At 73.2% G+C, this 57102-nt stretch carries 50 protein-coding genes (2 of these 50 running past the window's edge); 24 read left to right on the forward strand and 26 right to left on the reverse strand.

The window, feature by feature from the left end:
- Positions 1–62 carry the final stretch of a DUF5667 domain-containing protein gene (locus tag ACIRYZ_RS09925; RefSeq protein WP_402941811.1) on the forward strand. Its footprint begins 1258 nt before the window's first position, so only the last 62 of its 1320 coding nucleotides appear in the window; its start codon lies off the left edge, out of view; the stop codon is at positions 60–62.
- Between the two features lie 54 nt (positions 63–116).
- Here ACIRYZ_RS09925 and ACIRYZ_RS09930 read toward each other — a convergent pair whose 3' ends face one another.
- From ACIRYZ_RS09930 to proC, 7 genes are all read right to left on the reverse strand, one after another.
- Positions 117–1124, reverse strand: coding sequence for a lysophospholipid acyltransferase family protein (locus ACIRYZ_RS09930; protein ID WP_402941813.1), 1008 nt, complete (start codon positions 1122–1124; stop codon positions 117–119).
- A 6-nt stretch (positions 1125–1130) separates the two neighbouring features.
- Positions 1131–2240, reverse strand: coding sequence for an NAD-dependent epimerase/dehydratase family protein (locus ACIRYZ_RS09935; RefSeq protein ID WP_402941814.1), 1110 nt, complete (start codon positions 2238–2240; stop codon positions 1131–1133).
- Between the two features lie 150 nt (positions 2241–2390).
- Positions 2391–2489 carry a 30S ribosomal protein bS22 gene (locus ACIRYZ_RS09940; RefSeq protein WP_003948845.1) on the reverse strand — a complete coding sequence of 33 codons (99 nt, stop codon included), beginning with the start codon at positions 2487–2489 and terminating at the stop codon, positions 2391–2393.
- A gap of 191 nt (positions 2490–2680) precedes the next feature.
- Positions 2681–2890 (reverse strand): helix-turn-helix domain-containing protein, encoded by a 210-nt coding sequence (locus ACIRYZ_RS09945; protein WP_148644250.1) that lies wholly within the window; start codon positions 2888–2890, stop codon positions 2681–2683.
- Positions 2891–3115: 225 nt separating this feature from the next.
- Positions 3116–4312, reverse strand: coding sequence for an acetoin utilization protein AcuC (locus ACIRYZ_RS09950; protein ID WP_402941816.1), 1197 nt, complete (start codon positions 4310–4312; stop codon positions 3116–3118).
- A gap of 138 nt (positions 4313–4450) precedes the next feature.
- The gene (locus ACIRYZ_RS09955) at positions 4451–5674 is read right to left on the reverse strand and encodes an MFS transporter (RefSeq protein ID WP_402941818.1); all 1224 of its coding nucleotides are present in this window, start codon (positions 5672–5674) and stop codon (positions 4451–4453) included.
- A 106-nt stretch (positions 5675–5780) separates the two neighbouring features.
- Positions 5781–6608 carry a pyrroline-5-carboxylate reductase gene (proC, locus tag ACIRYZ_RS09960; RefSeq protein ID WP_387618580.1) on the reverse strand — a complete coding sequence of 276 codons (828 nt, stop codon included), beginning with the start codon at positions 6606–6608 and terminating at the stop codon, positions 5781–5783.
- Between the two features lie 167 nt (positions 6609–6775).
- Here proC and ACIRYZ_RS09965 point away from each other — a divergent pair, with 167 nt between their 5' ends.
- Positions 6776–7225, forward strand: a complete 450-nt coding sequence (locus tag ACIRYZ_RS09965; protein ID WP_402941820.1) for a hypothetical protein — start codon at positions 6776–6778, stop codon at positions 7223–7225.
- A 125-nt stretch (positions 7226–7350) separates the two neighbouring features.
- Positions 7351–8727, forward strand: coding sequence for a hypothetical protein (locus tag ACIRYZ_RS09970; RefSeq protein ID WP_402941822.1), 1377 nt, complete (start codon positions 7351–7353; stop codon positions 8725–8727).
- A 6-nt stretch (positions 8728–8733) separates the two neighbouring features.
- Here ACIRYZ_RS09970 and ACIRYZ_RS09975 read toward each other — a convergent pair whose 3' ends face one another.
- The 9 genes from ACIRYZ_RS09975 to ACIRYZ_RS10015 form a co-directional block, all read right to left on the reverse strand.
- Positions 8734–9246: an EamA/RhaT family transporter gene (locus ACIRYZ_RS09975; protein WP_402941824.1), complete on the reverse strand. Its 513-nt coding sequence runs from the start codon at positions 9244–9246 to the stop codon at positions 8734–8736.
- Positions 9247–9328: 82 nt separating this feature from the next.
- Positions 9329–11173, reverse strand: a complete 1845-nt coding sequence (gene ilvD, locus ACIRYZ_RS09980) for a dihydroxy-acid dehydratase (RefSeq protein WP_402941826.1) — start codon at positions 11171–11173, stop codon at positions 9329–9331.
- A 144-nt stretch (positions 11174–11317) separates the two neighbouring features.
- Positions 11318–12106, reverse strand: a complete 789-nt coding sequence (locus ACIRYZ_RS09985) for a class I SAM-dependent methyltransferase (RefSeq protein ID WP_402941828.1) — start codon at positions 12104–12106, stop codon at positions 11318–11320.
- A gap of 44 nt (positions 12107–12150) precedes the next feature.
- Positions 12151–12954: a sugar phosphate isomerase/epimerase family protein gene (locus tag ACIRYZ_RS09990; RefSeq protein WP_402942090.1), complete on the reverse strand. Its 804-nt coding sequence runs from the start codon at positions 12952–12954 to the stop codon at positions 12151–12153.
- Between the two features lie 564 nt (positions 12955–13518).
- Positions 13519–14481, reverse strand: coding sequence for a Ppx/GppA family phosphatase (locus ACIRYZ_RS09995; RefSeq protein ID WP_402941830.1), 963 nt, complete (start codon positions 14479–14481; stop codon positions 13519–13521).
- A 156-nt stretch (positions 14482–14637) separates the two neighbouring features.
- Entirely contained in the window at positions 14638–14790 is a 153-nt protein-coding gene (locus ACIRYZ_RS10000) for a hypothetical protein (RefSeq protein WP_402941831.1), read from the reverse strand.
- A 93-nt stretch (positions 14791–14883) separates the two neighbouring features.
- Positions 14884–16176: an SUKH-4 family immunity protein gene (locus ACIRYZ_RS10005; protein ID WP_402941833.1), complete on the reverse strand. Its 1293-nt coding sequence runs from the start codon at positions 16174–16176 to the stop codon at positions 14884–14886.
- Positions 16177–16274: 98 nt separating this feature from the next.
- A complete protein-coding gene (locus ACIRYZ_RS10010; RefSeq protein WP_402941835.1) occupies positions 16275–19097 on the reverse strand; it encodes a toxin glutamine deamidase domain-containing protein in 2823 nt (940 codons plus the stop codon).
- Between the two features lie 28 nt (positions 19098–19125).
- Positions 19126–19581 (reverse strand): hypothetical protein, encoded by a 456-nt coding sequence (locus tag ACIRYZ_RS10015; protein WP_402941837.1) that lies wholly within the window; start codon positions 19579–19581, stop codon positions 19126–19128.
- A 184-nt stretch (positions 19582–19765) separates the two neighbouring features.
- Here ACIRYZ_RS10015 and ACIRYZ_RS10020 point away from each other — a divergent pair, with 184 nt between their 5' ends.
- Positions 19766–20662: a hypothetical protein gene (locus ACIRYZ_RS10020; protein WP_402941839.1), complete on the forward strand. Its 897-nt coding sequence runs from the start codon at positions 19766–19768 to the stop codon at positions 20660–20662.
- Between the two features lie 35 nt (positions 20663–20697).
- On the opposite strand, the gene ACIRYZ_RS10025 is transcribed toward ACIRYZ_RS10020, so the two are convergent.
- Complete coding sequence (locus ACIRYZ_RS10025) at positions 20698–21867, reverse strand: NADH-quinone oxidoreductase subunit D (RefSeq protein ID WP_387618543.1); 1170 nt, start codon at positions 21865–21867, stop codon at positions 20698–20700.
- Complete coding sequence (locus ACIRYZ_RS10030) at positions 21864–22898, reverse strand: SAM-dependent methyltransferase (protein ID WP_402941841.1); 1035 nt, start codon at positions 22896–22898, stop codon at positions 21864–21866. The genes ACIRYZ_RS10025 and ACIRYZ_RS10030 overlap by 4 nt, the downstream gene beginning before the upstream one ends.
- Before the next feature lie 129 nt (positions 22899–23027).
- Between ACIRYZ_RS10030 and ACIRYZ_RS10035 the strand changes: the two genes are divergently transcribed.
- From ACIRYZ_RS10035 to ACIRYZ_RS10070, 8 genes are all read left to right on the forward strand, one after another.
- Positions 23028–24254: a sensor histidine kinase gene (locus tag ACIRYZ_RS10035; RefSeq protein ID WP_402941843.1), complete on the forward strand. Its 1227-nt coding sequence runs from the start codon at positions 23028–23030 to the stop codon at positions 24252–24254.
- A gap of 25 nt (positions 24255–24279) precedes the next feature.
- Positions 24280–24969, forward strand: a complete 690-nt coding sequence (locus ACIRYZ_RS10040) for a response regulator (protein ID WP_402941845.1) — start codon at positions 24280–24282, stop codon at positions 24967–24969.
- Between the two features lie 193 nt (positions 24970–25162).
- Positions 25163–26101 carry a Rossmann-like and DUF2520 domain-containing protein gene (locus tag ACIRYZ_RS10045; RefSeq protein WP_402941847.1) on the forward strand — a complete coding sequence of 313 codons (939 nt, stop codon included), beginning with the start codon at positions 25163–25165 and terminating at the stop codon, positions 26099–26101.
- A complete protein-coding gene (gene panC, locus ACIRYZ_RS10050; protein WP_393031026.1) occupies positions 26088–26993 on the forward strand; it encodes a pantoate--beta-alanine ligase in 906 nt (301 codons plus the stop codon). Before ACIRYZ_RS10045 ends, panC begins: the two co-directional genes overlap by 14 nt.
- 56 nt (positions 26994–27049) lie before the next feature.
- Positions 27050–27526 carry an aspartate 1-decarboxylase gene (gene panD, locus ACIRYZ_RS10055; protein ID WP_402941849.1) on the forward strand — a complete coding sequence of 159 codons (477 nt, stop codon included), beginning with the start codon at positions 27050–27052 and terminating at the stop codon, positions 27524–27526.
- A 15-nt stretch (positions 27527–27541) separates the two neighbouring features.
- Positions 27542–29215, forward strand: a complete 1674-nt coding sequence (locus tag ACIRYZ_RS10060; RefSeq protein WP_402941850.1) for an L-aspartate oxidase — start codon at positions 27542–27544, stop codon at positions 29213–29215.
- Positions 29216–29219: 4 nt separating this feature from the next.
- Positions 29220–30191, forward strand: coding sequence for a carboxylating nicotinate-nucleotide diphosphorylase (gene nadC, locus ACIRYZ_RS10065; protein ID WP_402941852.1), 972 nt, complete (start codon positions 29220–29222; stop codon positions 30189–30191).
- Between the two features lie 58 nt (positions 30192–30249).
- Complete coding sequence (locus tag ACIRYZ_RS10070) at positions 30250–31038, forward strand: type III pantothenate kinase (RefSeq protein WP_393031016.1); 789 nt, start codon at positions 30250–30252, stop codon at positions 31036–31038.
- Positions 31039–31045: 7 nt separating this feature from the next.
- Here ACIRYZ_RS10070 and ACIRYZ_RS10075 read toward each other — a convergent pair whose 3' ends face one another.
- Together ACIRYZ_RS10075 and ACIRYZ_RS10080 are read right to left on the reverse strand one after the other, a co-directional pair.
- Entirely contained in the window at positions 31046–31984 is a 939-nt protein-coding gene (locus tag ACIRYZ_RS10075) for a hypothetical protein (protein ID WP_402941854.1), read from the reverse strand.
- A 67-nt stretch (positions 31985–32051) separates the two neighbouring features.
- Positions 32052–32606, reverse strand: a complete 555-nt coding sequence (locus tag ACIRYZ_RS10080; protein ID WP_402941855.1) for a SigE family RNA polymerase sigma factor — start codon at positions 32604–32606, stop codon at positions 32052–32054.
- Between the two features lie 162 nt (positions 32607–32768).
- Between ACIRYZ_RS10080 and ACIRYZ_RS10085 the strand changes: the two genes are divergently transcribed.
- The 8 genes from ACIRYZ_RS10085 (at position 32769) to ACIRYZ_RS10120 (ending at position 43967) form a co-directional block, all read left to right on the forward strand.
- The gene (locus ACIRYZ_RS10085; RefSeq protein WP_402941856.1) at positions 32769–33509 is read left to right on the forward strand and encodes a hypothetical protein; all 741 of its coding nucleotides are present in this window, start codon (positions 32769–32771) and stop codon (positions 33507–33509) included.
- 92 nt (positions 33510–33601) lie between these two features.
- Positions 33602–35158, forward strand: a complete 1557-nt coding sequence (gene lysX, locus ACIRYZ_RS10090) for a bifunctional lysylphosphatidylglycerol synthetase/lysine--tRNA ligase LysX (protein WP_393031007.1) — start codon at positions 33602–33604, stop codon at positions 35156–35158.
- 323 nt (positions 35159–35481) lie between these two features.
- Positions 35482–35934, forward strand: a complete 453-nt coding sequence (locus tag ACIRYZ_RS10095) for a BlaI/MecI/CopY family transcriptional regulator (protein ID WP_402941858.1) — start codon at positions 35482–35484, stop codon at positions 35932–35934.
- A gap of 9 nt (positions 35935–35943) precedes the next feature.
- Positions 35944–36480: an amino-acid N-acetyltransferase gene (locus ACIRYZ_RS10100; RefSeq protein WP_387618514.1), complete on the forward strand. Its 537-nt coding sequence runs from the start codon at positions 35944–35946 to the stop codon at positions 36478–36480.
- Positions 36481–36571: 91 nt separating this feature from the next.
- Positions 36572–36922 carry an Lsr2 family protein gene (locus ACIRYZ_RS10105; protein ID WP_380608459.1) on the forward strand — a complete coding sequence of 117 codons (351 nt, stop codon included), beginning with the start codon at positions 36572–36574 and terminating at the stop codon, positions 36920–36922.
- A gap of 644 nt (positions 36923–37566) precedes the next feature.
- A complete protein-coding gene (locus ACIRYZ_RS10110) occupies positions 37567–40086 on the forward strand; it encodes an ATP-dependent Clp protease ATP-binding subunit (protein ID WP_387618510.1) in 2520 nt (839 codons plus the stop codon).
- 342 nt (positions 40087–40428) lie between these two features.
- Positions 40429–42783 (forward strand): immune inhibitor A domain-containing protein, encoded by a 2355-nt coding sequence (locus ACIRYZ_RS10115; RefSeq protein WP_402941860.1) that lies wholly within the window; start codon positions 40429–40431, stop codon positions 42781–42783.
- Between the two features lie 377 nt (positions 42784–43160).
- The gene (locus tag ACIRYZ_RS10120; RefSeq protein ID WP_402941862.1) at positions 43161–43967 is read left to right on the forward strand and encodes a M23 family metallopeptidase; all 807 of its coding nucleotides are present in this window, start codon (positions 43161–43163) and stop codon (positions 43965–43967) included.
- 10 nt (positions 43968–43977) lie between these two features.
- Here the strand turns inward: ACIRYZ_RS10120 and ACIRYZ_RS10125 are convergent, their stop codons facing one another.
- A complete protein-coding gene (locus tag ACIRYZ_RS10125; RefSeq protein ID WP_393030995.1) occupies positions 43978–44604 on the reverse strand; it encodes a TetR/AcrR family transcriptional regulator in 627 nt (208 codons plus the stop codon).
- A gap of 221 nt (positions 44605–44825) precedes the next feature.
- Here ACIRYZ_RS10125 and ACIRYZ_RS10130 point away from each other — a divergent pair, with 221 nt between their 5' ends.
- Positions 44826–46421: an MDR family MFS transporter gene (locus tag ACIRYZ_RS10130; protein ID WP_402941863.1), complete on the forward strand. Its 1596-nt coding sequence runs from the start codon at positions 44826–44828 to the stop codon at positions 46419–46421.
- A 99-nt stretch (positions 46422–46520) separates the two neighbouring features.
- On the opposite strand, the gene ACIRYZ_RS10135 is transcribed toward ACIRYZ_RS10130, so the two are convergent.
- A complete protein-coding gene (locus ACIRYZ_RS10135; RefSeq protein ID WP_402941864.1) occupies positions 46521–47441 on the reverse strand; it encodes an A/G-specific adenine glycosylase in 921 nt (306 codons plus the stop codon).
- A 191-nt stretch (positions 47442–47632) separates the two neighbouring features.
- On the opposite strand from ACIRYZ_RS10135, the gene ACIRYZ_RS10140 reads away from it, so the two are divergent.
- A complete protein-coding gene (locus ACIRYZ_RS10140) occupies positions 47633–48511 on the forward strand; it encodes a hypothetical protein (RefSeq protein ID WP_402941866.1) in 879 nt (292 codons plus the stop codon).
- Positions 48512–48641: 130 nt separating this feature from the next.
- On the opposite strand, the gene disA is transcribed toward ACIRYZ_RS10140, so the two are convergent.
- Positions 48642–49700, reverse strand: a complete 1059-nt coding sequence (gene disA, locus ACIRYZ_RS10145) for a DNA integrity scanning diadenylate cyclase DisA (protein ID WP_270151163.1) — start codon at positions 49698–49700, stop codon at positions 48642–48644.
- Between the two features lie 202 nt (positions 49701–49902).
- Entirely contained in the window at positions 49903–51414 is a 1512-nt protein-coding gene (gene radA / locus ACIRYZ_RS10150) for a DNA repair protein RadA (RefSeq protein ID WP_402941868.1), read from the reverse strand.
- A 141-nt stretch (positions 51415–51555) separates the two neighbouring features.
- Between radA and ACIRYZ_RS10155 the strand changes: the two genes are divergently transcribed.
- Positions 51556–53439: a sigma-70 family RNA polymerase sigma factor gene (locus ACIRYZ_RS10155; RefSeq protein ID WP_402941869.1), complete on the forward strand. Its 1884-nt coding sequence runs from the start codon at positions 51556–51558 to the stop codon at positions 53437–53439.
- Positions 53440–53715: 276 nt separating this feature from the next.
- On the opposite strand, the gene ACIRYZ_RS10160 is transcribed toward ACIRYZ_RS10155, so the two are convergent.
- The gene (locus tag ACIRYZ_RS10160; RefSeq protein WP_402941870.1) at positions 53716–55050 is read right to left on the reverse strand and encodes a DUF1254 domain-containing protein; all 1335 of its coding nucleotides are present in this window, start codon (positions 55048–55050) and stop codon (positions 53716–53718) included.
- A 50-nt stretch (positions 55051–55100) separates the two neighbouring features.
- Positions 55101–56510, reverse strand: a complete 1410-nt coding sequence (locus ACIRYZ_RS10165; RefSeq protein WP_402941871.1) for a DUF1254 domain-containing protein — start codon at positions 56508–56510, stop codon at positions 55101–55103.
- 177 nt (positions 56511–56687) lie between these two features.
- Between ACIRYZ_RS10165 and ACIRYZ_RS10170 the strand changes: the two genes are divergently transcribed.
- A protein-coding gene (locus ACIRYZ_RS10170; RefSeq protein ID WP_402941872.1) for an NAD-dependent epimerase/dehydratase family protein crosses the window boundary here: on the forward strand, positions 56688–57102 show its 5' portion. Its footprint extends 626 nt past the window's final position; only the first 415 of its 1041 coding nucleotides appear in the window; the start codon lies at positions 56688–56690; its stop codon lies off the right edge, out of view.

The following is a 57102-nucleotide window of genomic DNA, read 5'->3' on the forward strand; positions in this document are numbered from 1 at the left end:
TGGACGTGCCCCCGCTGATCCCGGGCCTGCTGCCCGGCCTGCGGATCCTCGGCGGCAGCTGACCGGCGCACGGCGAAGGGCCCCGGCGTCGCCGGGGCCCTTCGCCGTGCGGACCGTCAGAAGAACACCGAGCGCCGCTGCACCAGCAGCTGGTACAGGCTGTGCTGGATGGTCTCGCGCACCTCGTCGGCCAGGTCGAAGACCAGCATCGGGTCGTCCGCCGCCTCCGCCGGGTAGCCGTCGGTGGCGATCGGCTCGCCGAAGCGGATCGTCCACTTGGTCGGCAGCGGCAGCATCCCGAGCGGCCCCAGCCACGGGAAGGTCGGCGTGATCGGGACGTACGGCAGGCCCAGCAACCGGGCCAGCGTCTTCACGTTGCCGATCATCGGGTAGGTCTCCTCCGCCCCGACGATCGAGCACGGCACGATCGGCACCCTCGCCCGCAGCGCCGAGGAGACGAAGCCGCCGCGGCCGAAGCGCTGGAGCTTGTAGCGCTCGGCGAACGGCTTGCCGATGCCCTTGAAGCCCTCCGGCCAGACCCCGACGACCTCGCCGCGCTCCAGCAGCGCCTGGGCGTCCTCGTTGCAGGCCAGGGTGTGGCCGGCCTTGCGGGCCAGCTCGTTGATGCCCGGCAGGACGAAGACCAGGTCGGCGGCGAGCATCCGCAGGTGCCGGCGGTGCGGGTGGTGGTCGTGGATGACCACCTGGGTCATCAGGGCGTCCAGCGGGATCGTCCCGGAGTGGTTGGCGACGATCAGCGCGCCGCCCTCGGCCGGGATGTTCTCGATCCCCTGGACGTCGATCCGGAAGTACTTCTCGGCCAGCGGGCGCAGCAGCGAGAGCAGCACCTCCTCGGTGAGCTCCCGGTCGAAGCCGAACTCGTCCACCTCGTAGTCGCCGGTGATCCGGCGGCGCAGGAAGGCCAGTCCCTCGGTGGCCCGGCCCTCCCAGCCCTTGCCGAACAGCCGGGTGGCCACCGGGCCGAGCTGCCCGGACAGCGCCCCGCCGACGGCCCCGGCGAGCCGGTCGGCCAGTCCGGGGCCCTCGGGGGACGTCCAACTGGGGGCGGTCTCGATCGGGATGACCTTGGCCTCGCCCGGCGCGTTGTCGGCGGCGGCACTCATCGCGGCTCAGCTCCTCGGACGGCGGGGACGGTTCGGTACGACGTTCGGCGCGGCGGGGGCGGGCTCCTCCGGGCCGAGCAGGGCGGTCAGCCGGTCGGCGACGGCGGCCAGCCGCTCGGGCGGCAGCAGGCCGGGGCCCCGGGCGGCGGCGAAGTCGGCGAAGGCCTCCGGCGTGCTGAACACCGGCCGGTAGCCGAAGGTCTCCCGCAGCCGCGTGGTGTCCACCACCCGGCCGTGGGTGAGCAGCCGCAGCTGCTCGGGCGAGACGTCCACCAGCCGGGTCTGCCGGGCCAGCACGGCCATCCAGCTGACCGCGGGCAGCAGCAGCGGCAGGGTGGGGCGGCCGAGCCGGCGGGCGCACTGGGAGAGCAGCAGGACGCCCTCCCCGGCCACGTTGAAGGTCCCGGTGTTGACGGTGTCCGGCGCGGGCTCGTCGGCGGCCCGGCAGAGCACCGCGACCGCGTCGTCCTCGTGCACGAACTGCAGCCGGGGGTCGTAGCCGAGCACGGTCGGCAGCACCGGCAGCGCGAAGTACTCGCTGAGCGGGGTGTCGGCGTGCGGACCGACGATGTTGGCGAAGCGCAGCACCGTCACCGCGACGTCCGGGCGGCGGCGGGCGAAGCCGCGTACGTAGCCCTCGACCTCGGCCGCGTCCTTGGCGAAGCCGCCGCCGGGCGGGTCCTTCGGCTGGAGCCGCTCGGTGAACACCGCCGGGTCGCGGGGCGCGGAGCCGTAGACGCCGGTGGTGGACTTCACCACCAGCCGGCGCACCCCGGGGGCCTTCTGGCAGGCGCCGAGCAGCTGCATGGTGCCGATGACGTTGGACTCCTTCACCGCGGAGCGGTTGGTGGAGCCCAGGCCGGTGGCGCTGACGCTGAGGTGCACCACGGTGTCCACCCGGTGCTCGGCGATCACCCGGGAGACCGCGGGGCGGCGCAGGTCGAGCTGGTGGAAGGTGTACGGGGCGGCCGGGCCGTCCGGCCCCTCGACCGGCACCCCGGGCGGCAGCACGTCCACGCCGACGACCCGGTCCACGCCGGGGCGGCGGCGGACCTCGGCCGCGAAGCGGGCACCGAGATGGCGTGCCACACCGGTGACGAGCACGACGACACCCACGGTGCTGCACCCCATTTCCCTGACCCGAGCGGCCTGCGTGCACCGTACCGCGCTGCCGCGCCGGGCCGTGAAACGACACCGCCCGCCCTGGCCACGAGGGCCGGGGCGGGCGGTGGAAGCGCTGGGCGCGCTGGGCGCGGCCGGGGGCGCTTACTTCTTGTTGCGACGCTGAACGCGGGTGCGCTTCAGAAGCTTGCGGTGCTTCTTCTTGGCCATACGCTTGCGACGCTTCTTGATGACAGAGCCCACGGAACAACCCTCGCTCACTGAGACTCTCGTCCGTGAGAGACGGAGTCCATACGACTGACGTGAGGGCCTAGCCTACCGTCCGCCTGGCCGGGGCTGTAAATCGCGCTCCCGGCAACCGGGAAACTCGCGGGAAATCCCGGGCGAACGGGGACGGATCCACGGTCGTGGACCCGCCCCCGCCCGACCTGGGGCTACGCGCTCTCAAGCCGCACGTAGGACTCCTTGAGGTACTCGTGCACCGCCTGCTGGGGCACCCGGAAAGACCGTCCGACCCGGATGGCCGGCAGCTCTCCGCTGTGCACCAACCGGTACACGGTCATCTTGGACACCCGCATGACTGCGGCAACCTCCGCCACGGTCAGGAAGACGACTTCCTGCAGGGGGCGTTCGCCGGAACTCATGACCATCACCCGACCCTTACCCGTGTGCAAGGCACCGGCTTCCCCTCCGGTGACTCCACCGGCACACGTGTATCCCCAGAGTAGTTATGGGTGGTACCAGTGGGAAGAGGGGAAGTGCAGTCCTCGTACGGTGAGAGATAGGACTGTTGCAGTACGTAGCCGCTCGGCGGTTCGCACCAACGGGGGTACGCACGGCCTGGCCGGCGCGCGACCGGGGCGGCGGATTCAGGCCAGCAGGCCGTGGTGGGGGAACACCGCGCGGCGGCTGGCGAGGATGGCCTGATCGAGCCGGTCGGCCGGATCGTAACCCGATTCGAAATCACGCCAGGACGGGCGGGCGCCGTCGGTCATCCGCAGCGGGGCCGGGCGACGGGTACGGCGGTAGACCTCGGCGCGCCAGGGCTCGGGGGTCTCGGTGGCCGGGTCGACGGGCCGGCCGGCGGCGGTGGCGACCAGGTGGGTCCAGGTGCGCGGGACGACGTCCACCACGGCGTAGCCACCCCCGCCGGTGGCCACCCAGCGGCCGCCGGTCAGCTGGTGGGCGAGGTCGTGCAGTTCCTCGGCGATCAGCCGCTGGGCGTCCACGGTGACGGCGAGGTGGGCGAGCGGGTCCTCCAGGTGGGTGTCCGCGCCGTGCTGGGTGACCAGGATCTGCGGCCGGAAGGCGCTGAGCAGCTCCGGCACCAGGGCGTGGAAGGCACGCAGCCAGCCGGAGTCGCCGGTGCCGGCCGGCAGCGGCAGGTTGGCGGCGGTGCCGGGGGCGTCCGGGCCGCCGGTCTCGGTGGGCCAGCCGGTCTGCGGGAAGAGCGTGGCGGGGTGCTCGTGCAGCGAGATCGTCAGCACCCGGGGGTCGTTCCAGAAGGCCTGCTGGACGCCGTCGCCGTGGTGGACGTCCACGTCGACGTAGGCGACCCGCTCGGCGCCGAGTTCCAGCAGCCGGGCGATGGCGAGGGCCGGGTCGTTGTAGATGCAGAAGCCGGAGGCCTTGTCGGGCATCGCGTGGTGCAGCCCGCCGGCGAAGTTGACGGCGTGCGGGGTCTCGCCGCGCCAGACCGCCTCGGCGGCGGCCACGGACTGGCCGGCGATCAGCGCGGAGGCCGAATGGACCGCCGGGAAGGCCCAGTTGTCGTCGGTGCCGAGCCCGTGCCGGGGGTCCGGCTGCTCGGGGTGCGCGGCGGCGTGCTTGACCGCCTCGACGTACTCCCCGGTGTGCACCAGCCGCAGGGTGGAGTCCCCGGCGGGCGGTGCGGACCGGACGGTCACGCCGGGCCCGGTGCTCAGCCCGAGGGCCTCGACGAGGCGCATGGTGAGCGCCAGCCGGGTCGGGTCCATCGGGTGGCCGGGGCCGAAGTCGTAGGCGGTGACGGCCTCGTCCCAGAAGAGGTGCAGGCCGCAGGGGGTGTCACGCTCGGCTTCGGGCATGGCCTCCACCGTAGCGGGTGGGGGTGGCCGGGCGACCGCCAGGGCTCGCCGAGCCATCGCGCGCGGGCGGTGCGGCGGAGGACTCAAGGCGGTCCGGACGCCGCCTTCACGCCTCCGTGTCCTCTCCGGCCCCCGCCGTCACGCGACGGCCGGGGCCGCCACCGGTGCCGGGACGAAGCGCTCGGCCAGCGGCAGGACGGCGAGCACCAGCAGCATCGGGGCGAGCAGCGCCCAGCGGTACGAGCTCGCGTCCGCGATCGCCCCGACCAACGGCGAACCGATCAGGAAGCCCACGTAGTTGAAGAGGTTGAGCCGGGCCACGGCGGCGTCCGAATCGGCCGGGAAGAGCCGCCCGCCGGCCGCGAACACCTGCGGGATGATCGCGCAGATACCGAAGCCGAGCACGGTGAAGGCGGCGATGCCCGCCCAGGCGGCCGGCGCGACGGCGGCCAGACCGAAGCCGAGCGCGGCCACCACCGCGCCCGCACGCACCACCGGGACGACACCGAAGCGCTGCACCGCACGGTCGCCCAGGGCTCGGCCGGCCAGCATCGCCACCATGTAGCCGAGGTAGGAGAGCTTGGCGAGGTCCTCGCGGCTGCCCAGGCCGTCGGTGAGGTACTTGACGCTGTAGTTGGAGACCGAGGCGTCCGCGATGTAGGCGAAGGCCATCGCCAGACACAGCGGCAGCAGCGGCCGCCAGGGGACGGACCGGGCGGCGGCCTCGGCGGCCTCCCGGACGGCGTCGCCGAGTTCGGCCGGGCCGGCGGTGGGGGTCCCCCCGGCCGAAGGCCGGGGGAAGGTACCGGTCAGCACCGCGAGCGGGGCGATCACCGCGGCGGCCGTGCCGAACAGCACCGGCAGCCCGAGGTCCTCGTGCGAGCCGAGCCCCGCGATCGCCGCGCCCAGGATTCCGCCGAGGCTGAAGGCGGCATGGAAGCCGATCATGATCGAGCGGCCGTAGCGGTGCTGCAGGCCCACCCCGAGCATGTTCATACTGGCGTCCAGCGCACCCACCAGCAGCCCGAACGCGCCCAGCGCGAGGGCGAGTTGCCACAGCGAACCACCGAGCCCGACGCCCGCGAGGCTCAGGCAGACGGCCGGCTGGACCACCCGCAGCACGGCCCGGGCACCGGTGCGCTTCACCAGCTGCTCGGAGACGATCGAGCCCGCCCCGGCCAGGATCGGCACCGCGGCCAGGAAGACCGGCAGCAGCCCGTCGCTCAGCCCGTACCGGTGCTGGATCTCCGGGATGCAGGCGACCAGCAGCGCGAAGGTGGTGCCCTGGAGCAGGAAGCTGACGGCGAGCGCGGCCCGCCCGACGCGCAGGCCGGGCGGGACCGGGGACGGCTCAGCACTCATGCGGACCTCCAGACGACCTCGCTACCGACCGGTAGGACGATGTTGGCGAGAGCGTAGGCGGTGCGCCGCCGTTGCGGGAGGGGTCGCGCAGGGACTTCTGTGACGACTACTTGCCGCCGGAGGCCAGCTCCCGGGAGCGGTCCCGGGCCGCCTCCAGGGCGCCCAGCAGCGCGGCCCGCACGCCGTGATTCTCCAGCTCGCGGATGGCCGCGATGGTGGTGCCGGCCGGGGAGGTGACCGCCTCGCGCAGCTTCACCGGGTGCTCTCCCGAGTCGCGCAGCATCACCGAGGCGCCGATCGCGGACTGCACGATCAGGTCGTGCGCCACCTGCCGGGGCAGGCCGAGCAGGATGCCCGCGTCCGTCATCGCCTCGACCAGGAAGTAGAAGTAGGCCGGTCCGGAGCCGGACAGCGCGGTCGCCGCGTCCTGCTGGGACTCGGGCAGCCGCAGCGCCTTGCCGACCGAGCTGAAGATCTCCTCGGCGCGCACCAGGTGCTCCTCGGTCGCGTGCGAGCCGCCGGAGATGACGCTCATCCCCTCGTCCACCAGCACCGGCGTGTTGGGCATCACCCGGACCACCGGGGTGCCGGCCGCCAGCCGCTCCTCGAACCAGGCGGTCGGCACCCCGGCCGCGGCCGAGATCACCAGCCGGTCCGGGCTGACGTGCGGGGCCAGCTCCTCCAGCAGGGTGCCCATGTCCTGCGGCTTGACCGCGAGGATCAGGGTGTCGGCCAGCTTGGCGGCCTCGGCGTTGGAGACGGCCGTCACGCCGTAGCGGGCGGCGAGTTCGGCGGCGCGCTCGGGGCGGCGGGCGGTCACCAGGACGTCCGCCGGGTCCTCGCCGGCCCGCAGCAGACCGGAGAGCAGGGCCTCGCCGATCTTGCCGGTGCCCAGGAAGGCGATCTTCTGTCCGTGCGCTGCGCTGCTGCCCATGGTCCGCTCCTTGCCTCGGTACTGCGGCCATCCTCGCACCGCCCGGCGGCACCCGTCGGGACCGTCCGCTCCGTGGTCCCCGAAGCCCGGAGAACGCGGGCCCCTAGGGAGAGAACTCCGGGGTTTCCCCTATGGCCTCCGGGCCCGTACGGGCGCACCGTGGACCCATGGCACACGACGAGATGTCCCGACGTGAGAACCGGCAACTCGCCGCCGCCTCGGCGACGATGGGCCCGTGGCGGACGGCCGCGGGAGTCGGTGCGGTGGTGGGGGCGACCGCCCTGGGGATCGAGGCGATCTCCGGCGACTGGTCGCTGAGCATGCTGGCCGAGCCGGCCGGCTGGGGCCTGTTCTTCTTCTTCCTGACCGCCTGGGCGGGCGGGCAACTGCGCCGCGACACCGGCGACCGGCGGTTGCGGCGGTGGGCGCGCGAGCACCCCTGGCGGTCGGCGCTCCCGGCGGCCGGCGGACTGCTGGTGCTGAACATGCTGGCGCAGGTGCTCCTCGGCGGCTCCGGCCTGATCGGGGCGTTCTTCGTCTCGCTCATCCCGGCCGCCGTCCTGATGGCGATCGCCGGGGTGACGAACGGGGTGAAGGAGGCTCGCCGCAAGGGCTGAGCGGCCGTCGGACAGCGGCGCCTTTCCGGACAAAGGGTGGCGAACGCGCCCACTCCTTACACGAGTTCACCACATGGAGTGCCCCCGATCAACGAATCGTCACACCCCGTCGGCATACTGGCGCGATGCCGATAGCCGAAGATCCGGAGCCGCGCCCCTCCGAGGGCCGCGAGCCGGGCGGGTCCGACCCGTCCGAGGCGGGCGGGAAGGACCCGTTCGCAGACCTCGTCCTGGACGAGGACTTCATCAAGTCCGCCAGCGTGAAGGAGCAGTCCGGGCGCACCCGGATGCTGGCCGCCCGCTGGAGGCACACCCCGCCGGTCGACCCGGGTGGCCGCCGCTCCGTCAACGACGGCCCGGAGAAGGCCAAGCGACGCTTCGGACGCAAGCCCAAGCTCCAGGTGGTCGACCCCTGGGGCAACCCGCGCCCGCCACGCCGCCGCCGGCTGGAGTGGCGCGCGCCGCTGTTCGTCGTGCTGACCGTCGCGGTGCTGCTCGCCTCGCTGAACATCGACGGGCTGCGCACCTGGTACGCGGACCACATCGGCGGGAACGGTTCCTCGGCCGCGCCCACCCCGGTGCCGACCGTGGCCCCGGAGACGGCCAAGCCGACCACCGCGGCGCCGAAGGTCGACGAGAAGCAGCCGACCGTGGGCCACCCGTGGGCCGGCTCCCCCGCCGAGGGCTGGCCGAACGGCGCCGAGGCCTTCGTGCTCCCCGAGGCCAAGGCAACCGGCGTCTTCTCCGCCGACCAGGTCGCCGCCCAGCTGCAACTGGTCAAGGACTACCTGACCGCCGCCAACCTGGACCCGAAGGTGATCGCGGGCGGCCGGCCGGACGCCGCGCTCGCGATGCTGGACCGGGACGAGCGGGACCGCGCGACCGCCGCGCTGGCGAACCCGTCCAAGGACACCGACGCGACCAGCTGGTTCAGCCGCTTCGACCCGCGCGAGGCGATCCCGGTCGGTGACGTGGTCAAGGTGCAGGGCCGGATCAGCTACGAGGGCGACGGGGACAAGGGCGTCCTGGTCCACACCGACTTCAGCTTCGTGTACCCGCTGCGCCCCGGCCCGGAGGCCGGGAAGCGGGCCGGATCGCCCGCCCCGTCGGCGGGCGCGCCGCAGCCGACGAAGCCGGCCTCGCCCCAGGGCGGCGGCACGGCCAAGCCGGTGGGACTGGTGGTGCCGGTGGACGACGTGTCCGGGGACACCTGGACCACCCGCACGGTCGTGCGCCGGGTGGAGAACTTCCGCTTCTACGACCCGGGCCGCTACCCGGCCAACCCGAAGAAGCTGGTGATCGCCGACGGCACCACCTCGGACTCCGCCAACTCGGCCTGCGACGTCTACGACGGCTACTACCACCCGCAGTTCGACCAGTTCGCGCCCGCGCTGCCGGACAGCCCGGACGTCCGGCCGACCGGCCCGGAGACCGACCCGTACGACCGCAGCAAGGACCTGTCCGCCGAGCCCGGCGGGTGCGGCTCGGTCAGCCGCTACTGACCGCGGTCAGCGCTTGCGCTTCCCGCCGGGCCGGCCGCTGCGGTTCGACTGACGCTTCCCGTGCTGCTCGACGGCCCGCTGGTAGGCGGCCCGCTCGACCCCCTCGCCGGGGGCCTCGACCAGGCTGCGGGCGAAGTAGGCGGCCAGCGAGCCGGCCCCGCCGATCAGCCAGACCGCGCCGAGCGACTTGTCCTCGGCCATCCAGCCGGTCAGCTGGTCCTTGCCCTCGGTGAGGACCTTCCAGGTGCGCCGGACGGCCATCATCGAGCAGACCGCGATGGCGGCGGTCAGCAGCCCGTTGAGGAAGCCGCCGCTGTCGGAGAGCGCGACGCCCTCGACGCCGAAGCGCAGCACCAGCACGGCGGCGGCCGTCGCGACCAGGGCGCCGACCGAGACGCCGACCCGGCGCGGCCAGTAACCGTTGTCCCGGTTCAGCCAGCTGGTGCCGAAGAAGCGGATCGGCTCCGGCTCGGGGGCTCCGGCGGGCTCGGGGGCGGGGGTGGGGGGCTGCTCGCTCACGCCCTCGATTATGACCCGACGCCCACGGGCGGCGGAGGGGCCGTCCCCACCGCGGGACGGCCCCTCCGTTCGCTCGCCGGGATCAGCCGAGCTTGCTGACGTCCCGGACGGCGCCCTTGTCCGCCGAGGTGGCCATCGCCGCGTAGGCGCGCAGCGCCTGGCTGACCTGGCGGTCGCGGTTCTTCGGCCGGTAGCCGCCCGCGGTCTCCAGGGCGCGGCGGCGCTCGGCGAGGACCTCCTCCGGCACCTCCAGGGAGATCGTCCGGCCCGGGATGTCGATGGCGATGGTGTCGCCGTCCTCGACCAGCGCGATGGTGCCGCCGGAGGCCGCCTCCGGGGAGGCGTGGCCGATGGACAGGCCCGAGGTGCCGCCGGAGAAGCGGCCGTCGGTGACCAGCGCGCAGGCCTTGCCCAGACCGCGGCCCTTGAGGAAGGAGGTCGGGTAGAGCATCTCCTGCATGCCCGGACCGCCCTTGGGGCCCTCGTAGCGGATGACGACGACGTCGCCCTCCTTGACCCGCTTGGCGAGGATCGCCTCGACCGCGTCCTCCTGGGACTCGACCACGACGGCCGGGCCGCTGAAGGTCCAGATCGACTCGTCCACGCCGGCCGTCTTCACGATGCAGCCGTCCTCGGCGAGGTTGCCGTACAGCACCGCGAGGCCGCCCTCGACCGAGTAGGCGTGCTCGGCGCTGCGGATGCAGCCCCTGGCGGCGTCGGTGTCCAGCGACTCCCAGCGCTCGGACTGGGAGAAGGCCTCGGCGGAGCGGACGCAGCCGGGGGCGGCGTGCCACAGCTCGACGGCCTCGGCGGAGGGCGAACCGCCGCGCACGTCCCAGGTCTTGAGCCACTCGGCGAGCGAGTCGGCGTGCACGGTGTGGACGTCCTCGTTGAGCAGCCCGGCCCGGTACAGCTCGCCGAGGATGGCCGGGATGCCGCCGGCCCGGTGCACGTCCTCCATGTAGTACGAGCCGTTGGGCGCGACCTTGGACAGACAGGGCACCTTGCGGGAGATCGCGTCGATGGCCCGCATGTCGAAGTCCAGCTCGGCCTCCTGGGCGGCGGCGAGCAGGTGCAGGATGGTGTTGGTCGAGCCGCCCATGGCGATGTCCAGGGCCATGGCGTTCTCGAAGGCGGCGCGGGTGGCGATCGCGCGGGGCAGCACCGAGGCGTCGTCCTGGCCGTAGTGGCGGTTCGCGATCTCGACGACCGTCCGGCCGGCGTTCTCGTAGAGGGCCCGACGGGCGGTGTGGGTGGCGAGCACCGAGCCGTTGCCGGGCAGCGAGAGGCCGATCGCCTCGGTGAGGCAGTTCATCGAGTTGGCGGTGAACATGCCGGAGCACGAGCCGCAGGTCGGGCAGGCGTTCTCCTCGATGATCGCGATGTCCTCGTCGGAGACGTTCTCGTTGACCGCCTGGGAGATCGCGTCGACCAGGTCCAGCTTGCGCACGGTGCCGTCGACCAGGGTGGCCTTGCCGGCCTCCATCGGGCCGCCGGAGACGAACACGGTGGGGATGTTGAGGCGCAGCGCGGCCATCAGCATGCCCGGGGTGATCTTGTCGCAGTTGGAGATGCAGATCAGCGCGTCGGCGCAGTGCGCGTTGACCATGTACTCGACCGAGTCGGCGATCAGGTCGCGCGAGGGCAGCGAGTAGAGCATGCCGCCGTGGCCCATCGCGATGCCGTCGTCCACGGCGATGGTGTTGAACTCGCGCGGGATGCCGCCCGCCTGCTTGATCGCCTCGGAGACGATCCGGCCCACCGGCTGCAGGTGGGTGTGGCCGGGGACGAACTCGGTGAAGGAGTTGGCGACCGCGATGATCGGCTTGCCGAAGTCCTCGCGGGCTACGCCGGCCGCCCGGAGAAGCGCCCGGGCGCCTGCCATGTTGCGACCGTGGGTGACCGTACGGGACCTCAGCTCGGGCACTGTGCTCCACTCCTTCGGGGCTCTCGACGGCTCCCCGCGGGAGAGGGAGGTGCGGGGGCCGCTGGTGGTTTCCGAGCCTACGCCCGCCGTCCGGCCGCCGGACATCCCGTCCGGGATGCGGGCAGGCGCGGTCGCCCCCTGAGGTCAGCCGGGCTTGACGGCCACGGCGAGGTCCAGGATGAACGGTTCGACCACGACGCCGTCCGGGAAGTCGGCGCGCAGGGCCTCCCGTTCGACGGCCAGGATCGGGGCGCGCTCCTCGGGGGTGAGCGAGGCCATGAAGGAGCGGGAGGTGAGGTCGGTGAGCACGTGCTCGACGGTGACCCGCCGCTCCCAGCGCAGCCGGGCGTACCCGACCGCCAGCCCGGCCGGGGCGAAGTGGCGGGTGTGCTCGGTGATCCGGCCGTAGCCGTGGTAGCGGCCGGGCAGCGCGGCGGTCAGCCGCTCGACCCGGGCCCGGACCCAGGGCACGGTCTCGTCGGGCACGTTCCACCAGGCGGCGAGCGCGCCGCCTGGCCGCAGCACCCGGATCGCCTCCGGGACGGAGCGCTCGGGGCGGGTCCAGTGGAAGGCCTGGGCGTAGCAGATCAGGTCGGCGGAGTCGTCGTGGAAGGGCAGGTCGTCGCCGTTGCCGCGGACCAGCGGGAGCTGCGGCGAGGCGGCCCGGAACTGGGCGGCCATCCCGGCGCAGGGCTCGACGGCGATCACGTCCGCGCCGCGGGCGGCCAGTAGCCGGGTCGCGATGCCGGTGCCGGCGCCGACGTCCAGGACCCTGGCCCCCTTGAGGCTGCGGCCCCAGAGCCGCTCCAGCTCGTCGAACAGCTCGTCCGGGTAGCTCGGGCGGGCCCGGTCGTACTCGGCGGCCACCGAGCCGAAGCTCTGGGCCAGTTCACGGAAGTTGCCGAGCTCGCTGAAAAGCCGATCGTTCGTCACCGCTCCCCCTCGGTACGGAAGTTCGCGCCCCCGCGGGCCCGGGCTCAGCGTACGCGCGAGGGGGTGGCCAGGTGCAAGCGGGTGAAGGCGAGGGCCTCGGCGAGATCGGCCTCGCGTTCGGCGGGGGACGCGGCGCGCCGGGTGTTGACCTCCAGCACCACGTGGCCGTCGAAGCCGGTGCGGGCCAGGTGCTCCAGCAGCTCGGCGCAGGGCTGCTTGCCCCGGCCGGGGATCAGGTGCTCGTCCTTCCCGGAGCCGCTGCCGTCGGCCAGGTGGACGTGGGCGAGGCGCTCGCCCATCCGCTCGACCATGGTGAAGGCGTCGATCCGCGAGGTGGCGACGTGCGAGAGGTCGATGGTGAAGTGCCGGTACTCCTCGTCGGTGACGTCCCAGCCGGGGGCGTACGCGAGCACCTCGCGGTCGCGGTAGCGCCACGGGTACATGTTCTCGACGGCGAACCGGACGTCGGTCTCGCCCGCCATCCGGTTGATGCCCTCGACGAACTCGCGGGCGTACTGGCGCTGCCAGCGGAACGGCGGGTGGACGACCACGGCGCTCGCGCCGAGCTTCTCGGCCGCCGCCCGGGCCCGGACCAGCTTGGTCCACGGGTCGGTGGTCCACACCCGCTGGGTGATCAGCAGGCAGGGCGCGTGCACGGCCAGGATCGGCAGCTGGTGGGCGTCGGAGAGCCGGCGCAGGGCCTCGATGTCCTGGCTGACCGGGTCGTTCCAGACCATCACCTCGACCCCGTCGTAGCCGAGCTTGGCGGCCAGCTCGAAGGCCACGGTGGTGCTGGCCGGGTACACCGAGGCGGTGGACAGGACCACCTTGGTGTCGGGGATGTGCAGGGCGGGGTGCTGGGGCAGCACCAGCCGGTCGGTGGTGCGCAGCAGCGGCGAGCGGGCGGCGTCGCGTTTGGCGGCCTTGACCGAGCGTACCGACTGGACGGCGGCCTTGGCGGCGCCGGCGGCCCGGGCGGTGCGGGTCTCCTTCGGCTCCTTCGGTTCCTCCACGGTGGCGGCCGGCTGCCGCGCGGTCCGCTTCGCCGTGGTCTTCGCGTCCGCGGTCCTCTGGGCCGTGGCGCTCTTCTCCGCGGCCTTCTTGGCGGTCGCGGTGGCGGCCTTCTTCGCGGTGCGCTGGGCCGCCTGGACGGCCTTGGCGGCCTGGGCGGCGGTGGCGCCCTTGACCGCCTTGCCGACGCCCGGCTTGCCGAGCCGGCGGCGCGGAGCGTCCGGCCGCGGCGGCCCGTCCCCGGGCGCGCGGCCCTCCCGCGTCCCGTCCTCGCCCGCTGGTTGCACCACGGGAGACAGCGTAAGCGGAGCGCGCGCCGAACGGGACCGGATGCCCGGCGCAGTGACCGGCGGCACGTTCGCCCGGCGGGCGCGATACGGGACGGGCGCGGGGTCGCCGCGTTACGGCGTGAGCGCGGGGCGGCGGCGGTCGGCGGGGCTGTCCATGGCGTCCAGCTGGCGCAGGATGATGCCCTCGCGCAGCGCCCACGGGCAGACGTCCAGCTCCTCCAGGCCGAACAGGTCCATCGCGGCGTCCGCGACCAGCGCCCCGGCCAGCAGCTGCTTGGCCCGGCCCTCGGAGACGCCGGGGATCTGCGCGCGCTCGGCGACGGTCATCGTGGACAGCCGCGGCAGCCAGGCGGACAGCCCGCTGCGGGTGAGCCGGCGGTCGGCGTACGGGCCCGCGTCGGCGGCCGCGGCGCCGGTCATCCGGGCCAGCTGCTTGAAGGTCTTGGAGGTGGCGACGGCGTGCTTCGGCGGCCCGAGCCGGGAGATCTCGCCGACCACGTTGGCGATCTCGGCCCGGATGTGCCTCCTCAGGTCGCGCAGCCCGTCCGGGTCGGCGACGTCCCCGGGCAGCCAGCCGGCCGTCAGCCGTCCGGCGCCCAGCGGCAGGGAGCAGGCGACGTCCGGCTGCTCGTCCAGGCCGCAGGCGATCTCCAGCGAGCCGCCGCCGATGTCCAGGTTGAGCAGCCGGCCCGAGGACCAGCCGAACCAGCGGCGGACGGCCAGGAAGGTGAGCCGGGCCTCGTCCTGTCCGGACAGCACCCGCAGCTCGACCCCGGTCTCGGCGGCGATCCGGCGCAGCACCTGCTCGCCGTTGGCGGCCTCGCGGACGGCGGAGGTGGCGAAGGGCAGGATGTCGACCACACCCTTGTCCTCGGCGACCCGCAACGAGGAGGCGATGTGACCGACCAACCGCTCGACCCCGGCCTCGCTTATCGCGCCGGACTCGTCCAGCAGCTCGGCCAGGCGCAGCTCGGCCTTGTGGGAGTACGCGGGCAGCGGGGCTGCACCCGGATGGGCGTCCACCACGAGGAAGTGGACCGTGTTGGAACCTACGTCGAGCACACCGAGTCGCATAACTCTCCACGCTACGCGATCCGGCACCGCCGGAGATCGGTTGTGACGGTATTCGCGCTGGTCCCGGTCGTTCCCGACCGTTCCGGGTGCGATCGCTGTCCGTGCGGCTCAGTGCCCGCGTGACTCGGTGTCCGCGCGGTTCGCTGTCCGTGCGGCTCAGTGCCCGCGAGGTCCGGCCCGATGCCCGGTACGGCAGTTGGTGTCCACCCAGCGGCGGGCCGGGCCCGGGGTGTCGGTGATCAGACCGTCGGCGCCCCCAGCGGCCGTCAACTGCCGGGACTCCTCGTCGGCCGGCGTCCACACGTACACCTCGCGCCCGGCCTTGCGGGAGGGCGGTGAGGACGGCCGTCCGGGCGGTGCGGGGCGGTCACGGCTCGGTGCTCCGGCTGCTGCTTCGGTCGATCAGAGCAGGCCGTCCCACAGCTGCTCCACCACGACGGCCCACCAGTTCTCCGGATCGTCGTAGACCGTACCGTCCAGTTCCGCCAGCGCCCGCTGAAGGGCGTCCACCACCTCGCCCGCGGCGGCCGGGTCGAGCCCGCGCAGAGCCGGCCACCAGCCGGCGAACACCTCCAGGCAGCGGACGAAGGACCGCAGGTCGGCGTTGCAGTGCCGGGCGGTCCCGTAGTCGGGGTCGACCGCCCGGACGGTGCCCCGCTCGGCGTCGAGGGTGATGACCGCCCAGCCGTCCGAGCCCAGTACCAGCTGCCCCGCGAACGCGAGGCGCTCGCGCTCGGCCGCCCGGGTGCCGCCGCCGAGCGCCGCCAGGTGCGCGGCCAGCGGCGGGAGCACGGCGCCCGGGCGGGAGCCGTCCGCGATCGCCTCCGGCCCCGGGTGGTGCAGCACGAAGAAGCCCTCGACGGCCACCGGCACCCCCACCGCCAGCAGCAGCGCGGCCGCCTCCCCGGGCAGCTCGACCCGCGCCACGTCCGCCGGGTCGAAACGCCGCACGCCCGCCGGGCCGAACCGTTCGGCGAGCCGTCGCGCCAACTCCCGGTCCGGCTCCGGCGGCAGCGGCTGGACGGCACGCGGGAACGGCACCCGGTTGCGGACCGGCCCCTCCGGCGGCGCGGGCAACTCCCGTACCGCGGCGGCCCGGTGGTCGGAGCGCGGGCCGTACGGGAGGTCGAAGTCCAGCCGCAGGTGCGGGAGTTCGGCCGCCAGCGCGTACGCCCAGTAGCCGCCGGGCAGCGCGCTCAGCCGCAGATCGGTCCGCACCGCCAGCACGTCCTCCGCCGCCACCCCCTGCTCCCGCAGCCACCACCAGCCGCGCAACGCCGGGTGCGACAGGCCGGCGGCGGACCGCAGCGCCAGCGAACGGGTCTCGCCGACGGCGTCCCGGTACGCCAGCTCGGCCCGGGCACCCCGGCCGGTCGCCGGCGGCAGGGTCGGGTCGTACCCGCCCGCCCCCACGAAGTCCCGGTAGAGCCCCACCACTTCGTCCACCGGCACCGACGGCCACACCGTGAACCGCCCGCTCTCCCGGTCCACCACGGCGCACGCGGCCCCCACCTCCTCCGGCGCCCGCCGTTCCCCCGTCCGCGGGTCCACCTCCACCCGCACCGGCTCCGCCCACACCACCCACCCGAGCTCGAACTCGTGCGCACACACCCGCCGCACCGCCCCGGCCCCCTGCGGCAGATCCCCGTTGATCCACCGATGCCCCGCCTCCACCGCCTGCGCCCGCGAGATCACCCAGCCACCCCCGTCATCGAACCCGAATCCCACCACCATCATCCAGCCCCGCGCCCACGACATCCCGCCGCGGCCGGGCCGCGGCGGTGAGGGAGGACTCAGGCGGCGGCCAGGTCGAGGGGGCGGCCTTCGGGGGTGAGGGCGATGGCCCAGAGGCCTTGGGTGGCGGGGTGGAGGGGGGTGGGGCTGTGGCGGGCGAGTTGGTGGTCGAGGTAGGTGACGGTGTCCCGGTGGTTGACGGCGTTCCAGGCGTGGGGGCGGCCGTAGGCGTCGAGGGTGAGGAGGACGGCCTGGGCGCCGTGGCCGGCGCGGCGGAGTTCGTCGGCGAGGCGGGTGAAGGCCCGGCCGCCGTCACCGAGGTCGCGGAAGGGGGCGCCGAGTTCGCGTTCGGCGCGGTCGCGGCCGCCGCGTTCGCCGGCGTCGCCCTCGGTGGGGATGCGCGGGGCGGCGCAGGTGGGGCGGCCGGTGTAGGTGTCGACGGCGGAGAGGGCGATCTCCAGGCTGTTGTTGGCCCGGCCGGGTTCGCGGTAGCCGCCGGCGTTGACGGCCTCGGTCCAGGCGCCGACGGCCGGGTCGGGGTGCCGGGCGGGCAGGTCGTCCTCGTCGCGGGGGATCCGGCGTTCGAGTTCGGCCTGGTGCTGGGGGTCGACCGGCCCGAGCCCGCCGGGCAGGCCGTACGGGCGGCTGTCCGCGATGGTGCGCAGCCGGAGCTCGGGGTCGTCGGCGAGCGGGCCGCGCCGGGCGCGCAGGGCGAGTTGGAGCGCCATCGCGTGGGCGGTGGCGACGGGGACGGCGCCCCAGGCCAGGGTCGGGTCAGCGAGGCCCGCGGCGGTCTCCCGGCGGCGGCCGTCGGCGTGGTGCGGTTCGGGCCGGCCGATGACCGGGGTGGTGCCGACGATCGGCGGCTCGGCCGGGGGCGGCGGCGCGGCGACCGGACCGGGCGCGGTGACCGGGGACGGCGCGGCCCCCACCGGAGTGCGAGGCACGCCCGGCCGGGGCTCGACGATGCCGGGGGAGGCGGCCGCGGGCGCCCCCGCCACCGGGGCTCCGGCCACGGGCGCCGCGCCGACGACGCCTCCGGGCGCCCCCGTCCCGACGCCGCTGCCGAAGGGGGCCGCCATGTGCACGGGGGATCCCCCGACGCCGACCGCGAGCGGCCCGGGCCCGACGGCCCCGACCGCGCCGGCCGGCGGGTAGCCGCCCGCGTACCCCGGCGTCCCGAACTGCCCGGCCACCCCGACCACCCCGACGTGCCGGGCGGGCGCGGGCGAGTCCGGCGTCGGGCCGTACCCGGGGCCCCCACCGGACGGCGGGACGGTCGGCGGGACGGACGGCGCGGGCGGCGCGCTCACCGAGTCCGTCCGTACGGTCACCGGCGCGCCGCCACCGCCACCCCCACCGCCGCTGTGCGCCGGAGCCTGGAGCGCGTAGTCCCCGTCCGACCAGCCCGCCGCGACCGACCCGCCGCCCTGGTACGAGGGCGCGGACCGCACCACCGGCCCGTCGTCCCGCGCGGGCGGCGCCCAGTCGGAGGAGGAAGAGGGGGGAGCGGAGGAAGCGGAGGAGACGGCGGCCGCCGCGCCCCGGTGCGACCCGCCGTACGAGGGGCCCGGGGCCGGGGCGGCGGCGACCACGGGATCGGCGGCCTCGGGCGGAGCCACGGAGGACACCGCGGACACGGGGGCCGCCACCGACGGCACCACCGTCGAATCCACCACCGGCACCACGGCCGAAACCGTCACCGGCCCCGAGGCCTTCGGGTCGGCCTTCGGATCGAGCTTCGGATCAGCCGTCGGGTCGGTCCTCGGGTCCCCCGTCGCGGCCCGCGGATCCGTCAGGTCCGCCAGGGCCAGCCCGTGCAGTGGTCTGCCCGCCTCGTCGGTGAGCACCGGCTTGCCCTGCTCGTCCCGCTGGACGGCCAGGTCCGCCACCCCGACCACCGGTTTGCCGTCCGGCCCGGTGACCACGAGCAGCCCGGCGGCGTCGGTGACCGGGGTGCCGTCGGAGCGCAGCACGACGGGCTTGCCGTCCGCGCCGAGGACGGGCTGCCCCTGGGCGTCGAGCTTGACGCTGAGCCCGGGCACGCCGACCACGGGCTTGCCGTCCTTGCCGGGGAGCAGGACCAGCCCGGTGCCGTCCGCCCCGAGGACGCCGGGCTCGCCGAGTGCGGCGGGCAGTCCGGCGGCGCGCGGGTCGAAGCCGCCCTTGGTGCGGTAGGAGGCGGAGGTGATCCCGGTCCCCGCGGTGGTGCCGAGTCGCAGCAGGGCGACGGCGGCGGGCTCCTTGAGCGCGGTGGACAGGGCGTCCTGCATGCTGCGGCCGAGTTCGGCGAGCAGCCCGGCGATCTTCAGCCCGGCCGTCTCGACCGCGACGTCCTCGACGCCCGCGGCGACCTGGGTGGTGGCGGCGGTCCGCACGCCGTCCGCGACGCCGGTGACGGCCTTCCGCAGGCCGCCGAACACCCCGGTCCGCCCGGTGCCGGCGTCGGCCTTCGCCGCCGTGGCGACCGTGGCCGCGGTCTGCTGGACCGCGGCGGCCTGCTCCTGGGCCTGCTTGAGTTCGGCGGCCAGGTTCTGCAGGGTGGCGATGATCTCGGCCTTGCAGCTGTCCACGGCCCGCGCGGCGGTGTCGAAGGCGGTGCCGACCAGCCCGACCGCGGTGTGGGCGTCGTCCAGGTGGCCCTTGCCGCCGCCGCTGAAGGTCCGCCAGTAGGCGGTGAAGGACTCGACGGCGTGGCCGGAGTTGTCCGAGGTCACCCGCTGGACGGACTCCCCGCAGCGGCGGGTGAGCCGGTCGGCCTCGGAGCCGAACTCCCGCCAGAGCGCGGCCGCCTTGCGCAGCGCCTCCTCGTCCGCCTGCGGCCAGGGCTGGCCGGTCCTGGCCAGCAGCGGGACCAGTTCCTCGGGCAGTTTCCGGGACACGCGCATCTCCCCCTTCGAGCCGGGCCGCTCAGACCGACATGTCCTTGGGGACGACCGGCGCCGCCCCCGGGGTTGCCGACCCGGCGACCGAGTACACCGCGGGTGACACCCCCGGCCCGGACGGGTACGCCCCGGGGTCGGCCTTCGCCCCGAAGCCGTCCGCCGTCGAGGTGTCCGTGTCGGTGGTCCGCTCGGCCATCGCGTGCAGTCCGGCCCCGACCCGGCCCACCCCCCCGGCCAATCCCTTGAGCCCGCCGAGGAGTTCGCCGTGCGCCGGGCCGTACACGGCGGCGAAGGCGCCGCCCGCTTTGTCCGTGCCCCACGGTGTGCCGAGCGCGGCGAGGCCCTTCTCCAGGGCACCGACGGCCTTGCCCAGCTCGCGCCCGATCCGCTCGAACTCCCGCCCCTCGCCGCGCAGTTCCCACGGCTTGATGACGAACCCGGCGCTGCCGCCGTCGGACGTCCCGGTGCTGCCGCCTGCCATCCCCGTACCTCCCCGTAGCGGACCGGCCGCCATCCTAGGCACGCTCCCGTCCGCCCCGTGCCGACCGCCGGACCTCTTCACCCCGCCTTCACGCCGCCCGGGGCCGGCCCGGACTCCGGCCCGACGGCGGGCCCGGGGCGTGGCCACCCGCCCGTACGCCCCCGCGAAGCTCTACCCTTGCCGGGTGGCACCAGCAGAAACGTCCAAGAAGAAGGCCAAGGCGAAGCCCTCGGCCTCCCCCGCCCCCGTCGACCTCGCGATGCCGACCCTGCGCCGCGAGATCCCGCGCGACGAGGTCCCGCTCGACTTCCCGCGCGCCTGGGTCGAGTTCGCCGACCCCGCCGACGAGGAGCAGGTCTTCCGCTGCGACCTCACCTGGCTGACCTCCCGCTGGTCCTGCGTCTTCGGCCAGGGCTGCCACGGCATCCGCGAGGGCCGCGGCGAGTCGGACGGCTGCTGCACGCTGGGCGCGCACTACTCGGACGAGGACGACGAGAAGCGCGTCCTGGGGCACGCGGCGCGACTGACCCCCGAGCTGTGGGAGAACTTCGCCGAGGGCACCGACGCCAAGGGCCGGATCAGGTCCGACGGCGGCATCACCATGCTGGACGAGGACGGCGACCGGCAGACCCGCCGGGTCAACGGCGCCTGCATCTTCGTGAACAGCCCCGACTTCGCGGGCGGCGCCGGCTGCGCCCTGCACGCGCTGGCCCTCAAGGAGGGCCGCGAGCCGCTGGAGACCAAGCCGGACGTCTGCTGGCAGCTGCCGATCCGCCGCACCTACGACTGGATCGACCGCCCCGACGACACCCGCTACCTCCAGGTCTCCATCGGCGAGTACGACCGCCGCGGCTGGGGCCCGGGCGGCCACGACCTGCACTGGTGGTGCACCGGGGCCCCGGCGGCGCACCAGGGCGCGGAGCCGGTGTACGTCAGCTACCGCCCCGAGCTCACCGAGCTGATGGGCCGGGCCGGCTACGAGGTGCTGGCCCGGCTGTGCGAGGAGCGGATCGCCACCAAGGGCGACCGCAAGGTGGCCCCGCACCCGGCCGACCCGGGCAAGAAGAGCAAGAAGAGCTGACCTGCCCGCCGGCTCCGCCCCACCTGTCGACGGCCCTACTTGTCGATGTCGCCGACCACGAAGAACATCGACCCGAGGATCGCCACCATGTCCGCCACCAGCGTCCCGGGCAGCAGCTCGGTCAGCGCCTGGATGTTGTTGAAGGACGCCGAGCGCAGCTTGAGCCGCCACGGCGTCTTGTCGCCGCGCGAGACCAGGTAGTAGCCGTTGATCCCGAGCGGGTTCTCGGTCCACGCGTAGGTGCTGCCCTCGGGCGCCTTGAGCACCTTGGGCAGCCGCTGGTTGACCGGGCCGGGCGGCAGGGTGGCGAGCTTGTCGAGGCAGGCGTCGGCGAGGTCCAGCGCGTTGAGGGTCTGCTCCAGCAGGCACTCGAAGCGGGCGAGGCAGTCGCCCTCCTCGCGGGTGACCACGGTGAGCACCTGCCGCAGCTCCTCGGAGCCGTACGCGAGGTAGGGCTCGTCGCGGCGCAGGTCGAAGTCGAGGCCGCTGGCCCGGGCGATCGGGCCGCTGACCCCGTACGCCTCGGCCTGCGCCCGGGTGAGGACGCCGACGCCGGCGGTGCGGGCGCGGAAGATCTCGTTGCCGAGGACGAGGTCCTCGAAGACCGGCATCTGGGAGCGGACGGTGGCGACGGCGGTGCGGACCCGGCCGAGCCAGCCGGCCGGGAGGTCCTCCTTGAGGCCGCCGACCCGGTTGAACATGTAGTGCATCCGGCCGCCGGAGGCCTCCTCCAGCACGTGCTGGAGGTCCTCGCGGCCGTGGAAGGAGTGAAAGATCGGGGTGATCCCGCCCAGCTCCAGCGGGTAGGAGCCGAGGAACATCAGGTGGTTGAGCACCCGGTTGAGCTCGGCCAGCAGAGTGCGGACCCACACCGCCCGCTCGGGGACCTCCATGCCGAGCATCCGCTCGACGCCGAGGACGACACCGAGTTCGTTGGAGAAGGCGGAGAGCCAGTCGTGCCGGTTGGCCAGCATGATGATCTGCCGGTAGTCACGGGCCTCGAACAGCTTCTCCGCGCCCCGGTGCATGTAGCCGATCACCGGCTCGGCGGTGACGATGCGCTCGCCGTCGAGCAGCAGGCGCAGCCGCAGCACGCCGTGCGTGGCGGGGTGCTGCGGGCCGATGTTGAGCACCATGTCGGTGGTGCCCGCCTCGCCGGTGAAGTTCTCGGCTCCCGCCCCGATGCCGACCGTGGTCTCCCTCATGAACCCAGAGTCTGCCATCCCGGCACCGACTCCAAGCTCGCTGCCCTTTCAAAAATGCCAGGGGGCGACATGTGGACGGCCTGCAGGACCCACCCGAAACCGCCCAGCCCGCCCGGGTCGGTCAGCTCGGCCCCCTCCCCCGCACCGCTCAGCGCCCGCAGGTAGCCCGCCGGGTCGGTGGAGGCCAGCGCGAGCGACGGGCGTTCGCCGCTCACCCCGAGCGCGCGCAGGGCCTCGCGCTGGGTCGTCCACAGGCTGGGGAGACCGGGCACCGCGATCGAGTCCAGCGCGACGTGCGCGGTGACGTCGCAGGAGCCGTCCGGCACCGGGGCGACCTCCCGGCCGTCCCGGAAACCGGCGTACGTCCCGAACGGCGGCCGCCGGCCGGCGGTGTGCCCGTAGTCCACGGCGACGGCCAGCCCGCGCTCCAGCCCGGCCACGGCCCGCGCCCAGGCGGCGTCCCGGGGGCCGCCGAACTCCACCACCCCGCCGGGCTCGGTGACCGGCCACCAGCGCTCGGCCCAGGCCGCGTCCGCCGCCGAGACCGGCTCGCCGAGGCGCTCCTCGCCGGTGGCGGTGTCCACCTCCCGGTAGCGCAGCACGCCGTCCCCGTCCACCTCCCCGGCGTCCAGCGGCACGTTGTCCAGCCACTCGTTGGCGAACAGCAGCCCGGTCAGGCCGCGCGGCAGCGCGTCCGTCCACAGGGCTGTGGACGGAAGCCCGGCCGGACGCTCCGCGAGCTCCACGCCGTACGGGCGCAGCCGCGCCAGCACCTCGCCGGGCAGCTCGGCCAGCACGCCGGTCAGCAGTTCCCCCCGCCCGGCCCCGACGTCGACCAGGGCCAGCTCCTCCGGACGGCCGAGGGCCTCGTCAACCTCCAGCAGCAGCCGGGCCACCGCACGGGCGAACCTCGGCGAGGCGTGCACCGAGGTGCGGAAGTGCCCGGCCGGGCCCTCCGGCCTGCGGTAGAAGCCGCCGTCCGGGTCGTACAGGGCCCGTTCCATGGCGGGCGCCCACCGCATCCAAGTCATGGGGCGGGACGCTACCGGGCCTCCGGGAGCCCCTCCCAACCGGAGCGGGGGTTTCTCCGACCTACGGAGTAGGACGGATCGCCCTACCGGCGGACCTGGACACGTCGCGCGACTGCCTAGGCTTGAGACGTGCATCGACTCAACGCCTGGCTCCGCCGTCACCCCATGGTGGTCGACGCCGCCTGGGCGTCGATCGTGCTCTTCCTCGGCCTGCTGCCGAACGCCGACTACGCCGACAGCGGCTGGCGCCTCGACTCCGAGATCCTGGTCGCGGTGCTGCTGCCGCTGCTGATGGTCTTCCGCCGGCGCTTCCCCGACGTCACTGTCGCCGCCGCCACCGGCGTCGCCCTCGCCCAGGTGACGACCGACATCGAACCGGGCGGCTCCGCCATCGGCTACCTGGTCTTCGCCTACACCGGCGCCGCCTTCGGCCAGAAGTGGACCTCCAGGCTGGCGCTGGCCGCCGGACTGGCCGCCGGGCCGCTGACGTTCTGGCAGATGAATCCGCTGAGGACGACGGTGCAGGCCGGCGAGGCGCACACCCGCCCGTACAACCTCGCCGAAGCAGTGCTGATCATGGTGCTGATGAGCACCCCGTTCATCCTCTGCTGGGCCTGGGGCCGGCTGACCAGGGTGCGCCGCGCCTACCTGACCGAGCTGGAGGACCGCGCGGCCCGGCTGGAGCGCGAGCGGGACGCCCAGGCCAAGGTGGCGGTCGCCGCCGAGCGCGCCCGGATCGCCCGCGAACTGCACGACGTGGTGGCGCACAACGTCTCGGTGATGATCGTCCAGGCCGACGGCGCCGCGTACGTCCTCGACAACTCCCCCCAGCAGGCGAAGGAGGCGCTCGGCACGATCGCCTCCACCGGACGGCAGGCGCTGGTCGAGATGCGCCGCCTGCTGGGCGTGCTGCGCACCGCCGACACCGCCGAGGAGTACGTCCCCCAGCCGGGCGTCGAGGAGCTGCCGGAGCTGCTGGAGCAGGTCCGTACGGCCGGGCTGCAGGTGGACTACGCGACCTCCGGGCACCCGCGCGAACTGCCGCGCGGCGTCGAGCTGACGGTCTACCGGATCGTCCAGGAGGCGCTGACCAACGTCCGCAAGCACGGCGGCCCCGACGTGCACGCCCGGGTCGCGGTCGACTTCGGCGAACGCGAGCTGGCCGTCCTGGTGGAGGACGACGGGCGCGGCAGCACCGACGAACAGCTGGCCGCCGGCGGAGCGGACGGTCTGGGCCACGGCCTGATCGGCATGCGCGAGCGGGTCGGCATGGTCAGCGGCAGCCTCGACGTGGGCCCCCGCCCCGGCGGCGGCTTCCGGATCCGCGCCGTCCTCCCGCTCAAGGCCGCACACTGACCCCCCGCCCTCTTTAGGAGCCACCTTGACCATCCGCGTGATGCTCGTCGACGACCAGGAACTGCTGCGCACCGGCTTCCGGATGATCCTCCAGTCCCAGGGCGACATCGAGATCGCCGCCGAGGCCGGCGACGGCGCGAAGGCCCTGGAACTGCTGCGGCACACGCCGGTGGACGTGATCCTGATGGACGTGCGGATGCCGCGCCTGGACGGGGTGCAGGCGACCCGCCGGATCTGCCTGGCCGAGGACGGCAGCCCGCTGCCGAACGCCCCGCACGTGCTCATCCTCACCACCTTCGACCTGGACGAGTACGCCTTCGCCGCGCTCAAGGCCGGGGCCAGCGGCTTCCTGCTCAAGGACGTCCCGCCGACCGAGCTGGTGGCCGCGATCCGCGCGGTGCACGGCGGTGACGCGGTGGTCGCCCCGACCACCACCCGCCGGATGATCGACCGCTTCGCCGAGGTGCTGCCCACCCCGCAGAGCGCGCCCGGCTCGGACGTCCTCGGCCCGCTGACCGAGCGTGAGCGGGAGGTGTTCCTGCTGGTCGCCCAGGGCCTGTCGAACGGCGAGATCGCGGCCCGGCTGGTGCTCTCCGAGGCCACCGTGAAGACCCACGTCGGCCGGATCCTGGCCAAGCTCGGGCTGCGCGACCGGGTCCAGGCCGTGGTGCTGGCCTACGAGGCCGGGCTGATCCGGGCCGGGGCGACGGACTAGGGGCACCCGCTGGGGCCGCCCGTACACTGGGGCGGTACGTCCGGTACCTGTTGAGGACTGGAACGGTCATTCAGGACAAGGGTGTGCGCGTGAGCGAGCGCAGCGAGCGAACCATCAAGAGGCGCGTGTGGGCGAATGCCCCTGCCGAGCGGTGGGGGTACCCCCGGCCGGAGGCTGGGGGAGAGGCGGGCGCATGAGTTCGTCCGACTTCGCCGACTTCGGCGACCCGAGCGACCCCGGCAACCGACCGGCCCGCCTGGCCGTCGGCGTGGTCGGCACCGGCCGGGTCGGCCCCGCGCTGGGCGCCGCGCTGCAGCTCGCCGGGCACACCGTGGTCGCCGCCTCCGGGGTCTCCGCCGCCTCCCGCCGCCGCGCGGACGCGCTGCTACCGGGCGTGCGGATCGTCACCCCACCGCAGGTCATGGCCGCCGCCGACCTGGTCCTGCTGACCGTCCCGGACGACGCGCTGGCCGACCTGGTGGCCGGCCTCGCCGCCACCGGCGCCGTCCGCCCCGGCCAGCTGCTGGTGCACACCTCCGGCGCGCACGGCGTCGGCATCCTGGAGCCCGCCACCCGGGCCGGGGCCCTGCCACTGGCCCTGCACCCGGCGATGACCTTCACCGGCACCTCCGTCGACCTGGCCCGGCTGGCCGGCTGCCCGTTCGGCGTGACCGCCCCCGAGGAGCTGCGGCCGGTCGCCGAGGCGCTGGTGGTGGAGATGGGCGGTGAGCCCGAGTGGGTGCCCGAGGAGGTCCGCCCGCTCTACCACACCGCCCTCGCGCACGGTGCGAACCACCTGGTCACCCTGGTCGCCCAGGCGATGGAGCTGCTGCGCACGGCCGGCGTCGCCGAGCCCGGCCGGATGCTCGGCCCGCTGCTCGGCGCGGCCCTGGACAACAGCCTGCGCTCCGGCGACGCGGCCCTCACCGGCCCGGTCGCCCGGGGCGACGCGGGCACCGTGCGGCGCCATCTGGCGCAGCTCAGTACGGTGTCCCCGGACATCCCGGCGGCCTACCGGGCGATGGCCCGCGCCACCGCGCAGCGGGCACTCGCCAACGGGACGATCGACGAACCGTCGGCGGCGGCGCTGCTGGACGTACTGAACGAGGAGAAGCCAGATGGCACGCGGTAAGCAGTCGAACAAGCCCCAGCGGACGCCGAAGGTCCACCGGGCCGTCGTCACCCGCACCGTGGACGACTTCGAGGCCGCGTTCTGGCCGGACGAGCAGCCGGTGGACAACGCCGTCGTGATGACCATGGGCGCCCTGCACGAGGGCCACGCCGCGCTGATCCGGGCCGCCCGCAAGCAGGTCGGCCGGGAGGGCCGGGTCGCGGTGACGGTCTTCGTCAACCCGCTGCAGTTCGGCCCGTCCGAGGACCTGGAGCGCTACCCGCGCACCCTCGACGACGACGTGCGGCTGGCCGAGGACAACGGCGCCGACGTGGTCTTCGCGCCCTCCGTCGAGGAGGTCTACCCGAACGGCGAGCCGCAGGTGCGCCTGGCGGCCGGCCCGATGGGCGAGCGCTTCGAGGGCGCCACCCGGCCCGGCCACTTCGACGGCGTGCTGACCGTGGTCGCCAAGCTGTTGCACATCACCGACCCGGACTTCGCCTTCTTCGGCGAGAAGGACGCCCAGCAGCTCGCGGTCATCCAGCGGATGGTCGCCGACCTGGACTTCGACGTCGAGATCGTCGGCGTGCCGACCGTCCGCGAGGAGGACGGCCTGGCGCTGTCCTCGCGCAACCGCTACCTCTCCGAGGAGGAGCGCACCCGCGCCCTCGCCCTGTCCAAGGCCCTGTTCGCCGGCCGTGACGTCGCCGCGCAGGGCCCGAAGGCCGTGCGCGAGGCCGCCTCGGCCGTCCTGGACGGCGCCGAAGGTGTCACCCTTGACTACCTCGCCCTGATCGACCCGCACGACTTCACCGAGGCGGCGGACGACTTCCAGGGCGAGGCGGTGCTGGCCGTCGCCGCGAAGGTGGGCTCCACCCGCCTGATCGACAACGTCCGCATCATCGTCCGCTAATCAGGTAACCGGTACGCAATCCCCCTCAGGCATGCACTCACTGGAGGCGTGACCCCATGCTCCGCACCATGCTCAAGTCCAAGATCCACCGGGCCACCGTGACCCAGGCCGACCTGCACTACGTCGGCTCCGTCACGGTGGACGAGGACCTGCTCGACGCCGCCGACCTGCTCCCCGGCGAGCTGGTCCACATCGTCGACATCAACAACGGCGCCCGCCTGGAGACGTACACCATCGCCGGCCCGCGCGGCACCGGCGTGATCGGCATCAACGGCGCCGCCGCCCGCCTGGTCCACCCCGGCGACCTGGTCATACTCATCGCCTACGGGCAGATGGACACGGCCGAGGCCAAGGGCTACGAGCCGAAGATCGTCTTCGTGGACGAGCAGAACCGGATCACCGGCCTGGGCGGCGACCCCGCCGAGGCCCAGGAGGGCACCGGACTGCTCCGCGGTGACCTGGGGGGACCTCCCAGCCGCCGGGCTGGGGGCGCGTACGGTGGCGACGGCGCGGCCGCCGCGGCCACGCGCTGAAGGAGCCACTGAGCCATGTCCGTTACGCATCGCCTCACCGCCCCGGCCCCCGGCTGGACCGCCACCGCCGACGTGGTCGTGGTCGGCTCCGGGGTCGCCGGTCTCACCGTCGCCCTCAACGTCCGCAAGGCCGGCCTGCGGGCCATGGTGGTCACCAAGGCGATGCTGGACGAGGGTTCGACCCGCTGGGCCCAGGGCGGCATCGCCGCCGCCCTGGGCGAGGGGGACACCCCCGAGCAGCACCTGGACGACACCCTGGTGGCCGGCGCCGGGCTCTGCGACGAGGAGGCCGTCCGCACCCTCGTCACCGAGGGCCCGGACGCCGTCCGCCGGCTGATCGCCACCGGCGCCCTGTTCGACCGCGGCGAGGACGGCGAGATCCTGCTGACCCGCGAGGGCGGCCACCACCGCCGCCGGATCGCGCACGCGGGCGGGGACGCGACCGGCGCCGAGATATCGCGCGCCCTGGTCGCCGCCGTCCGCGACGACCCCGGCATCGAGCTGATCGAGCACGCGCTCGTCCTCGATCTGCTGACCGACGCCGGGGGCCACGCGGCCGGGCTGACCCTGCACGTGATGGGCGAGGGCCAGCGCGACGGTGTCGGCGCCGTCCGGGCCCGCGCGGTGGTGCTCGCCACCGGCGGCATGGGGCAGGTCTTCTCCGCCACCACCAACCCGGCGGTCTCCACCGGCGACGGCGTGGCGCTCGCGCTGCGGGCCGGCGCCGCCGTCACCGACCTGGAGTTCGTCCAGTTCCACCCGACCGTGCTCTGGCTCGGCCCGGACGCCGAGGGCCAGCAGCCGCTGGTCTCCGAGGCCGTCCGCGGCGAGGGCGCCCACCTGGTGGACGCGGACGGCGTCCGCTTCATGGTCGGGCAGCACGAGCTGGCCGAACTGGCCCCGCGCGACATCGTCGCCAAGGCGATCACCCGGCGCATGCAGGAGCAGGGCGCCGAGCACATGTTCCTCGACGGGCGGCACTTCGGCGCCGAGATGTGGGAGCACCGCTTCCCGACCATCCTGGCGTCCTGCCGCGCGCACGGCATCGACCCGGTCACCGCGCCGATCCCGGTCGCCCCGGCCGCGCACTACGCCTCCGGCGGCGTCCGCACCGACCGGCTCGGCCGCACCAGCGTCCCGGGCCTGTACGCCTGCGGCGAGGTCGCCTGCACCGGGGTGCACGGCGCCAACCGGCTGGCCTCCAACTCGCTGCTGGAGGGCCTGGTCTTCGCCGAGCGGATCGCCGCGGACCTGGCCGAGCGGCACCGCGCCGGCGAGCTGCCCGAGCGCACGGTGGACGTCGCCGCCACGCGGGCCGCGCGGCCGGTGCCGCTGCCGCCCTCCGAGGCGCGGGCCGAGATCCAGCGGCTGATGTCGCGCGGCGCGGGCGTGCTGCGCTCGGCCGCCTCGATGGCCGACAGCGCGGCCGGGCTGGCCCTGCTCGCCGAGCAGGCCCACGCGCACATGGCCGAGGAGAAGCCGGCCGACCCCCGGGTGGAGACCTGGGAGGCCGCCAACCTGCTGCTGGTCGCCACCGCCCTGGTCGCGGCCGCCGGGCAGCGCGAGGAGACCCGCGGCTGCCACTGGCGCGAGGACTTCCCCGAGCGCGACGACGCCCACTGGCGGCGCCACCTGATCACCACCCTGACCGCCTCCGGCGACCCCGTCAGCACCCCTGAGGAGCAGTAGAACCATGACCCACTCCCACGAGGAACTCCCCCTGGCCGACCAGGCCGGCGGCTGCGGCGACGGCTGCGCCTGCGGGGACGGCGAGGGCTACGAGACCGGCCTGGACCCGCAGCTGGCCGAGCTGCTGGAGCAGGCCGGGCTGGACCCGATCGAGGTCGAGGACATCGCCACCCTGGCGCTGGCCGAGGACCTGGCCGGCGGCGAGGACGTCACCTCGGTGGCCACCGTGCCCGCCGACGCGGTCGCGACCGCCGACTTCACCGCCCGCCAGGCCGGTGTGGTGGCCGGTCTGCGGGTCGCCGAGGCGGTCGTCTCGCTGATCTGCGAGGAGGAGTTCGAGGTCGAGCGGCACGTCCAGGACGGCGACCGGGTCGAGGCCGGCCAGGTACTGCTGTCGGTCCGCTCCCGTACCCGCGACCTGCTGACCGCCGAGCGCAGCGCGCTCAACCTGCTCTGCCACCTGTCCGGCATCGCCACCGCGACCCGGGCCTGGGCGGACGCCCTGGAGGGCACCGGCGCGGTGGTCCGGGACACCCGCAAGACCACCCCGGGCCTGCGCGCGCTGGAGAAGTTCGCGGTGCGCTGCGGCGGCGGCGCCAACCACCGGATGGCGCTCTCGGACGCCGCCCTGGTGAAGGACAACCACGTGGTCGCCGCCGGCGGCGTGGCCGAGGCCTTCCGGGCCGTCCGGGCCGCGTACCCGGAGCTGCCGGTCGAGGTCGAGGTGGACACCCTGGAGCAGATCCCGCCGGTGCTGGAGGCCGGTGCGGACCTGATCCTGCTGGACAACTTCACCGTCGAGCAGCTGAAGGAGGCCGTCACGCTGGTGGCCGGCCGGGCGACGCTGGAGGCCTCCGGCGGACTGACCCTGGCCAGCGCGCGCGAGGTCGCCCAGACTGGTGTCGACTACCTGGCCGTGGGCGCGCTGACCCACTCCTCGCCGATCCTGGACATCGGCCTGGACCTGCGCGCCTGACCGCCAGGTCGAGAGCAGCCCCTGCCCCGACCCCGTCCCGACTCGCAGAAAGCGCCCCATGCTCCTCACCATCGACGTCGGCAACACCCAGACCACGCTCGGCCTGTTCGACGGCGAGGACGTGGTGGAACACTGGCGGATCTCCACCGATCCGCGCCGCACGGCCGATGAACTGGCGGTGCTGCTGCAGGGGTTGATGGGCAACCACACCGCGGCCCGGGAGGCCGTGGTGGAGGGCCTGGCGATCTGCTCCTCCGTTCCCGCCGTGCTCCACGAGCTCCGCGAGGTGACCCGCCGTTACTACGGCGACGTCCCCGCGGTGATCGTGGAGCCCGGCGTGAAGACCGGGGTGCACGTCCTGATGGACAACCCCAAGGAGGTCGGCGCGGACCGGATCGTCAACGCGCTGGCCGCCAACCACCTGTACGGCGGTCCGTGCATCGTGGTCGACTTCGGCACCGCGACCACCTTCGACGCCGTCAACGCCCGCGGCGACTACGTCGGCGGGGCGATCGCCCCCGGCATCGAGATCTCGGTCGAGGCGCTCGGCGTCCGGGGCGCCCAGCTGCGCAAGATCGAGCTGGCCCGCCCGCGCAACGTGATCGGCAAGAACACCGTCGAGGGCATGCAGTCCGGCATCCTCTACGGCTTCGCCGGGCAGGTCGACGGCCTGGTCGAGCGGATGGCCCGGGAGCTGGCCAAGGACCCGGACGACGTCCAGGTGATCGCCACCGGCGGCCTCGCCCCCCTGGTCCTCGGCGAGGCCACCACCATCGACGTGCACGAGCCCTGGCTGACCCTGATCGGCCTGCGCCTGGTGTGGGAGCGCAACCGGCCCACCGGCTGAGCGGCGCTCAGCGGCCGGGCGCAGGGAAGCCCGGCAGGTTGTACGGGCCGGACGTCGGGAAGCCCGGCGGAGGGGTCCAGCCGGACGCCGGGAGGGCGGGCAGGGTGGTCAGGCCGGGCGGCACGGGCGGCGGGACGATGAGCTGGGTCTTTCCCGGCGGCGGGGTGGGCGTGAAGTACTTCCCCGTCACCGGGTCCTTCGGCAGCGCCGCCGCGACCTTCTGCCAGCGCGGGTCCTTCACCACTGCGGCGAGCCGGTCCATGGTCAGCGGCGGATCGGTGCGGGTGATCGGCGTGCCCTGCTCCAACGGCTTGCGGTTCCACTCCTGGAGCATCAGCTGGTACCCGTCCACGGTCAGCTTGGCGGACCAGGTCTTCGAGCCGGCCGGCTCTCCGTCCCGGGTGCCGGCCTGGTAGAGGCGCAGGCGGCCGCCGCCCGGGAGGGTGGCCTCGGTGCAGGCGTCGCCCCCGGCCATCCCGGACGGGCAGCCGGTGTCGTTGCCGCCCGGGAAACGCGTGATCCAGAACAGGTACTGCACCGGGCCGTGGCCGTCGTCCAGCACCAGCCGCAGCTGCGGGGTGTCGCTCTCGGTGCCCCTGGCCTCGCCCACCGCCACCGTCCCGGACGGCAGGAGTTCGGTGAGCATCTGCTGGAACTCCGGGCCCGAGACCGCGGCGGCGGGCACGGTCGACGCCCCGCCGGCCGCCGCCGGGCCCTGGCCCGGCAACAGGCCGCCGAGCGCCGCTCCGCCCACCCCGACCAGGGCCAGCGCGGCGGCGCCCACCGCCGTACCGATCCGCTGCCTGCGGCGCAGCCGGCGGCCGTACGACCAGCCGGTGTCGACCAGCCGGGCGGCCTCGGTGTCGTAGGCCCCGCCGGCCCGGCCGAGGGCCTCGGTGAAGGCCCGCTCGAACCGCTCGTCGGGCCCGCCGTGCTCTGCGGACATGCTGAACCAACCTCTCTACCAGCCGAGTTGACGTGAGTAGTGCAGTGACGTTGACGCGCCGGCCGGCTCAGCGCTCGGCCAGCTCGTCGAGGCCGCTGCCGAGCACCGCACGGATCCGGCCGAGCGCGCGGAAGGACTGGGTCCGGACGGCGCCCGGGGTGCTGTGCAGGATCGCGGCGGTCTCCTCGACGCTGCGGTCCTCCCAGTAGCGCAGGACCAGCACCGCCCGGTCGCGCGGCGAGAGCCGGGCGAGCGCGTCCACCAGGGCCAGTCGCAGTTCCGGGTCGCCCTGCGGGGCCGCGCCGTCCGGCACCGCGTCGACCGGCCGCTCGCCGCTGGAGCGGCGGCCGCGGTGCGAGAGGAAGACCCGCACCAGCACGGTGTGCGCGTACCCGGCCGGGTTGTCGATCCGGCGTTTGGTCCCGAACCAGGACGTGCGGTGCCACTGGGCGTAGATCCGCCCGAACGCCTCCTGCACCAGGTCCTCGGCGAGGTGGGTGTCCCCGCCCGCGAGCAGACAGGCCGACCGGTAGAGCGGTCTGGCGCGGGCGGCCGCGAAGGCCTGGAAGTCCTCGTCCCGCCGCCCGCCCCGGGCCGCCTTCTCCTGACCGTCCGGTCGCATCCTGCCCGGCCCCCTCGCTCGTTCTCCCCTGACACCTGGATGACCAGGTGCACCCCGGGCGGCGTTACAGGTGACGGCGAAAGGCTTCTTCACCGAGCCGAACGTGGAGTGTTCGGCGCGACGTTACCGACAAATCGGATATTCCTCACGTAGTGTCAACCCATGCCTACGCCACACGGATCGCGCGGCGGCATGGCCTTCAGCGCCGACGAAGTCCGCGTGCTGCGCCGAGCCCTCGCCCAAGCCCTGCACCCTGCCGTCCCCATCCACCGCCAGGTGCCCGACCGGACGGCGTTCGCCGGCCCGGGCGCCGAACTGTGGGCGGAGGACATCCAGGACGCCCTGCGTCTGACCGAGGCGATCGACGAGGCCGTCCAGGAGGGCGGCCGACTGCGCGCCTTCCTGCTCGCCGACCTCGGCCGCTACCGCTCCGCCCTTCCCGGCAGCGCCCCCGGCTACCTGGAGCGCCTGGAGGAGGCCGTGACCGACGGCTACCTGCCCGGCCCCGAGGACCTCACCGCGCTGCGCGGGCTGACCCGCCAGCCCTGCGGCCAGGGCGAGCGGGCCCGCCGCTCCCGGTTGGCCGGGCGCTGCCACGCGGTGGCCGAGGCCGCGGTCCGCGAACGGCTCGCCCTCACCACCGGGCAGCCGCGCCACCTGGTGGCCGTACCGAACCCCGCCGCACCCCCGAGCAGTCACCCCACCCCTGTAGGAGGACGGACCACGATGAGCAGCACCGACTCCGGCCCGGAGCAGCCCGCCGCCGCGAAGACCCCGCCCCGCCCGCACCGGATGCCCACCCCGGCCGAGCTCTTCGGCCGCCGGCCCAAGCCGCCGGCCCATCCCGCCCCGCCGACCGACGAGACCCCGGAGGAGATCGAACTCCGCACCGGCACCGGCTGAGCCACCGCACGCCGAGGGGAGACCGTCGCCACGGTCTCCCCTCACGCTTATCCGGTGGCGGAGCACGGTGTACGGCTGGCTACCCTTGTGGGGTGAGCGATCAGAGCCTTTTTCCCGCGACCGACGACCTTCCCGAGCAGATGCGCGTCCGGCGCGAGAAGCTGGACCGGCTCCGGGCGGCCGGTGTCGACCCGTACCCGGTCGGATTCCCCCGCACCACCACCATCGCGGACCTCCGTGCCAAGCACCCGGACCTCGAACCCGACACCGCGACCGGCGAGCGCGCCGGCATCACCGGCCGGGTGATCCTCTCCCGCACCGGCGGCAAGCTCTGCTTCGCCACCCTGCGTGACGGCACCGGCGACCTCCAGGTGATGTTCTCCCTGGACAAGCTGGGCGCCGAGCGGCTGGCGGCCTGGAAGGCCGACATCGACCTCGGCGACCAGGTCGGCGTCGAGGGCGAGGTGATCACCTCCAAGCGCGGCGAGCTGTCGGTGATGGTGGACCGCTGGGAGCTCACCGCCAAGTGCCTGCGCCCGCTGCCGGACAAGCACAAGGGCCTGACCGACCCGGAGGCCCGGGTCCGCCAGCGCTACGTCGACCTGATCGTGAACCCCGAGGCCCGCGAGATCCTGCACCTGCGCAGCAAGGTCGTCCGCTCGATCCGCCGCACCTACGAGGACCGCGGCTTCATCGAGGTCGAGACCCCGATGCTGCAGCCGGTGCACGGCGGCGCCAACGCCCGTCCGTTCAAGACGCACATCAACGCGTACGACATCGACCTCTACATGCGCATCGCGCCCGAGCTGTACCTCAAGCGGCTGGTGGTCGGCGGCGCCGAGAAGGTCTTCGAGATCAACCGCAACTTCCGCAACGAGGGCGCGGACGCCACCCACAACCCGGAGTTCACCTCGCTGGAGTCGTACGAGGCGTACGGCGACTACAACACCCAGGCCGAGCTGATCCGCGAGACGATCGTCAACGCCGCCCGGGACGCCCTGGGCACCACGGTGATCAAGGGCGTGGACGCGCACGGCGTGGAGCACGAGATCGACCTGGCCGAGCCGTGGGAGGAGGTCAGCGTCTACCCGGGCATCTCCGCCCACCTGGGCGTCGAGGTCACCCCGGAGACCGGCGTCGAGGAGCTGCGCAAGCTCGCCACCGACCACGACATCCCGTTCGAGAAGAACTGGGGCCACGGCCAGATCGTGCTGGAGATGGTCGAGCGCCTGCTGGAGGAGAACGCCGTCCGGCCGACCTTCATCAAGGACTACCCGACCGAGGTCTCCCCGCTGACCCGCCAGCACCGCTCGATCGCGGGCGTGGCCGAGAAGTGGGACCTGGTGATCTTCGGCACCGAGATCGGCACCGCCTACTCCGAGCTGATCGACCCGGTCGAGCAGCGCGCCCGCTTCACCGCGCAGTCCCTGCTGGCGGCCGGCGGCGACGTCGAGGCGATGCAGCTGGACGAGGACTTCCTGCGGGCCCTGGAGTACGCGATGCCCCCCACCGGTGGCCTCGGCCTCGGCGTGGACCGCCTGATCATGCTGCTGACCGGCAAGAACATCCGGGAGACCGTGCTCTTCCCGCTGGTGAAGCCGGAGCCCAAGGCTTCCGCCGCGACGGCGGAGAAGACCGAGGAGGAGTGACCTGATGGACTACGTCAGCGCGATCGTGCCGCCGCTGGTCATGGCGATCGGCTTCGGCTTCCTGGTGCGGGCCATCATCCGCAGCCAGGGCGGGGCCCAGAAGGCCAAGGAAGACATCGACTGAGCCCCCGGGGGTGCCCGGCTCTCCCGGGCCCTCGGGGGGAACGTCCCGGGGCCTTCCCCGCGAGCGAACCCGCGACTGACGCCGTCAGCCGCCCGAGAACGACCCACGCGCCGCCATTCCCGATTCCCGGGGGTGGCGGCGCGCCGGTTTGGCGCACTTCACAAGATTTGCCCCATTCACTCCCTATCCTGGCGGCACTATGGTCCGGCAACTCGGCGAACTTGAGAACGCCATCATGACCCGGGTGTGGCGGTGGAACCGACCGGTGACGGTTCGCGAGGTTCTCCTGGATCTGCAGTCGGAACGCGAAATCGCGTACACCACGGTGATGACCGTCCTGGACAAGCTGCACAGAAAGGGCTGGCTGCGCCGCGAGAGGGCCGGCCGGGCCTACCGATATGAGCCGGTCTCCTCGCGCGAGGCGTACACGGCGGCTCTGATGAACGACGCGTGGGCCACCAGCGACAATCCCGCGGCGGCCCTGGTGCACTTCTTCGGCCTGATGTCGCCCGAGCAGCGCGAGGCACTCCGGGACGCCTTGCGGGTGGCCGCTCTGTTCCCGTCCGATCCGCCCACCGGGGATTCCGCGCAGGACGCACCGGATAGCGCCGGACCGGATACCGGGGAGACCGCGCCGGGGGCGACGCGATAACGTCCCGCCATGGAGGTCACCATCCGCCGCGCGCGGACCACGGACGTACGGGCCGTACGAGGGCTCATCGACGCCTACTCGCGCGACGGCATTCTGCTGGACAAGCCCACTGTCACACTGTTCGAATCCGTCCAGGAGTTCTGGGTCGCGGAACGCGACGACAACGGCGCGGTGGTGGCCTGCGGCGCCCTGCACGTGATGTGGGAGGACCTCGCCGAGGTCCGCACGCTCGCGGTCGATCCGTCCTGCCGGGGCTTCGGCATCGGGCATCTGCTGCTGGAGAAGCTGGTGCAGACGGCCCGCTGGCTCGGCGTCCGTCGGATTTTCTGCTTGACGTTCGAGGTTCCGTTCTTCGCGAAACACGGTTTCGTCGAGATCGGGGAGCTCCAGGAAACCGATGATGGTACGACAGACCCGGCGGCGATCGCTACGGATGTCTATGAAGAACTCCTCCGCTCGTACGATGAAGGTGTCGCGGAGTTCCTTGACCTGGAGCGGGTGAAGCCCAACACGTTGGGCAACTCGCGCATGCTGCTGCACCTCTGAGCGGCTCCGTGCCGGTCAAGGGTTTGTGTTTTCCGGAGAAAGGCGCTTTCCTTTCCTTAGGCAATGGGTCGTTTAGCGGAAAGGGAAGCCCGTGGCACAGAGGGTGCAGGTCATTCTTGAAGACGATCTCGAGGGCGGTTCGGCGGACGAGACGGTGACGTTCGCGCTGGACGGCGTTGCCTACGAGATCGACCTGAAGAGCGCCAACGCGGACAAGCTGCGCGGTCTGCTGGCGCCCTACGTGGAGAAGGGTCGCAAGCAGAGCGGCCGTCTCGCCGGCGCCCGGCGTCCGGGCCGCGGCACCGCGGCGCGTCCGTCCGGCAGCGCTCCCGACACCGCGAAGATCCGCGCGTGGGCCAAGGAGCAGGGCATGGAGGTCAACGACCGCGGCCGGGTGCCGAGCACGGTCCGCGAGGCCTACGACAAGGCCAACGCGGCCTGACCCCGGCGCCGCCGGCCCACCGGAGCGGGTGCGGGGCCCCGGCGGCCGCGCACGGCGCCGACGACACACGCGCGGGGCGCGGAGGAGGCTCCTCCGCGCCCCGCGGCGCACGTCCGCCGGGCCGTCGGCACCGGTGGCGTCCGGGGCTTCGGGCTCGGGCGGCGGAACAACCACAAGCTGTGCAACGCTGTAGAGGCGAAGCGGTAGCACGGACTCCACCGGGACGGCGTACCGGACCTCCCGACCGCCGTTGAACCACCGTCACCACGACCGGACTTCTCGCCAGGCGAACACCGCCACCGCGGAAACTGCGCGAGAACCGCCCCGATACCGGGTATGAATGCAGGTGGCCGGGTTCTTCGACCCGTCCAGGGGCAGTAAGTGCGACCGGCCGTAGATGGTCTGGCTCCGCCCCGGCGGCTCTTGTTCGCCGATGGCGTAGCGGTTTCCGGTGCATCCGGCCCACCTGTGGGAACACCGATTCCCAGCATCAGGTTGGGATTGGTGTCGGCTGGTCGCGCTGCATCTCGCTCCTCTACCGGGGAGTGAATCCGTGGGCCGCGCCGCTGAGCGGGACTAGCATGCGGAAGGACAGGGCGGGGACGGACCCCGAACTGCCCGACCGCTCTGAGGAGCGATAAACGATGTTCGAGAGGTTCACCGACCGCGCGCGGCGGGTTGTCGTCCTGGCTCAGGAAGAAGCCCGGATGCTCAACCACAACTACATCGGCACCGAGCACATCCTCCTGGGTCTGATCCACGAGGGCGAGGGCGTCGCCGCCAAGGCCCTGGAGAGCCTCGGGATTTCTCTTGAGGCCGTACGCCAGCAGGTCGAGGAGATCATCGGCCAGGGCCAGCAGGCCCCGTCCGGTCACATTCCCTTCACCCCCCGGGCGAAGAAGGTCCTGGAGCTGTCACTCCGGGAGGCCCTGCAGCTCGGCCACAACTACATCGGCACCGAGCACATCCTGCTCGGCCTGATCCGCGAGGGCGAGGGCGTCGCCGCCCAGGTCCTGGTGAAGCTGGGCGCCGACCTGAACCGGGTGCGCCAGCAGGTCATCCAGCTGCTCTCCGGTTACCAGACCAGCGGCGGCAAGGAGTCGGCCACGGCCGGCGGGCCCGCCGAGGGCACCCCGTCGACCTCGCTGGTCCTGGACCAGTTCGGCCGCAACCTCACCCAGGCCGCCCGCGAGGCCAAGCTCGACCCGGTCATCGGGCGCGAGAAGGAGATCGAGCGGGTCATGCAGGTGCTGTCCCGCCGCACCAAGAACAACCCGGTCCTGATCGGTGAGCCCGGCGTCGGCAAGACCGCCGTGGTCGAGGGCCTGGCGCAGGCGATCGTCAAGGGCGAGGTCCCGGAGACGCTCAAGGACAAGCAGCTCTACACGCTGGACCTGGGCGCCCTGGTGGCCGGCTCGCGCTACCGCGGTGACTTCGAGGAGCGCCTGAAGAAGGTGCTCAAGGAGATCCGCACCCGCGGCGACATCATCCTGTTCATCGACGAGCTGCACACCCTGGTCGGCGCGGGCGCCGCCGAGGGCGCCATCGACGCCGCCAGCATCCTCAAGCCGATGCTGGCCCGTGGCGAGCTGCAGACCATCGGTGCCACCACCCTGGACGAGTACCGCAAGCACCTGGAGAAGGACGCCGCGCTGGAGCGCCGCTTCCAGCCGATCCAGGTCGCGGAGCCCTCGCTGCCGCACACCATCGAGATCCTCAAGGGTCTGCGCGACCGCTACGAGGCCCACCACCGGGTCTCCATCACGGACGCCGCCCTGGTCGCCGCCGCCACCCTGGCCGACCGGTACATCTCGGACCGCTTCCTGCCGGACAAGGCGATCGACCTGATCGACGAGGCCGGCTCCCGGATGCGCATCCGCCGGATGACCGCGCCGCCGGACCTGCGCGAGTTCGACGAGAAGATCGCCGACGTGCGCCGCGAGAAGGAGAGCGCGATCGACGCGCAGGACTTCGAGAAGGCCGCGTCCCTGCGCGACGACGAGAAGCAGCTCCTGCAGGCCAAGGCCAAGCGCGAGAAGGAGTGGAAGGCCGGCGACATGGACGTCGTCGCGGAGGTCAACGAGGAGCTCATCGCCGAGGTCCTGGCCACCGCCACCGGCATCCCGGTCTTCAAGCTGACCGAGGAGGAGACGTCCCGCCTGCTGCGTATGGAGGACGAGCTGCACAAGCGCGTCATCGGCCAGAAGGACGCCATCAAGGCGCTCTCCCAGGCCATCCGGCGCACCCGTGCGGGCCTCAAGGACCCGAAGCGCCCCGGCGGTTCGTTCATCTTCGCCGGCCCGTCCGGCGTCGGTAAGACCGAGCTGTCCAAGACGCTCGCCGAGTTCCTCTTCGGCGACGAGGACGCGCTGATCGCGCTCGACATGTCCGAGTTCTCCGAGAAGCACACCGTCTCCCGGCTGTTCGGCTCCCCGCCCGGATACGTGGGCTACGAGGAGGGCGGCCAGCTGACCGAGAAGGTCCGCCGCAAGCCGTTCTCGGTCGTCCTCTTCGACGAGGTCGAGAAGGCCCACCCGGACATCTTCAACTCGCTGCTGCAGATCCTGGAGGACGGTCGACTGACCGACTCCCAGGGCCGCGTGGTCGACTTCAAGAACACCGTCATCATCATGACGACCAACCTCGGTACCCGGGACATCTCCAAGGGCTTCAACCTGGGCTTCGCGGCCACCGGTGACACCCAGACCGGGTACGAGCGGATGAAGGCGAAGGTCGGCGAGGAGCTCAAGCAGCACTTCCGCCCCGAGTTCCTGAACCGCGTCGACGACATCGTGGTGTTCCACCAGCTGTCCGAGGACGACATCATCCAGATCGTCGACCTGATGATCGCCAAGGTGGACGAGCGGCTCAAGGACAAGGACATGGGCCTGGAGCTCAGCGTCGAGGCCAAGAAGCTGCTGGCCAAGCGCGGCTACGACCCGATCCTGGGTGCCCGTCCGCTGCGCCGCACCATCCAGCGCGAGATCGAGGACCACCTCTCCGAGAAGATCCTCTTCGGCGAGCTGCGGGCCGGCCACATCGTCGTCGTCGACGTCGACGGCGAGGGCAAGGACGCCAAGTTCACCTTCCGCGGCGAGGAGAAGTCGGCCGTCGCGGACACCCCGGCCGCGGTTGCCTCGTCCGGTCCGGACCTGACGAAGTAAGGCAACATTTAACAGACAACTTCACAGCACCGAGCCCCCGGCGTTCGCGCCGGGGGCTCGGTGCGTTCGGGGGCGGAGGATCCCGTCGTCGCTGCGGGCCGGGACTGGTGGCCCCGCGGCCGGTTGGTGCGGGCACGTCCCACTTCTCAGCAAGGTTTAACCCGCATGTGGTTGACACCCCGTCGGCTGATGGGAAGTCGGCGAGCATAGCGCCGTGCCCATGTCAGGGTCAAGACCTATCTTTTCTGCCCCCACTTCGGTCAAATGACGTCCACCTGTCTTTCATATTGGTTTACCGAGCCTTGGCCAAGAGTCGGCTCGGTCGGGGAGGGCGTCACAACGTTGAAGACCACCAGGAGAACCGCTGCGGTCACGACTGCCGCAGCGGTCATAGTCACGCTCGGCGCGGGCCTGTTCCCGGGCACCGCCGTCGCCGCCGGCGCGGCGCCGGTGCCGAAGGACCCCGCTGACGCCGTCCAGTCCGTCAACACCGAGCACAACATCCCTGGTCCGCTGACCGCGAAGGTGGAGGCCGAGCAGAAGGCCGCCACCGAGCAGCTGCTCGACGGCACCGCCCAGGTCGAGCAGCACAACGGCAGCACCAGCGTGAAGCTCGGCAAGGACAAGTACGTCGAGCTCGCCCGCGAGCGCACGGACAAGATCTTCACCATCCTGGTCGACTTCGGCGACCAGGTGGACAACACCACCAAGACGCCCGACGGCAAGGTCAAGTACGGCGGCGAGCCCGGCCCGAAGCACAACGAGATCGCGCAGCCGGACCGCGCCACCAACAACTCGACCGCCTGGCAGGCCGACTACAACCAGCAGCACTACCAGGACCTGTACTTCTCCAAGGACAAGCCCTCGCTGAAGACCTTCTACGAGAAGCAGTCCTCGGGCCGCTACTCGGTCGACGGCGTGGTCTCGGACTGGGTCCGAGTGCCGTGGAACGAGGCCCGGTACGGCTCGGACTACTGCGGTTCCAACGTCTGCTCCAGCGCCCAGGACCTGATCCGCGACGCCGTCGACATCTGGTACAAGGACCAGCTGGCGAAGGGTCAGACCAAGGAGCAGATCAAGGCGACGCTGGCCTCCTACGACCAGTGGGACCGCTACGGCTCGCACCACGACGGGAACTTCAACCAGCCCGACGGGTACATCGACCACTTCCAGATCGTGCACGCCGGTGAGGACAAGTCGGCCGGTGGCGGCAAGCAGGGCAACAAGGCCCTGTGGGCGCACCGTTCGTACGTCTACGGCAACCTGAACGGCCAGGCCGGCCCCGACGGCAACAAGCTCGGCGGCGTCCAGGTCGGTGACTCCGGCTTCTGGATCGGCGACTACACGATGCAGCCGGAGAACGGCGGCCTCGGCGTCTTCGCCCACGAGTACGGCCACGACCTCGGTCTGCCGGACCTCTACGACACCGCGGGCAAGGGCATCGACAACTCGGTCGGCTTCTGGTCGCTGATGTCCTCCGGCTCCTGGCTCGGCGAGGGCAAGGACAGCATCGGCGACATGCCGGACGACCTGGACGCCTGGAGCAAGTACAAGCTCGGCTGGCTGAAGGCGGACCACGCCAAGGCCGGCACCGAGTCGACCCACCACATCGGCCCGGTCGAGTACAACAGCAAGCTCCCGCAGGCGCTGATCGTCGACCTGCCGAAGAAGAGCATCACCACCGACATCAACAAGCCGTTCAGCGGCAACACCGAGTGGTGGAGCGGCAGCGCCGACAACCTCAACGTCACGCTGACCCGGGACATCGACCTGACCGGCAAGACCAAGGCCAGCATCAACGCCAAGGCCTGGTACGAGCTGGAGCCGGACTTCGACTACGCCTTCGGCGAGGTCTCCGCCGACGGCGGCAAGACCTGGACCGTGGTGGACGGCACCTGGAACGGCGCCGCGCTGCCCAGGGAGAACGGCCGCCCGGCCCTCAGCGGCCTGACCGCCGCCTGGGGCGACCTGTCCTTCCCGCTGGACGCCTACGCCGGCAAGCAGATCAAGTTCCGCTACCACAACACCACCGACGGCGGCCTGCACTACCGCGGTCTGGCGGTGGACGACATCTCGGTGACCGCCGACGGCGCCACTGTCTTCAGCGACGACGTCGAGAAGGGTGACAACGGCTGGGCCACCGACGGCTTCACCCGCTTCGGCGGCTCGTACACCAAGGACTACGCGCAGTACTACATCGCGGAGAACCGGCAGTACGTGTCGTTCGACCAGACCCTGAAGACCGGCCCGTACAACTTCGGCTTCGGCACCGACAAGCCGAGCTGGGCCGAGCACTACGCGTACCAGCCCGGTCTGCTGATCTGGTACTGGGACGAGTCGCAGACCGACAACAACGTCAGCGCCCACCCGGGCCAGGGTCTGATCCTCCCGGTCGACTCGCACCCGGCCCCGCTGAAGTGGACCGACGGCACCCTGATGCGTCCGCGCATGCAGGGCTTCGACTCCGCCTTCGGCTCGCGTCGCGTCCCGGCGCTGACGCTGCACAAGAACGGCGTCGAGACGGTCATCCCGAAGTCCAAGGGCGTCGACGAGTTCAACGACCTGAAGTCCTGGTGGTCGAAGGACAACCCGTACAGCGGTGTTGACGTCCCGAAGACCGGCACCAGCATCGAGGTCGAGAACGAGTCCGCGAACTACCTGGAGACCTGGATCCGGGTCCGCCCGGTCGACAACTGATCGCCTGACGGTCGGGCCGTGATCACACGGCGCTGAAGTCTCCACGTCCGGCCCGTCCCCGCAAGCGCGCGGGGGCGGGCCGGATTTCCTTTGCGTCAGCCTTCCGACGCCTCTGGCACCCCTTCGAACCCCGGGGCCGGGCGGCGCGGTCCGTCGGGGCGGATCCGGGTGGATCGGGCCTGTCGTCGACGATCCGATCTCATGATCGTTACTCCGTCGGCTTGAATCTCCGGCGCCGTGCTGACTACACGCCGTAGTACGTCACCGCGTTTGGGACTCCGCTCGGTGACGGTTGAAGCTGAGTGCTCCCCCGCTCAGCACGCGCCCGACCGGGCGCCTCGTGCTGCCCTCCGCACGACCGTGAGGTACGTCAGGCGATGTCCACCCTCCCGCCCGCGGGGCCGGCCCGGCCCCGGCACGCCACCCTGTCCGGCAGCCGGCAGCGGGCCGAGCGCGACCACGCGGTGCTCTCCGCCGGGGCGGCCGCGGTCCTGCTGGCGAGCTCGGTGCTGCTGGCCGCGCCGGGCAGCGCCTCGGCGCAGACCGTGCGGCCGACCACGCCGGGCAGTTCGGCCTTCACGGCTCCACAGGCGGCGGTACCCAACCCGGGCCTGGTCCAGGTGGCCGGCCCCAGCCCGTACAAGCTGCCCGACGACGCCGCCTCGGCGCAGGCGTTCGTGGCGATGGCGCCCAACCTGCTGCCGGCCGCGGCACCCGCCGCCACCCCGGAGCCGGAGCCGGAACCCGAGCCCACACCGGCCCCCGCTCCCGCACCCGGCTGGTCGGCCCCGGTGCCGGACGCGCCGACCAGCAATCCGTACGGGGTGGCCGATTCCGAGTACGCCGCCGGGTACCACACCGGGGTGGACTTCGCGGTCGACCCGGGCACCCCGGTGCTGGCGGTCGGCGACGCGACCGTGGTCTCGGCCCGCTGGGACGGCGCGTACGGCAAGGAGGTCGTGCTGCGGCTCACCGACGGGCACTTCGCGCAGTACGCCCACCTGTCGGCGCTGTCGGTCTCGCGGGGCGACCACGTGCCGGCGGGCGAGCGGGTCGGGCTGTCCGGGAGCACCGGCAACTCGACCGGGCCGCATCTGCACTTCGAGATCCGCACCAGCAACCGCTACGGTGCGGTGATCAACCCGATCGCCTACCTCTCCGGACACGGCGTCACGGCGTTCTGAGGCGTGGCGCTCAGCCGGTGACGCGGGGGTGGATCCGGCCGCCGATCTCCAGTGCGATGTCCCGGGCCGCCTCGAGCGCCTCGTCCAGGCTGGCCGAGGGCAGCTTCTCGCCCCACACGTTCTCGGTGCGGTCGCAGTCCGTGGCGTCCTGCTTGAGCAGGAAGAACGCCGAGTGGACGCTGAACAGCGCCATCGCGGCCCGCAGCCGCTCGTGGAAGTCCGCGTCCGGCCCGTGCACCAGCTGCATCATGGTGATCACGCGGTCCCGGAAGGCCACCCCGGCCGGGGAGTCGCGCAGCGCGGGCTGGTTCTCGTGGAAGAAGCGCAGCAGCGGCGCCCGCTCGGGCATCCCGTCCGCGTAACGGCGGATCAGCTCGTCGCGCATCTCCGGGCTCCAGGTCTGCTTCCGGCCCCACTCGATGGTCTCGTCGATCGGCGCGGCCATCCGCTCGACGATGCCCAGGACGATGTCGTCCTTGGTCTTGAAGTGGTAGTAGAGCGCGGCCTTGGTGACGCCCAGGCGGTCGGCGATCTCGCGCAGTGAGGTCTGCTCGTAGCCCTGCTCGGAGAAGAGCTCCAGCGACACCTCGATGATGCGAGCCCGGGTGTCGCTGCGGGGGCTGTGCGGAGTGCCCATGGCCTGCCTCATGACTGCGTCGGTGACTGCTGCGGACCCCAGGATGGCATCCGCTCCGGGCTCATTCTCCCTGCCCAGATGGCCGATCGGAAAACTGGCTTGACGACCGGCTAGGAAACAACTTACCGTACCGACGATCGATAAACTAGCCGGGCGACAAGTAAGTGATCGCCGCACGGCGCGACGAACATCCGAAACACCCCTCCGGGAGACCCCACCCCATGTCACAGTCCAAGACCGCCGGCCCGGTACCGGAGGACAAGACGGCCGAGGAGGAGCAGCCGCGGTCACCCCGCGAGATCCGCCTCGTGATGGTCGGCTTGGTCGTCACGATGCTGCTGGCCATGCTCGACAACCTGATCGTCGGCACCGCGATGCCGACCATCGTCGGTGACCTCGGCGGCGCCGAGCACCTGTCCTGGGTGGTCACCGCCTACACCCTGGCCACCGCCGCCTCCACGCCGATCTGGGGCAAGCTCGGCGACCTCTACGGCCGCAAGGGCGCCTTCCTCACCTCGATCGTGATCTTCCTGGTGGGCTCGGCGCTGTCCGGCCTGTCGCAGAACATGAACGAGCTGATCGGCTTCCGCGCCCTGCAGGGCCTCGGCGCCGGCGGTCTGATGGTCGGCGTCATGTCGATCATGGGCGCGCTCGTCCCGCCGCGCGACCGCGGCAAGTACCAGGGCATGTTCGCCGCGGTGATGGCGCTGGCCACCATCGGCGGCCCGCTGGCCGGCGGCTTCATCACCGACCACCTGAGCTGGCACTGGACCTTCTACATCAACCTGCCGCTCGGCGTGATAGCCCTCGCCGTCGTCGTCGTCACCCTGAAGCTGCCGAAGGTCCACAACAACGCCCGGATCGACTACCTCGGCGCGATCCTGCTCACCGTCGGCATCACCTCGCTCGTGCTGATCACCACCTGGGGCGGCCAGCAGTACGCCTGGGGCTCCAAGGAGATCCTCGGCCTGGCCGCGCTCTCCGCCGCCTCGCTGATCACCTTCTGCTACGTCGAGCAGCGGGTCGACGAGCCGATGCTGCCGCTGAGCCTGTTCAAGAACCTGAACTTCACCCTGGTCTCGATCATCGGCTTCATCGTCGGCTTCGTGATGTTCGGCTCGACCGTCTTCCTGCCGCTCTACCAGCAGATCGTCCAGGGCGCCTCGGCGACCAACTCCGGCCTGCTGCTGATGCCGATGATGTTCGGCATGCTGGTCGTCTCGCTGGTGGTCGGTCAGGCCGTCACCAAGACCGGCAAGTACCGAATCTTCCCGATCATCGGCACCATCGTGATGACCGGCGGCCTGATCCTGCTCTCCACCATGGGCACCGAGACCAGCAGCTTCACCTCGGCCTGCTGGATGATCGTGCTCGGCGCCGGCATGGGCTTCCTGATGCAGATCACCATGCTGGTCGCGCAGAACAGCGTCGAGCTCAAGGACATGGGCGTGGCCAGCTCCACCGCCACGCTGTTCCGCACCATCGGCGGTTCCTTCGGCGTCGCGCTGTTCGGCGCACTGTTCAACAACCGGGTGACCGACACCATGAAGGAGCGGCTCGGCGAGCACGCCTCGGCGGGCGGCGGCGTGAAGGACCCGGGCCAGATGAGCCCGGCCGCACTGCGCAAGCTGCCCGAGGCCGTCCAGGACGCCTACCACCACGCGGTGTCCAACGGCATGCACACCGTCTTCCTGTGCGGCGCCGGGGTGGCCGTGATCGCCATCGCCGCCGCGGTGTTCCTGCGCGAGGTGCCGCTGCGCGGTGCCGGCAAGGGCGAGAAGCCGGCCGAGTCCTCGCTGGAGGCGGCGGCCGTCTGACGGTCCCGCTTCGAACGGCGCCCCCGGGAGGTTCTCCTCCCGGGGGCGCCGTTCTGTTGCCTGCCGCTGTTGCCTGCCGTTGTTGCCTACCGCTGTTCGCTACTGCGGGAGCCGGTAGACGCCCTGTTCGACCGGCTCGACCAGGCCGTCCGCGACCAGGCCGTCCAGGGCCCGGGCCCGCTGCACGGCGTCCGGCCAGACGACGTCCAGGCGGGCCTGGGGAACCGAGCCGTGCGCCTCGCGCAGCACCGCGAGCAGCTTGCCGCGCACCTGGCGGTCCGTCCCCTCGTAGGACTGGCCGCGCCGGGCCGGGCCCTCGTACGCGGGGCGGCCGGCCCGCTGCCAGGCGCAGCCGGCGAACAGCGGGCAGTCCCCGCACTCCGGGCCGCGGGCGGTGCAGACCAGCGCGCCCAGCTCCATCACGCCGACCGCCCAGGTGGCGGCGGTCTCGGCGTCGTCGGGCAGCAGGGCGGTCGCGGTACGGCGCTCGGCGGCGGTGGTGGCCTGGGCCGGGTACTCGACGCCGGTCACCGCGCGGGCGAAGACCCGGCGGACGTTGGTGTCCAGCACCACGTGCCGCTGGCGGAAGGCGAAGGAGGCGACCGCGGCGGCGGTGTACTCCCCCACCCCGGGCAGCGAGAGCAGGGTGGCGTGGTCGTCCGGGACCTCGCCGCCGTGCTCCTCGGTGATCGCCACGGCGGCCGCGTGCAGCCGCAGCGCGCGGCGGGGGTAGCCCAGCCGGCCCCACATCCGGACCGCCTCGCCGGACGCCTCGCCGGCGAGGTCGGCCGGGGTGGGCCAGCGGGTCATCCAGGCCTGCCAGGCGGGCAGCACCCGCTTCACCGGGGTCTGCTGGAGCATGAACTCGCTCACCATGACCGCCCAGGGCGTCGCGTCGGGGGTCCGCCAGGGCAGGTCTCGCTTGCTGGCCTCGTACCAGTCGAGGACGGTCGAGTGCAGCAGCGGCAGGGGCATCGGCAGCCGGGGGGCGGGGACGGCGGCGGTGGTGTTGGCAGTCATGGCCCTTCGATCCTCCCATGCCGGGGAACGCGACCGAATTGGAGGATTCGACTCCGGATGGGCCGGAAATCGCCGGGAAAGCCGGTCCGGAGGCTCCCTCGAACGGCTCAAACGGCGGATCATGTGAAGGAAGGGGCGACTGTGCGGTGTTGGTGGAGCACTAGCCACACACAGTCTCGTAGAGTTTGATCGTGCCCTCTCTGCGTCAACCCGTGGGACCGCTGCCGGCCTCGATCTACTGGCGTCGGCGCATCGTCGTGCTCGCCGCCGTCGCGGCGGTCATCGCCCTGATCGCCTGGCTGATGACCGATCAGGGCGGGGGCGGTGACGACGGCTCACCGAGCAAGGCCGCACAGGCCGTACCGCCCCAGTCCCAGAGCCAGTCCCCCGCGCAGGCGATCACGCCCGGCGCCTCCCCGAGCGGCCCCGCGGCACGCCCGGGCGGCGGCACCGGGGGAACCGGCGGCCCGGTCAGCGGCGGCGGCAGCGAGGTCGGCCTCAGCGGCGGCTCCGGCGGCGGCGCCAACCCGGCGCCGGCGGGCGGCTCCGGTGCCGCGGGTGGCTCCGGCGGGTCCGGCGGTTCCGGCGGGTCCGGAAACGGCGGGGCGTCCGGCGGGTCGGGCGGTGGGGCTCCGGCGGTGAACACGCCCGAGGTGATGGCCCTCCCGATCTGCACCTCTTCGCAGGTGGCCCTGGAACTGAGCCCCAGCCAGAACCCCTACCAGCCCAAGGACAAGCCGAAGCTGGCCCTGACGGTCAAGAACTCCGGCGCCAACTGCCGGGTGGACCTGGGCCGCACCACCTCCGTCCTCACGGTCAGTGGCAACAACAACGACCGGGTCTGGTCCTCCGGAGACTGCCCGCCCGACAAGGGCAGCATCTGGGTGCAGATCCCGGCGAACAGCAACCAGACCGAGACCTTCACCTGGGACCGCAGCCGCAGCAAGCCGCAGTGCGCGACCGCCGACCAGACGGCGCCGCCGAACGGGACCTACGTGGTGCTCGCAGAGCTCACCGGGCTCTCGGGGGACAAGGTGTCGGCGCGAACGTCGATCCGGCTGGACGGCTGAGGATCAGTCAACTCGCTTCGGAGCCCCGGTCGCAGGCGCGACCGGGGCTCCGGCGTTCCCGGGCCCCGGAAACGCGGAACGGCCCCAGGGGAAGCGTTTCTCCCGGGGCCGTTCGCCGATTGCGCGCCGGTCAGACGTAGCGCTCCAGGATGGACGATTCGGCAAGGCGGGACAGGCCCTCGCGGACCGAGCGGGCGCGGGTCTCGCCGACGCCCTCGACCGTCTGCAGATCGTCGATGCTGGCGGCGAGCAGCTTCTGCAGGCCGCCGAAGTGCTCGACCAGGCGCTCTATCACCGTGTTCGGCAGGCGCGGGATCTTCGCCAGCAGGCGGTAGCCGCGCGGGGAGACGGCGGCGTCCAGGGACTCCGGCGAGCCGGAGTAGCCGAGCGCCTTGGCGACCGTCTGCAGGTCCAGCAGCTCGGCGTGGGTGAGCGCCTCCAGGTCGGCCAGCACCTCGGTGACCGTCCGGCCCTTCTTGGCGGCCCGCTCCGGGAAGTAGTCCCGGGCGACCAGTTCGCGCTCCGGCTCGACGCCCGCGATCAGCTCGTCCAGCTGGAGCGAGAGCAGCCGGCCGTCGATGCCGAGCTCCAGCACGTAGCCGGCGATCTCGGTGGCGATCAGCCGGACCATCTCCAGTCGCTGGGCCACGGCCGTGACGTCCCGGACCGTCACCAGGTCCTCGATCTCCAGCGCCGAGAGCGTGCCGGCCACCTCGTCCAGGCGCAGCTTGTAGCGCTCCAGGGTGGCCAGCGCCTGGTTGGCGCGGGACAGGACCGTGGTCGAGTCCTCCAGCACCCGGCGGGTGCCGTTGACGTACATCGCGATCAGCCGCATCGAGTGCGAGACCGCGACCACCGGGTAGCCGGTCTGCCGGTTGACCCGCTCGGCGGTGCGGTGGCGGGTGCCGGTCTCGTCGGTGGGGATGGTCGAGTCCGGCATCAGGTGCACGCCGGCCCGGACGATCTTGGTGATGTCCTTGTCGAGCACCACGGCGCCGTCGAGCTTGCACAGCTCGCGCAGCCGGGTGGCGCTGAACTCGACGTCCAGGACGAAGCCGCCGGTGCACAGCGACTCGACGGTCTTGTCGAAACCCAGCACGATCAGGCCACCGGTGTTGGCCCGCAGGACCCGCTCCAGGCCGTCACGAAGCGCGGTACCGGGCGCGATGGCGGTGAGGGAGGCCCGCAGCAGGGCCTCCTCACGGGAGGCCCTGTCCGCCCCCCGGTCGCTGGCTGCCACGTGACTCCTCCGGTCGACCCCGTGCCGCGCGCCTCGCGCCGTGCGCCGGTCCGCGGTCTGTTGCTCTGTCGCTCAGTACCGCTCCGGTACTGCCTTCTGGCCAATGAGACTGGGGAGAGTCTAACTGCGTGCGGCTTCGGCAGGGCTTGGGTCAGCGCAGTTCGTCGGAGTCGAGCGGCTCCCAGCCGTCCATCAGCTCCTCCGGGTAGGCCGGGACCTTCGCCGCGCGGGGCGCCGGCGGCGCCGACGGGGCCTCACCACGCCCCTCGCCGCGCGGCTTGGCGGCGGCCCGGCGGCGGCCCGGGATGGCCCGCAGTGCCTCGCCGATGTCGGCCACCTCGACCACCTTCATGCCCGGCGGCACCTTGCCCGGGTCCGGCGGGACCAGGGCGTGGGTGAAGCCCAGCCGGTGCGCCTCGGCGAGCCGGCGCTGGACACCCGTCACCCGCCGCACCTCGCCCGCCAGGCCGACCTCGCCGATCGCCACCAGGTTGCTGGGCAGCGGGGTGTCCGTGGAGGAGCTGGCCACCGCGAGCGCGACCGCGAGGTCCGCGGACGGCTCGGTCAGCTTCACCCCGCCGACCGTCGCGGTGTAGATGTCCTGCTTGCCGAGCTTCACCCCGCCGTGCCGCTCGACCACGGCCAGGATCATCGCGATCCGGGGCGACTCCAGGCCCGAGGTCGTCCGGCGCGGGGAGGGGATCTGCGAATCCACCATCAGCGCCTGCACCTCGGCCACCAGCGGGCGCTTGCCCTCCAGGGTGACGGTGAGGCAGGTGCCCGGGACGGGCTTGTCACGCCTGGTCAGGAAGAGGCCGGAGGGGTCGGCCAGGCCGACGATGCCCTCGTCGTGCAGCTCGAAGCAGCCCACCTCGTCGGTGGCGCCGTAGCGGTTCTTGACCCCGCGGATCAGCCGCAGCCGGGCGTGCCGGTCGCCCTCGAAGCTCAGCACCACGTCCACCAGGTGCTCCAGCAGGCGCGGGCCGGCGATCTGGCCGTCCTTGGTGACGTGGCCGACCAGCAGAGTCGCCATGCCGCGCTCCTTGGAGGCCCGGATCAGCGCGCCCGCCACCTCACGGACCTGGGCCGGGCCGCCGGGGGCGCCGTCCAGCTCGGCCGAGGCGATGGTCTGCACCGAGTCCAGGATCAGCAGGCCGGGGTTGACCGCCTCGATGTGCCCGAGCACCGCGCCGAGGTCGGACTCGGCGGCGAGGTAGAGGTGCTCGGAGAGGGCGTTGATCCGGTCCGCCCGCAGCCGCACCTGGCCGGCCGACTCCTCGCCGGTGACGTAGAGCGTGCGGTGCTGGGCGGTGGCCGCCTTGGCCGCGACGTCCAGCAGCAGGGTGGACTTGCCGACGCCGGGCTCGCCGGCCAGCAGGACCACCGCGCCGGGGACCAGGCCGCCGCCGAGCACCCGGTCCAGCTCCGGCACACCCGTCGAACGGGCCGTCGCGACCTGGCCGTCCACCTGGGCGATCGGACGGGCGGGCGCGCTGACCGGGCCCGCCGCCGTGGTGCGGATCGGCACCGCGCCGTACTCCTCGACCGTGCCCCAGGCGTTGCACTCCGGGCAGCGGCCGACCCACTTGGGCAGCTGGTTGCCGCACTCGGTGCAGCGGTAGGCCGGGCGCGGCTTGGCGGTGGTCTTGGAACGCGGAGGCATGCGGCCCACCGTAGCGCCTGGGTACGACAACGCCGGTCCTCGCTGCGGGACCCACACAGATGGGCGATGCCGTTACCCGAAAGAAGTACATACCCGGTGAATGGCGGGGCCGGGCGGTCCGGTGTCCCTACCGTCGGACGGGTGACAACGCGAACTGTTGGGGCCGGACCCGGGTCGCAGGCCGCCGCCGTCCTCGCGGCGTACGACCGGCAGACGGACGGCCTGTTCACCTACTGCCTCTCGGTGCTGTGCGAGCACGACGCGGCCGCCGACGCCCTGCGCGAGGTCGGCGAACTGGCCCGGCGGCACGGCGGCCGACTGGCCGAACCCGGGCTGGTCCGGGCCTGGCTGTTCTCGCTCGCCCGCTACTGCTGCCTGCGGCGACTGGCCGACGGCGGCGCCCGGGAGCCCGGGCCGGAGCCCGGCGAGGCCGAGGCCGCCCGGCGGCGCCGCGAGCTGGCCTCGCTCGCCTGGCCGGAGGCGGCCGGAACGAACCCGGAGCAGCGCGAGGCGCTGGAACTGTCCGTCCGCCACCGGCTCACCCCGCTGGAGGTGGCGGCGGTGCTGGGCCTGCCGTTCGACCGGACCCGGGAGCTGCTCGCCGCCGCCGAGACCGAGGTCGCCCGGACCAGGGCGGCGCTGCTGGTGCTCGGGGTGGGCAGCTGCCCGGAACTGGACCGGCTCGGCGGGGCCGGGGCGGAGTCCTGGCGGGACTGGGTGCTCGGGCCGGCGCTGCGGCGGGAGCTGGTGCAGCACGTGGTGGACTGCCCGACCTGCCGGGGGACGGCGGAGCGGGTGGCGGCCGGGGAGGCGGCGGAGGGCGCGGCGGGGCTGTCGGGGCTGCCGCTGCTGAGTGCGCCTGCTCCGGGTTCGTCGGTGTCCTCGGTGTCCGTGGTGTCCGCGGTGTCCGCGGCGGACGGGGTGGGGTACCTGCCGTCGGCCGGTGCGGCGGGGCGGCGGGGCCCGGCGGTCGCCGAGCCCGGACTGCGGTTCGACCACGGCGGCTTCCCCCGGCACCGGGCGCCGGACGCGGGCCGCGGCCTGGCGGTCCGGCGGCGGGTGGTGACCACCGGGGTGCTGGCGGCGGTGCTGGCGGCGCCGGTGGTCGCGCTCTGGGCCGGGCACCGGGGCGGCGGGTCGGGGTCGGCGGCCTCGGTCTCGGCGGTGCGGGTGGACGAGGCCGGACGGGAGGCCGGGCAGCGGCCGCAGCCGTGGTCGGCGGGGGCCGCCGGTGGCACCGAGGGAGCGGGGATGCCGGGGCTGGAGCTCGCGGGCGCGGGGGTGGGGCCCGGTGGTTCGGCCGGTCCGGGTGGTGCAGAAACGTTGCTGCCGGGCTTTCCGCGGCTCAGCTTCCAGGGCCCGCTGGTCCCGGTCCCGGGCCGGGGCGCGACCCCCCTCAGCAGCCCGGCCCTGGTCGCCGCCCCGGCCCCCTCGGTCGAACAGGCCGCCGCCCCGGGGACGGGCCCGGCCGGCCGGGCCCCCGCCGGACTGCTCACCGTCGAGGCCGGCGAGTACGGCAGCCGCACGGTGCTCACCCTCACCAACTCCGGCACCACGGAGATCCGTTGGAACGCCGTGACGGACGCCGCCTGGCTCCGGCTCAGCCGCGACGCGGGGACGCTGGCGCCGGGGCAGCGGATCACCGTGATCGTCACCGTGGACGAGGACCTCGCGCCCACCACCCCCTGGACCGCCCGGATCGCCCTACCGCCCTCCCAGGCGGTGGTCACCCTGGAAGGCGGCCCGCAGAACCGGGGCGGGTCGGCGTCCTCCTCGGCGGAGCCGCCGCCGACACCGAGCGGTACGGCGTCGCCCACGGGCACCGCGACGGCAACGGCAACGGCAACGGCAACGGCGTCGCCGAGCCGAACCGGGGCACCCTCACCGTCGGGCTCCAGCTCCCCGACGACGCAGCCCTCGCCCTCCGGGCCGCCGACCGGCACGCCGAGGCCGTCGGCGACCCCGACCGGCAGCGCCTCCCCGCACCCGACCGGCACGGCGACGGCTTCACCGTCAGGGCGCTGACGGGGGCCGGCTCCAACGGTCGGCGAGGCGGTTGAGCGGACTCGCGGGCGGAGGCGGGGCGGGCGCGAAGGCGGCCACCCCGCGCCCGTCCCGGCGAGGTCGGAGCTGTCCCCGTTCGAAGGGGCGGGGCCGGCTTGAGACGGGCCCGACACCACCCGCCCGACTCCGTGGGCATGAGCACGAAAGCAACCACCCGCCGGACCGGGAGACGGCCGGCCGGCCTCGCCCGGTGAATCCGGGAGAGATGCCGTCCACCTGCGGCCGGGGGCGCGCGGGTCAGGCGCGGTGGATCGGGGGGACCTGGTAGGTGCCGTCCAGGACGGTCGGCTTGGGTTGGTAGAGGCGGATGATCGGGCGGAACTCGCCGTGGGGGGTGGGGAGCCAGTTGGCGGCGGTCGTGGGGTCCTCGGGTTGGTCGTGTTGGAGGGTGAGGGTGAGGGAGCCGTCGTCGCCGTAGACCAGGCCGGGGGTTCGGTCGCCGATGGAGTAGCGGTCGACGGGGTTCTCGACCAGGTAGTAGTCGGGGACGGAGTACATGGTGACGGACCAGAAGGCCTCGGCGGGCGGGGGCTGGTCGAAGCGGAGGGTGTAGCTGTTGGCGCCGGTGAGCGGGCGGCCGTCGGAGTCGTCGTAGGTCGTCGCGTACGAGGCCTCGTAGGCGTGGTTGCCCCAGAGGCCGGCGCGGGCGGCCGCGGCCCGGCTGAGGTAGGCGGCGCGGCGGTCGGGGATGCGCCACTCGGGGTCGTGGAGGGTGCCGGGGCCCAGGTGGTCGAGGTTGTAGTCGAAGAGGTGGAGCGCGGAGCGCCATTCGCCGGGCGGGTGGTCCTCGGGCGGGCGGGTGGCGTCCTCGACCCGTTCGCGTCCGGCGGCCAGGCCCTTGGCGAGTGCGAGAGTCCAATCGGCGGCGGCCGCGCGGTAGGGCGAGGCGCCGTCGTCCAGCAGGCCGAGCGGGGCGAAGCGGCGCTGGTACTCGATGTCGGGGGTGGCGGGCGGGAAGGCCTGCATCCACACCCGCAGGCGTTCGAAGAAGGCCAGCCGCTCGGGGACGTCCGGATCGGGCTCGGGCAGTCCGGCGACCAGGCCGCCGGGCTCCAGCGGTTCCAGGACCAGCCCGGCCTGCAGGGCCTTGACCCGGGGCAGGTCGCCCGGTCCGGCGCAGGCGAAGCGGCCGACGACGGTGCCGACGGTGGTCGGCAGCTCGATCACCCGGCTCGGGTCGGACGGGGTGCCGTGCCAGTCGGGCGGGACGATCAGCCAGGTCTGGGCGTCGGTGCCGGTGGCGCGGCGTCCGAGGTAGGCGACGTTGTCCGTCCAGGCGTCGATGAACTGGAGCACGTAGTAGGCGTCGGCGGCGTCCGGGACGTGCAGGACCAACGGGCCTTCGGAGAGGTCGAGTTGGGCGATCGAGTAGATCGTGTCGTTGTTGACCGAGACGAACTGGTCACCCGGGCGGGCCAGCCGGGTCGCGTGGCTGAAGTGGTTGAACTGCTCCGCCGGGAGGGTGCCCAGCCCGCCCTTGGCGAAGCGCTCGACCATGGTGAGGGCGGCGACGAGCGGGTAGCCGTAGACGTAGGCGTCGGCGGCCAGGGCCTCCAGCTCGGGCTGGTTCATCGGTGGTCCTTCGTACGGTCGGTCGGGGGCGGTCCGGGGGGGCGGGGTGGTCAGCGCGGGTCGAGCGGCGGGAGCTGCCAGCGGTCGTCCAGGACGGACGGGTCGGGGCCGTAGAGCCGGATCACCACGGTGAACGGGCCGTCGGGGGCGGGCAGCCAGTTGGCGGAGTGCTGGGCGTCGGCGGGGCGCTTGTGCTGGACGTAGAGGGTGAGTCCGCCGTCCGGGTCACGGACCAGGTCCGGGGTGCGGTCGCCGATCGAGTAGCGGTCCAGGGTGTTGTCGACCAGGTGGCGCCCGGGCAGGGCGTACATCGTGGCGGACCAGAAGAAGCGGGCCGGGGGCAGGTCGTGCGGGCCGAAGCGGATCACGTGGTCGCGGTCGCTGGCGTTGGGCGGACGATGGCCGGCGGCGTCGGCGGTCCAGCTGCCGGACCAGACCTCTTCGGCAGGCAGCCCGTAGCGGCCGAGCTTCGCGCCGAGCGCCTGGCGCAGGAAGTCGGCGCCGATCCGCTCGCGGGTGCCGAACAGGGCGGTCGTGTCGTGGAGTTCGGCGGCGGCACGCTCCAGCCGGGCCCTGCCGTCGGCGATGCCGCGTTCGATCTCGGTGCGGACGTCCAGCGGGAGGGTGGCGGGCTCGAACTCGCCTCGGCCGTCGACGCCGAGGTCGGCGAGGCGGCCGCGCAGGTCGACCTCGGCGGGCGGAAGCGGGACGGCGCCCGGCCGCGGGCCGGTCAGCGGGAAGAAGCCGAGCAGGAAGTCGAGGAAGCAGAGGAACTCGACGGTGTCCATCACCTCGTCGCGCCAGACCGGCCAGACCGGCTCCGGGGCGGGGGCGGGCGCGGGGGTGTCGGCGTAGCGGTGCAGCGGGCGCAGCAGGTACTGCTCCTGGACGGCCTTCAGTTCGGCGATGTCGGCGGGGGTGGTCCCGGCGAGGTGGGTGCGGCCGACGATGCCGACCAGCCGGGTCGCGGTGCGGATGACGCCCTTGATGCCGGACGGGGGCTCGCCCTGCCAGTCGGGGCCCGCCACCAGGTAGTCGCCGGCCTGCCGGCCGGTGGTCCGGGCGCCGACGGACCCGGCGTGGACGGTGTCGAGTTCGTGCACCGGGAGGACGTAGTAGCGGTCCTCCGCCGGGACGGAGACCACCCAGGGTTCGGCGCGCAGGTCGAGCCAGGCCCAGGAGTGCGGGGTGTCGTTGTCGGGGGAGACGACGTCGGTGTCGACGGGGGTGAAGGGCTGCGCGTGGTGGCGGAAGACGCCGAAGCCGCCGACGTACCCCGGGTCCGCCTCGTCCAGGGCCTGGGAGTAGAGGGTGCGGTAGTTCCGCAGGATCGGGTAGCCGCGGGTCCAGGCCTCGGCGGCGGTGGCGCGGACGGTGGCCGGGTCCACGAGTGCCGGGTTGACCATGCTGTCGAGCTCCCAGTGCCGTATCCGGTACCGAATCAGGACATATCGGTACATCTGGGATGCTAAGTCGGGTGGGGTGGGGCGGCATGTCGGCTGCTCCGCCGCTCCGGCAGGGCCGACGGGACCGGTGGGGCCGGCGGGGCCGACGGGATTCGCTCGGCGCTCTGCCCGGCGCTCTGCCCAGCGCGAATCCGGGCGTACGGGCGGGGCGGCCGGGAGAGGCTGGCCGGCATGAAGATCCTGCTGCTCGGGGGCTCGTCCTTTCTCGGACGCGCCTATGCCGCCGAGGCCCTCGCCCGCGGCCACCAGGTCACCACCTTCAACCGCGGCCGCAGCGCCGCCGACCTGCCCGGGGTCGAGACCGTCCGGGGCGACCGCGACAGCACCGAGGACGTCGCCGGGCTGGTCGAGGGCCGCGGCTGGGACGCCGTCGTCGACACCTCGGCCCGGCAGCCCGCCCAGGCCGCGCTCACGGCACGGCTGCTGCGCGAGCGGGCCGACCACTACACCGTCGTCTCCTCGGTGCACGCCTACGCCGACTGGGCCACCCGGGTGATCGACGAGGACTCCGCGCTCCTCCCCTGCCCCGCCGACACCCCGCCCGACCAGCCCTTCGGCCGCGAGCTGAAGGCCGGCTGCGAGCGCG

The sequence above is a fragment of the Kitasatospora sp. NPDC101155 genome (genome assembly GCF_044768305.1).
Taxonomy (GTDB): domain Bacteria; phylum Actinomycetota; class Actinomycetes; order Streptomycetales; family Streptomycetaceae; genus Kitasatospora.

What these genes read in the sequence shown, in the direction of transcription:
- proC (WP_387618580.1), bottom strand. Translation starts at nt 6,608, where the DNA reads ATGGGCAGCAGCGCAGCGCACGGACAGAAGATCGCCTTCCTGGGCACC.
- ACIRYZ_RS09965 (WP_402941820.1), top strand. Translation starts at nt 6,776, where the DNA reads ATGGCACACGACGAGATGTCCCGACGTGAGAACCGGCAACTCGCCGCC.
- radA (WP_402941868.1), bottom strand. Translation starts at nt 51,414, where the DNA reads ATGCCTCCGCGTTCCAAGACCACCGCCAAGCCGCGCCCGGCCTACCGC.
- ACIRYZ_RS09955 (WP_402941818.1), bottom strand. Translation starts at nt 5,674, where the DNA reads ATGAGTGCTGAGCCGTCCCCGGTCCCGCCCGGCCTGCGCGTCGGGCGG.
- panC (WP_393031026.1), top strand. Translation starts at nt 26,088, where the DNA reads ATGGCACGCGGTAAGCAGTCGAACAAGCCCCAGCGGACGCCGAAGGTC.
- ACIRYZ_RS10135 (WP_402941864.1), bottom strand. Translation starts at nt 47,441, where the DNA reads ATGACTGCCAACACCACCGCCGCCGTCCCCGCCCCCCGGCTGCCGATG.
- ACIRYZ_RS10095 (WP_402941858.1), top strand. Translation starts at nt 35,482, where the DNA reads ATGGTCCGGCAACTCGGCGAACTTGAGAACGCCATCATGACCCGGGTG.
- ACIRYZ_RS09945 (WP_148644250.1), bottom strand. Translation starts at nt 2,890, where the DNA reads ATGAGTTCCGGCGAACGCCCCCTGCAGGAAGTCGTCTTCCTGACCGTG.
- ACIRYZ_RS10060 (WP_402941850.1), top strand. Translation starts at nt 27,542, where the DNA reads ATGTCCGTTACGCATCGCCTCACCGCCCCGGCCCCCGGCTGGACCGCC.
- ACIRYZ_RS09950 (WP_402941816.1), bottom strand. Translation starts at nt 4,312, where the DNA reads ATGCCCGAAGCCGAGCGTGACACCCCCTGCGGCCTGCACCTCTTCTGG.
- ACIRYZ_RS10025 (WP_387618543.1), bottom strand. Translation starts at nt 21,867, where the DNA reads ATGAGGGAGACCACGGTCGGCATCGGGGCGGGAGCCGAGAACTTCACC.
- ACIRYZ_RS09995 (WP_402941830.1), bottom strand. Translation starts at nt 14,481, where the DNA reads ATGCGACTCGGTGTGCTCGACGTAGGTTCCAACACGGTCCACTTCCTC.
- ACIRYZ_RS09970 (WP_402941822.1), top strand. Translation starts at nt 7,351, where the DNA reads ATGCCGATAGCCGAAGATCCGGAGCCGCGCCCCTCCGAGGGCCGCGAG.
- ACIRYZ_RS10075 (WP_402941854.1), bottom strand. Translation starts at nt 31,984, where the DNA reads ATGTCCGCAGAGCACGGCGGGCCCGACGAGCGGTTCGAGCGGGCCTTC.
- nadC (WP_402941852.1), top strand. Translation starts at nt 29,220, where the DNA reads ATGACCCACTCCCACGAGGAACTCCCCCTGGCCGACCAGGCCGGCGGC.
- ACIRYZ_RS10125 (WP_393030995.1), bottom strand. Translation starts at nt 44,604, where the DNA reads ATGGGCACTCCGCACAGCCCCCGCAGCGACACCCGGGCTCGCATCATC.
- panD (WP_402941849.1), top strand. Translation starts at nt 27,050, where the DNA reads ATGCTCCGCACCATGCTCAAGTCCAAGATCCACCGGGCCACCGTGACC.
- ACIRYZ_RS10045 (WP_402941847.1), top strand. Translation starts at nt 25,163, where the DNA reads ATGAGTTCGTCCGACTTCGCCGACTTCGGCGACCCGAGCGACCCCGGC.
- ACIRYZ_RS10165 (WP_402941871.1), bottom strand. Translation starts at nt 56,510, where the DNA reads ATGTACCGATATGTCCTGATTCGGTACCGGATACGGCACTGGGAGCTC.
- ACIRYZ_RS10120 (WP_402941862.1), top strand. Translation starts at nt 43,161, where the DNA reads ATGTCCACCCTCCCGCCCGCGGGGCCGGCCCGGCCCCGGCACGCCACC.
- ACIRYZ_RS09930 (WP_402941813.1), bottom strand. Translation starts at nt 1,124, where the DNA reads ATGAGTGCCGCCGCCGACAACGCGCCGGGCGAGGCCAAGGTCATCCCG.
- ACIRYZ_RS10085 (WP_402941856.1), top strand. Translation starts at nt 32,769, where the DNA reads ATGCCTACGCCACACGGATCGCGCGGCGGCATGGCCTTCAGCGCCGAC.
- ACIRYZ_RS10070 (WP_393031016.1), top strand. Translation starts at nt 30,250, where the DNA reads ATGCTCCTCACCATCGACGTCGGCAACACCCAGACCACGCTCGGCCTG.
- ACIRYZ_RS10130 (WP_402941863.1), top strand. Translation starts at nt 44,826, where the DNA reads ATGTCACAGTCCAAGACCGCCGGCCCGGTACCGGAGGACAAGACGGCC.
- ACIRYZ_RS10015 (WP_402941837.1), bottom strand. Translation starts at nt 19,581, where the DNA reads ATGGCAGGCGGCAGCACCGGGACGTCCGACGGCGGCAGCGCCGGGTTC.
- ACIRYZ_RS10160 (WP_402941870.1), bottom strand. Translation starts at nt 55,050, where the DNA reads ATGAACCAGCCCGAGCTGGAGGCCCTGGCCGCCGACGCCTACGTCTAC.
- ACIRYZ_RS10100 (WP_387618514.1), top strand. Translation starts at nt 35,944, where the DNA reads ATGGAGGTCACCATCCGCCGCGCGCGGACCACGGACGTACGGGCCGTA.
- ACIRYZ_RS10080 (WP_402941855.1), bottom strand. Translation starts at nt 32,606, where the DNA reads ATGCGACCGGACGGTCAGGAGAAGGCGGCCCGGGGCGGGCGGCGGGAC.
- ACIRYZ_RS10030 (WP_402941841.1), bottom strand. Translation starts at nt 22,898, where the DNA reads ATGACTTGGATGCGGTGGGCGCCCGCCATGGAACGGGCCCTGTACGAC.
- ACIRYZ_RS10110 (WP_387618510.1), top strand. Translation starts at nt 37,567, where the DNA reads ATGTTCGAGAGGTTCACCGACCGCGCGCGGCGGGTTGTCGTCCTGGCT.